Source organism: Campylobacter concisus (assembly GCF_002913945.1).
GTDB lineage: Bacteria > Campylobacterota > Campylobacteria > Campylobacterales > Campylobacteraceae > Campylobacter_A > Campylobacter_A concisus_P.
This window is the reverse complement of the sequence record NZ_POZK01000019.1, coordinates 1-57671: the sequence shown is the minus strand read 5'-3', so window position 1 is coordinate 57671 and position 57671 is coordinate 1. Positions and strand designations below refer to the sequence as shown.

General features: G+C 38.3%; 54 protein-coding genes and 3 pseudogenes (1 of these 57 running past the window's edge). 32 read left to right on the top strand and 25 right to left on the bottom strand.

Features of this window, described 5'->3' with window-relative positions; translation table 11 throughout:
* The 6 genes in view from ychF to rpiB are tightly spaced (at most 20 nt apart) and all read right to left on the bottom strand, a layout consistent with a single transcriptional unit that may run on beyond the window.
* Positions 1–201, bottom strand: the beginning of a protein-coding gene (ychF, locus tag CYP64_RS04465; protein WP_103648835.1) for a redox-regulated ATPase YchF. 903 nt of this gene lie to the left of the window's left edge; only the first 201 of its 1104 coding nucleotides appear in the window; the start codon lies at positions 199–201; its stop codon lies off the left edge, out of view.
* Positions 201–1652, bottom strand: a complete 1452-nt coding sequence (locus tag CYP64_RS04460; RefSeq protein ID WP_103648834.1) for a leucyl aminopeptidase — start codon at positions 1650–1652, stop codon at positions 201–203. Before CYP64_RS04460 ends, ychF begins: the two co-directional genes overlap by 1 nt.
* Entirely contained in the window at positions 1633–2238 is a 606-nt protein-coding gene (locus tag CYP64_RS04455; RefSeq protein ID WP_021083652.1) for a DedA family protein, read from the bottom strand. The genes CYP64_RS04460 and CYP64_RS04455 overlap by 20 nt, the downstream gene beginning before the upstream one ends.
* A gap of 1 nt (position 2239) precedes the next feature.
* A complete protein-coding gene (apt, locus tag CYP64_RS04450) occupies positions 2240–2788 on the bottom strand; it encodes an adenine phosphoribosyltransferase (RefSeq protein ID WP_103604695.1) in 549 nt (182 codons plus the stop codon).
* Between the two features lie 20 nt (positions 2789–2808).
* Positions 2809–3141 (bottom strand): hypothetical protein, encoded by a 333-nt coding sequence (locus tag CYP64_RS04445; protein ID WP_002939538.1) that lies wholly within the window; start codon positions 3139–3141, stop codon positions 2809–2811.
* Complete coding sequence (rpiB, locus tag CYP64_RS04440; RefSeq protein ID WP_103648900.1) at positions 3138–3581, bottom strand: ribose 5-phosphate isomerase B; 444 nt, start codon at positions 3579–3581, stop codon at positions 3138–3140. The genes CYP64_RS04445 and rpiB overlap by 4 nt, the downstream gene beginning before the upstream one ends.
* Positions 3582–3691: 110 nt before the next feature.
* Here rpiB and CYP64_RS04435 point away from each other — a divergent pair, with 110 nt between their 5' ends.
* Positions 3692–5077, top strand: coding sequence for a DUF4139 domain-containing protein (locus CYP64_RS04435; protein WP_103648833.1), 1386 nt, complete (start codon positions 3692–3694; stop codon positions 5075–5077).
* Positions 5078–5095: 18 nt separating this feature from the next.
* Here CYP64_RS04435 and CYP64_RS04430 read toward each other — a convergent pair whose 3' ends face one another.
* Genes CYP64_RS04430 through folD form a run of 3 tightly spaced genes read right to left on the bottom strand, consistent with a single transcriptional unit; the run spans position 5096 to position 7507 of the window.
* The gene (locus CYP64_RS04430; RefSeq protein ID WP_103648832.1) at positions 5096–5752 is read right to left on the bottom strand and encodes a site-2 protease family protein; all 657 of its coding nucleotides are present in this window, start codon (positions 5750–5752) and stop codon (positions 5096–5098) included.
* Positions 5739–6644: a signal peptidase I gene (gene lepB, locus CYP64_RS04425; RefSeq protein WP_103648831.1), complete on the bottom strand. Its 906-nt coding sequence runs from the start codon at positions 6642–6644 to the stop codon at positions 5739–5741. The genes CYP64_RS04430 and lepB overlap by 14 nt, the downstream gene beginning before the upstream one ends.
* Before the next feature lie 2 nt (positions 6645–6646).
* Positions 6647–7507 carry a bifunctional methylenetetrahydrofolate dehydrogenase/methenyltetrahydrofolate cyclohydrolase FolD gene (gene folD / locus CYP64_RS04420; protein ID WP_103648830.1) on the bottom strand — a complete coding sequence of 287 codons (861 nt, stop codon included), beginning with the start codon at positions 7505–7507 and terminating at the stop codon, positions 6647–6649.
* Between the two features lie 83 nt (positions 7508–7590).
* Between folD and CYP64_RS09975 the strand changes: the two are divergent.
* The 9 genes and pseudogenes from CYP64_RS09975 to CYP64_RS04375 form a co-directional block, all read left to right on the top strand.
* Positions 7591–7926, top strand: a pseudogene (locus CYP64_RS09975) (c-type cytochrome); the annotation flags it as partial.
* A 266-nt stretch (positions 7927–8192) separates the two neighbouring features.
* Positions 8193–9476: a glutamate-1-semialdehyde 2,1-aminomutase gene (gene hemL / locus CYP64_RS04410; RefSeq protein WP_103648828.1), complete on the top strand. Its 1284-nt coding sequence runs from the start codon at positions 8193–8195 to the stop codon at positions 9474–9476.
* Positions 9476–9754, top strand: coding sequence for an AtpZ/AtpI family protein (locus CYP64_RS04405; RefSeq protein WP_054196341.1), 279 nt, complete (start codon positions 9476–9478; stop codon positions 9752–9754). Before hemL ends, CYP64_RS04405 begins: the two co-directional genes overlap by 1 nt.
* Complete coding sequence (locus CYP64_RS04400) at positions 9705–10262, top strand: hypothetical protein (RefSeq protein WP_258032937.1); 558 nt, start codon at positions 9705–9707, stop codon at positions 10260–10262. The genes CYP64_RS04405 and CYP64_RS04400 overlap by 50 nt, the downstream gene beginning before the upstream one ends.
* The gene (locus CYP64_RS04395; RefSeq protein WP_084040818.1) at positions 10252–11496 is read left to right on the top strand and encodes an MFS transporter; all 1245 of its coding nucleotides are present in this window, start codon (positions 10252–10254) and stop codon (positions 11494–11496) included. Before CYP64_RS04400 ends, CYP64_RS04395 begins: the two co-directional genes overlap by 11 nt.
* Positions 11497–11517: 21 nt before the next feature.
* A complete protein-coding gene (gene fliK, locus CYP64_RS04390; RefSeq protein ID WP_181001685.1) occupies positions 11518–13149 on the top strand; it encodes a flagellar hook-length control protein FliK in 1632 nt (543 codons plus the stop codon).
* Positions 13149–13409 (top strand): FlhB-like flagellar biosynthesis protein, encoded by a 261-nt coding sequence (locus CYP64_RS04385; RefSeq protein ID WP_021090972.1) that lies wholly within the window; start codon positions 13149–13151, stop codon positions 13407–13409. The genes fliK and CYP64_RS04385 overlap by 1 nt, the downstream gene beginning before the upstream one ends.
* Before the next feature lie 112 nt (positions 13410–13521).
* Positions 13522–14091 (top strand): CheB methylesterase domain-containing protein, encoded by a 570-nt coding sequence (locus CYP64_RS04380; RefSeq protein ID WP_021090732.1) that lies wholly within the window; start codon positions 13522–13524, stop codon positions 14089–14091.
* Positions 14078–14902 carry a CheR family methyltransferase gene (locus tag CYP64_RS04375; RefSeq protein WP_103648825.1) on the top strand — a complete coding sequence of 275 codons (825 nt, stop codon included), beginning with the start codon at positions 14078–14080 and terminating at the stop codon, positions 14900–14902. Before CYP64_RS04380 ends, CYP64_RS04375 begins: the two co-directional genes overlap by 14 nt.
* A gap of 48 nt (positions 14903–14950) precedes the next feature.
* On the opposite strand, the gene CYP64_RS04370 is transcribed toward CYP64_RS04375, so the two are convergent.
* The 3 genes from CYP64_RS04370 to CYP64_RS04360 are packed head-to-tail and all read right to left on the bottom strand — an operon-like array spanning position 14951 to position 17828.
* Positions 14951–16147: an MFS transporter gene (locus tag CYP64_RS04370; RefSeq protein ID WP_103648824.1), complete on the bottom strand. Its 1197-nt coding sequence runs from the start codon at positions 16145–16147 to the stop codon at positions 14951–14953.
* A gap of 1 nt (position 16148) precedes the next feature.
* Positions 16149–17351 carry a copper resistance protein NlpE gene (locus CYP64_RS04365; protein ID WP_103648823.1) on the bottom strand — a complete coding sequence of 401 codons (1203 nt, stop codon included), beginning with the start codon at positions 17349–17351 and terminating at the stop codon, positions 16149–16151.
* 48 nt (positions 17352–17399) lie between these two features.
* Positions 17400–17828 carry a copper resistance protein NlpE gene (locus tag CYP64_RS04360; RefSeq protein ID WP_084040810.1) on the bottom strand — a complete coding sequence of 143 codons (429 nt, stop codon included), beginning with the start codon at positions 17826–17828 and terminating at the stop codon, positions 17400–17402.
* Between the two features lie 80 nt (positions 17829–17908).
* Between CYP64_RS04360 and CYP64_RS04355 the strand changes: the two genes are divergently transcribed.
* Together CYP64_RS04355 and CYP64_RS04350 are read left to right on the top strand one after the other, a co-directional pair.
* Positions 17909–18823, top strand: coding sequence for an SPFH domain-containing protein (locus tag CYP64_RS04355; RefSeq protein WP_103641565.1), 915 nt, complete (start codon positions 17909–17911; stop codon positions 18821–18823).
* Positions 18820–19212: an NfeD family protein gene (locus CYP64_RS04350; protein ID WP_087576784.1), complete on the top strand. Its 393-nt coding sequence runs from the start codon at positions 18820–18822 to the stop codon at positions 19210–19212. Before CYP64_RS04355 ends, CYP64_RS04350 begins: the two co-directional genes overlap by 4 nt.
* Before the next feature lie 21 nt (positions 19213–19233).
* On the opposite strand, the gene CYP64_RS04345 is transcribed toward CYP64_RS04350, so the two are convergent.
* Complete coding sequence (locus CYP64_RS04345; RefSeq protein ID WP_103648822.1) at positions 19234–19446, bottom strand: hypothetical protein; 213 nt, start codon at positions 19444–19446, stop codon at positions 19234–19236.
* A gap of 132 nt (positions 19447–19578) precedes the next feature.
* Between CYP64_RS04345 and CYP64_RS04340 the strand changes: the two genes are divergently transcribed.
* The 3 genes from CYP64_RS04340 to recG are packed head-to-tail and all read left to right on the top strand — an operon-like array spanning position 19579 to position 23662.
* Positions 19579–20625, top strand: a complete 1047-nt coding sequence (locus CYP64_RS04340; protein WP_103648821.1) for a dehypoxanthine futalosine cyclase — start codon at positions 19579–19581, stop codon at positions 20623–20625.
* Positions 20626–21855 (top strand): M16 family metallopeptidase, encoded by a 1230-nt coding sequence (locus CYP64_RS04335; protein ID WP_103648820.1) that lies wholly within the window; start codon positions 20626–20628, stop codon positions 21853–21855. It begins immediately after the preceding gene.
* The gene (recG, locus tag CYP64_RS04330; protein ID WP_103648819.1) at positions 21845–23662 is read left to right on the top strand and encodes an ATP-dependent DNA helicase RecG; all 1818 of its coding nucleotides are present in this window, start codon (positions 21845–21847) and stop codon (positions 23660–23662) included. The genes CYP64_RS04335 and recG overlap by 11 nt, the downstream gene beginning before the upstream one ends.
* Positions 23663–23784: 122 nt before the next feature.
* On the opposite strand, the gene CYP64_RS04325 is transcribed toward recG, so the two are convergent.
* The 4 genes from CYP64_RS04325 to CYP64_RS04310 all read right to left on the bottom strand — a co-directional run bounded on the left by CYP64_RS04325 (position 23785) and on the right by CYP64_RS04310 (position 26889).
* On the bottom strand, positions 23785–23991 hold the full coding sequence (locus tag CYP64_RS04325) for an excalibur calcium-binding domain-containing protein (protein ID WP_072594813.1): 207 nt from the start codon (positions 23989–23991) through the stop codon (positions 23785–23787).
* An 82-nt stretch (positions 23992–24073) separates the two neighbouring features.
* Positions 24074–24847 (bottom strand): ABC transporter ATP-binding protein, encoded by a 774-nt coding sequence (locus CYP64_RS04320; RefSeq protein WP_103648818.1) that lies wholly within the window; start codon positions 24845–24847, stop codon positions 24074–24076.
* The gene (locus tag CYP64_RS04315; RefSeq protein WP_103648817.1) at positions 24847–25854 is read right to left on the bottom strand and encodes a FecCD family ABC transporter permease; all 1008 of its coding nucleotides are present in this window, start codon (positions 25852–25854) and stop codon (positions 24847–24849) included. The genes CYP64_RS04320 and CYP64_RS04315 overlap by 1 nt, the downstream gene beginning before the upstream one ends.
* Positions 25855–25857: 3 nt before the next feature.
* Positions 25858–26889 carry an ABC transporter substrate-binding protein gene (locus CYP64_RS04310; protein ID WP_440130149.1) on the bottom strand — a complete coding sequence of 344 codons (1032 nt, stop codon included), beginning with the start codon at positions 26887–26889 and terminating at the stop codon, positions 25858–25860.
* 221 nt (positions 26890–27110) lie between these two features.
* Between CYP64_RS04310 and CYP64_RS04305 the strand changes: the two genes are divergently transcribed.
* Entirely contained in the window at positions 27111–29342 is a 2232-nt protein-coding gene (locus tag CYP64_RS04305) for a nitric-oxide reductase large subunit (RefSeq protein ID WP_103648815.1), read from the top strand.
* Between the two features lie 72 nt (positions 29343–29414).
* Complete coding sequence (locus tag CYP64_RS04300; RefSeq protein ID WP_103648814.1) at positions 29415–29957, top strand: DUF1523 family protein; 543 nt, start codon at positions 29415–29417, stop codon at positions 29955–29957.
* A 34-nt stretch (positions 29958–29991) separates the two neighbouring features.
* Here CYP64_RS04300 and CYP64_RS04295 read toward each other — a convergent pair whose 3' ends face one another.
* From CYP64_RS04295 to fliW, 7 genes are all read right to left on the bottom strand, one after another.
* Positions 29992–30177, bottom strand: a complete 186-nt coding sequence (locus tag CYP64_RS04295) for a hypothetical protein (RefSeq protein WP_103648813.1) — start codon at positions 30175–30177, stop codon at positions 29992–29994.
* 484 nt (positions 30178–30661) lie between these two features.
* Positions 30662–31189, bottom strand: a complete 528-nt coding sequence (gene hpf / locus CYP64_RS04290) for a ribosome hibernation-promoting factor, HPF/YfiA family (RefSeq protein WP_103648812.1) — start codon at positions 31187–31189, stop codon at positions 30662–30664.
* A gap of 80 nt (positions 31190–31269) precedes the next feature.
* The gene (locus tag CYP64_RS04285; RefSeq protein ID WP_181001684.1) at positions 31270–31695 is read right to left on the bottom strand and encodes a hypothetical protein; all 426 of its coding nucleotides are present in this window, start codon (positions 31693–31695) and stop codon (positions 31270–31272) included.
* The gene (locus CYP64_RS04280) at positions 31692–32708 is read right to left on the bottom strand and encodes a type II secretion system protein (RefSeq protein ID WP_223154467.1); all 1017 of its coding nucleotides are present in this window, start codon (positions 32706–32708) and stop codon (positions 31692–31694) included. Before CYP64_RS04280 ends, CYP64_RS04285 begins: the two co-directional genes overlap by 4 nt.
* Positions 32705–33400 (bottom strand): type II secretion system protein, encoded by a 696-nt coding sequence (locus tag CYP64_RS04275; RefSeq protein WP_103648811.1) that lies wholly within the window; start codon positions 33398–33400, stop codon positions 32705–32707. Before CYP64_RS04275 ends, CYP64_RS04280 begins: the two co-directional genes overlap by 4 nt.
* Complete coding sequence (locus CYP64_RS04270) at positions 33394–37611, bottom strand: hypothetical protein (RefSeq protein WP_141091147.1); 4218 nt, start codon at positions 37609–37611, stop codon at positions 33394–33396. Before CYP64_RS04270 ends, CYP64_RS04275 begins: the two co-directional genes overlap by 7 nt.
* 60 nt (positions 37612–37671) lie before the next feature.
* Positions 37672–38055, bottom strand: coding sequence for a flagellar assembly protein FliW (fliW, locus tag CYP64_RS04265; RefSeq protein ID WP_054196362.1), 384 nt, complete (start codon positions 38053–38055; stop codon positions 37672–37674).
* Between the two features lie 112 nt (positions 38056–38167).
* Here fliW and CYP64_RS04260 point away from each other — a divergent pair, with 112 nt between their 5' ends.
* Together CYP64_RS04260 and lon are read left to right on the top strand one after the other, a co-directional pair.
* Positions 38168–38815, top strand: coding sequence for an outer membrane protein assembly factor BamD (locus CYP64_RS04260; protein ID WP_103648809.1), 648 nt, complete (start codon positions 38168–38170; stop codon positions 38813–38815).
* Between the two features lie 8 nt (positions 38816–38823).
* Entirely contained in the window at positions 38824–41241 is a 2418-nt protein-coding gene (lon, locus tag CYP64_RS04255; RefSeq protein WP_103648808.1) for an endopeptidase La, read from the top strand.
* 624 nt (positions 41242–41865) lie between these two features.
* Here lon and CYP64_RS04250 read toward each other — a convergent pair.
* Positions 41866–42324 (bottom strand): methylated-DNA--[protein]-cysteine S-methyltransferase, encoded by a 459-nt coding sequence (locus CYP64_RS04250; protein WP_103648899.1) that lies wholly within the window; start codon positions 42322–42324, stop codon positions 41866–41868.
* Between the two features lie 126 nt (positions 42325–42450).
* Between CYP64_RS04250 and CYP64_RS04245 the strand changes: the two genes are divergently transcribed.
* The 13 genes and pseudogenes from CYP64_RS04245 to CYP64_RS10490 form a co-directional block, all read left to right on the top strand.
* Positions 42451–45036, top strand: coding sequence for a bifunctional aconitate hydratase 2/2-methylisocitrate dehydratase (locus CYP64_RS04245; protein WP_103648807.1), 2586 nt, complete (start codon positions 42451–42453; stop codon positions 45034–45036).
* Between the two features lie 36 nt (positions 45037–45072).
* Positions 45073–46284 (top strand): ankyrin repeat domain-containing protein, encoded by a 1212-nt coding sequence (locus CYP64_RS04240; protein WP_103648806.1) that lies wholly within the window; start codon positions 45073–45075, stop codon positions 46282–46284.
* An 8-nt stretch (positions 46285–46292) separates the two neighbouring features.
* A complete protein-coding gene (locus tag CYP64_RS04235) occupies positions 46293–47039 on the top strand; it encodes an SDR family NAD(P)-dependent oxidoreductase (RefSeq protein WP_103648805.1) in 747 nt (248 codons plus the stop codon).
* Between the two features lie 9 nt (positions 47040–47048).
* Positions 47049–48743 carry a Na+/H+ antiporter NhaC family protein gene (locus CYP64_RS04230; protein WP_103648804.1) on the top strand — a complete coding sequence of 565 codons (1695 nt, stop codon included), beginning with the start codon at positions 47049–47051 and terminating at the stop codon, positions 48741–48743.
* Positions 48744–48745: 2 nt separating this feature from the next.
* The gene (trmA, locus tag CYP64_RS04225; protein WP_103648803.1) at positions 48746–49849 is read left to right on the top strand and encodes a tRNA (uridine(54)-C5)-methyltransferase TrmA; all 1104 of its coding nucleotides are present in this window, start codon (positions 48746–48748) and stop codon (positions 49847–49849) included.
* Between the two features lie 25 nt (positions 49850–49874).
* Entirely contained in the window at positions 49875–51086 is a 1212-nt protein-coding gene (ilvA, locus tag CYP64_RS04220) for a threonine ammonia-lyase (RefSeq protein WP_103648898.1), read from the top strand.
* 101 nt (positions 51087–51187) lie between these two features.
* Positions 51188–51883, top strand: a complete 696-nt coding sequence (locus CYP64_RS04215) for a DUF4230 domain-containing protein (RefSeq protein WP_103648802.1) — start codon at positions 51188–51190, stop codon at positions 51881–51883.
* Positions 51884–51899: 16 nt separating this feature from the next.
* Positions 51900–52823, top strand: a complete 924-nt coding sequence (locus tag CYP64_RS04210) for a Dyp-type peroxidase (protein ID WP_103648801.1) — start codon at positions 51900–51902, stop codon at positions 52821–52823.
* Between the two features lie 49 nt (positions 52824–52872).
* Entirely contained in the window at positions 52873–53295 is a 423-nt protein-coding gene (locus tag CYP64_RS04205; RefSeq protein WP_103648800.1) for an EamA family transporter, read from the top strand.
* 208 nt (positions 53296–53503) lie between these two features.
* A pseudogene (locus CYP64_RS10500) lies at positions 53504–54235 on the top strand (cache domain-containing protein); the annotation flags it as partial.
* 303 nt (positions 54236–54538) lie between these two features.
* Positions 54539–55471 carry a methyl-accepting chemotaxis protein gene (locus CYP64_RS10495; protein WP_374057371.1) on the top strand — a complete coding sequence of 311 codons (933 nt, stop codon included), beginning with the start codon at positions 54539–54541 and terminating at the stop codon, positions 55469–55471.
* A 198-nt stretch (positions 55472–55669) separates the two neighbouring features.
* On the top strand, positions 55670–56515 hold the full coding sequence (locus CYP64_RS10285; RefSeq protein WP_258032934.1) for a cache domain-containing protein: 846 nt from the start codon (positions 55670–55672) through the stop codon (positions 56513–56515).
* 726 nt (positions 56516–57241) lie between these two features.
* Positions 57242–57622: pseudogene (locus CYP64_RS10490) on the top strand (methyl-accepting chemotaxis protein); the annotation flags it as partial.
* Between the last annotated feature and the right edge of the window lie 49 nt (positions 57623–57671).

The following is a 57671-nucleotide window of genomic DNA, read 5'->3' as shown; positions in this document are numbered from 1 at the left end:
TGAATATTGAATTTTATTAGGACTTACTATCTTTGCAAGCTCATTTAGGCGTTTATCAGGCACTGGCACGATGGCTTTGTTTGGCTCGATAGTGCAAAACGGATAGTTCGCACTCTCGGCATTTTGCGCCTTTGTAAGTGCGTTAAATGTCGTTGATTTACCCACATTTGGTAGGCCTACTATTCCAACTGAAAGTCCCATCAATTCTCCTTGCTAAGTGCTTGTAAAAAGTATAAATTCATCCTAACGCCAGCCCCGCTCGCACCTGCTTGGTTGTATCCCCAAGCCTTTTCGCGGTATGCTGGACCTGCGATATCAAGGTGTAGCCACTTATCTTTATACTCATCTTTGATAAATTTAGCTAGAAACATGCCAGCTGTGATCGCGCCGCCATATCTGCTTGAGGCGCAGTTGCTAACGTCTGCGATCTGGCTTTTGATAAGCTCGCTAAGATAAGGGTTAAAATCAAGCATAGTCGCTAGTTCGCCACTATCTTTTATCTTGTTTTTAAACTCACTTTTTAGGCTCTCGCTGTTGCCCATGATGCCAGTTGTGTACTCGCCAAGCCCCACGACGCAAGCGCCAGTTAGGGTCGCCATGTCGATTAGGATGTCTGGCTTAAAGTCTTGCGCGTAGCTTAGGCAGTCAGCCAGCACCAAACGTCCCTCTGCGTCGGTGTTTCTCACCTCTATACTAACGCCACTTCTTGAAATAAGCACATCATCTGGCTTATAGGCGTTGCCACCGATCATATTTTCAGTCGCACCCAAAATGGCGTGAATTTCAAATGGTAAATTTAGCTCCGCCGCACCCTTTATGATGCCAAGAGCTGCTGCTGCGCCGCTTTTGTCTGACTTCATTGTTAGCATATAATCAGCTGGCTTCAGGCTAAGGCCGCCGCTATCGTATGTTAGGCCTTTGCCGACAAAGATGATGCGTTTTTTAGACTTTTTAGGCTTGTAGGTTAGGTGAATGAGCCTTGGTTTATGCACGCTTGCGCGATTTACCGCCAAAAATGCGTTCATATTCTCTTTTGCTAGAAATTTCTCGTCATAGACCTCGCACTTTATGCTTACGATATTTTTGGCTAAATTTTGCGCATCCTCGGCCATCTTTTGTGGTGTATAAATTTCTGGGATTTCATTTACGATATCTTTTGCGAAATTTGTAGCATTTGCTATTATCTCTGCCTCTTTAAAGCCCTCACTCGCGGCTTTTAGATCGACCTTTTTGCCAGCAAATTCTTCAGTAGAAAAGATGATCTCTTTAAGGGTATATTTCTCTTTTTTCTCTTTGTATTTGTTAAATTCATAACTTCCAAGTAAAAAGCCCTCAGCTAGCGCTTCAAAGCTTAGTTTTTGGCACTGCGCTACGTAAGAAGCTAGCTTTATGCTCTTAATATTTAGTGATTTTAGCGCGTTATAAGCTTTAGCAGCTGCAACTCTAAGCTCGTCAAGATCAAGCTTAGAAAGTGGCACGTAAGCCCTTTTTGCCTCACTTAGGATGAGGACGCTATCGCCTTTGTAATTATTAAATTTAATAGCCTCTTTATCGCCTATAAATTTATGTTTTAAGTCCTTATCTACTACGAAAATTAGTTCAATATCAGCTTTTATATCTTTTAATTTTTTATTAACTATTTGAAACTGCATGTCTTCTGTCTCTCCTTTCGTTCAAAATTTTATTTTCGATGCGCTTAAATGTATATATCAAAAGCCCCATAAATATAGCAACCACTGGGATAGCGACGTACCAGTGCTCTTTTGCTTTTTGAAGTAGCACTAATATATGCTCGCCAAGTATCCAAGCAGGTATGGTGGTGATCGCCGCCCAGCACCAAGCGCTGATTAAATTTATAAAGGCGTATTTTTTAGCATCATAACCAGTAAGTCCTATGCAAAGCGGGATGATGACGCGAAAGCCGTACATATAGCGTTGCAAGAAGATGATCGGCCAGCCGTATTTTTTCAACATTATGTGTGCCACTGCAAATTTTCTCCGCTGCGTGTGAAGCCTTTTTGCGATGTATTTTTTATTGTAACGGCCAAGATAGAAGTAAATTTGATCTCCCACAAAGCCTCCAAGTCCAGCAACAAAGATAGCAAGTGCTATGTGCATGTGCGTGGTGTGAGCGAGAATTCCAGCCATTATTAAGGCCATCTCGCCCTCCATGATACACCAGACAAAAAGTATGATGTAGCCGTACTCTTTAAGCAGTTCTATAAAAAACTCTTCCATTCTAAACCTCTAAAACGCTGTAAATTTTAGTAAGCGACTTTAGCTTTTCGCTACCTTTTAGATCAACTAGATCTATGAGAAAGCACGCCTCTACGCAGGTTGCGTTAGTTTGATTGATAAGCTCAACTGAAGCCTTTGCAGTGCCTCCAGTGGCTATGAGATCGTCCATCAAAAGCACTCTAGCGCCCGCTTTTTCTCCAAAAGCATCGATGTGAATTTGAACTTCATCGACGCCATACTCTAGGCTATATTTTTGAGAAAGCGTGATAAAAGGCAGTTTTTTTGGCTTACGAATAGGCACAAAAGGCAGTCTTAGCCTTGCTGCAAGCGCCGCGCCAAAGATGAAACCGCGAGACTCAATACCAGCGATGTAGTCGATATTTGCACCCTCATATCTCGCCACTAAATGATCTATCAAAAAGTTAAATGCTTCTTTGTTGTTTAGTAGTGTCGTGATGTCGCGAAAGACTATGCCAGGCTTTGGAAAGTCGTTTATGCAGCGAATAGAGTTTAGTAAAAATTCTTTGCCTTTTTGATCTAAAATTTTCATAAATTTCCTTAAATTTGATGTTAAAGTAGCGCTTCGATTTTGCCTTCAAGCTCACGTATGCGTTGTCTTAGCTTGTCATTTTCTAAGCGGTACTGGGAATTTCTTGTGCGAAGCGAGGTCACGTCGTTTTTAGTTTTGTTTAGCTCGTCTGTTAAGATGTCGATGTTACCGAGGCTTCGCTGAAGTTGGATCTGAAATTTTCTTATGACGACCTCGGTGTCTTGGAGGTTATTTTTCATAAAATCTTTTGTCGCACGCTCTTTTTTTAGAAGCGTTTTGAAGTAAAAAACCATAACAGTTAGGTAGATCGCAGCACAAACAAGAGCGGTAAAAACGATCCACTCGCCTATCATTTGGCTTCCTCAAGCTCTATTTTTTTAACTCTTCTTTCGTGTCTGCCGCCTGCAAACTCTGTCTTTAAAAATGTTTCAAGTGCTGCTGTGGCAACGCCAGCACCGATCACTCTTGCGCCAAAAGCGATAACATTTGCATCGTTATGTTCTCTCGCAAGTCTAGCGGTAAATTCGTCGTGACAAAGGGCACACCTTACGTTTTCATGCCTGTTTGCAGCGATTGAGATGCCGATACCTGTGCCACAAATGAGCACGCCGTAGCAGTCAGGCTCAAGCTTGCTCGCTAGCAAATGCGCATAATCAGGGTAATCAACGCTATTTTTGTCATTCGTGCCAAGGTCAATGACTTCATGTCCAAGCTTTTTTATGACTTCTTTTAGCTCTGCCTTTAGCTCTACTCCAGCGTGATCGCAAGCGATAAAAATTTTATCTATTTTCATGAAAAATCCAATAAATTTTTTGCAGATTATAGTGAAAGTTGCATTAAAATAAAATTTTGCTTGCATATGATAAAAGGCTATAATTTGTGAAATTCTTAAAAGGGAAAAATATGAAAAAGACGCTCTTTTTAATGGCTTCAGTGCTAGCCTTTGCAAATGAAAATTTGATAGAGATCTATACAGATCAAACCATAATCACTCAAAAATTTAGCGACGCAAATAGCTCTTTTAGCGCCTTTGTGCCAGAGGGTGTGCAGAGTGAGAGCATCACTATAAATGGTGATTGTGACGTGAATGCTAATCTAAAAAAGATCAGCAAAGAAAATAGTCCAAGTTACATAAAATGGAAGCAGGAAGTTGCAAATTTAAGTAGCAAGCTTGAGGCGCTAAATGCAAGAGGTAGGTTTATAGAGCAAGCTTTGATAGGAGAAAACAAAAGTAACGATGTGACAAAAAGAGCTGATGAGTTTTATAAATTTAGCCTAGAAAATATCGAAAAAATCTCAGCTGCTAAAAGTGAGCTTGAAACGCTTAAAGAAAATGAGCCAAAGAGCGAGATGGCTGGATTTTTGCAGATTGATATGAAATTTGCTTGCAGTCCAAAAGAGGCGATGCTCTCATATATGGATGACGAGGCCCCAAAGACGCTAAATGAAATTTATGCAGACACAAAAAACAAAAATATCTTGATAAAACAAGAAATTTTGCTCACTAATCCTTTTGCAAGTGATGTTAAAAATTTAAAACTCGCCATCTATCCGACTAGATACCAAAAGGCGCTTGCTCCAAGCAAGTTCTACCCTTGGTATGAGGAGAGTGAGGTAGAGGCTGATGGTTACGGCGCTTCAAAAAATATGCTAAGAGCTGCGAAAGTCACTGCTGAGGTCGCTGATATGCGTGTGCAAAGAGATGAGAATGAATTTGCCAAAATTTGGAAGATAGATGGGATAAATTTAGCAAAAGGCGAGAGCAAATATATAACTTATGACACACAAAAAATGGACGCAAATTTTAGCGTTTTTGCTGATTTTTACGGTTCGCTAAAATCATATAATGTGGCTAGCTTTAAGCTAAATGATGATCTAACGCCAGCTAAAACGCAGTTTTACGTTAATGGCGTGAGTGTTGGTAGTCCAAGCGAATTTGAGATAAAAGCTAAAGATGAGCCCTCTCAGCTATTTTTAGGACAAAACGAGCTAATCGAGCTTAAAAAAGAGCGATTAAATAAATTTAAAAAGAGCTCGCTTCTTGGCAAAGAGCGAATAAGCGAAGAGGGCTATGAGATAAGTGTCAAAAATAACTCAAGTAAGAGCGTTGATATCACTTTGGTGGAGCGTGTGCCAGTCTCTGCTGATGAGGCGGTAAAGGTCGAGGTAAAAGGCTTTGATAAAAAAGATATCAGCAAAGATGGCAAGGTGAAGCTTAAATTTAGCCTTGCGCCAAAAGAGGAATTTAAAAAAGAGTACTCTTACAAGATCACAAAGCCAAAAATTTAGAGCAAATTTGCTCTAAATTTAGCCATTTATAAAGGCGCTTGCGATATCTAAAACGTATCTTGTCGGATAAAAGATAGTATCTTTTAAAGGCGAAACAAGGATGATGATAAGGATGACAAAGCCATATCGCGAGATGCCCTCAAGCTTTTCAGCCAGTGCATGAAAGCCAAAATTTCTAAGTGCGTACTGAACTGCGTGAAAGCCATCAAGTGGTGGGATCGGATAGAGGTTAAAGATGGCTAACATCAAATTTAAAAGCGCAAGCGTAAATAAAAACTGAAGTAAAATTTCAAAGGTTTCTATATTTAATAAAGCCTTTAACACAAAAAGCGACAAGATGCCTAAGATGACGTTGTAGCAAATGCCAGCTAGACTTACGTATATAGCTGCCTTGTAGCCGCCATTTCGCACGACTGTGTAGGTATTTACAGGCACTGGCTTTGCCCAGCCAAACATCATACCAGTGCTTAGGTAAAGCACCAGCGGCACGATGATAGTGCCAACTGGGTCAATATGTTTTATAGGGTTTATGCTAAGCCTGCCAAGGCTTTTTGCAGTGTTGTCACCAAATTTATAAGCGACATATCCGTGAGCGATCTCGTGGCCGACGATAGCGACTATTAAAGAGATGACGATAGTGGCGACTTTGATGGGGTCGAAATTAGTGAAGTCCATCTACTTCGCCTTCTTTTAGAGCTTTGTTAGTGAAAAATTCATCATTTTCTATCGTATCTACAAAGCGTCCGATACGCTCCCAGCGCACATTGTAGTTGCTGTCCCAGCTAAAATATATAAACCAAGGCTCTCCGACTATGTCCTTGTAAGCCACGCTTCCCCAAAAACGGCTATCATTTGAGTGATCGCGGTTGTCGCCTATCATGAAGTATTCATCTTTTGGTACTTTGACGTAAAATGCATTAAGGTTAAAATTTGGATTTTGCGGTAGTGAGCTAAATAGTACTGGCTTCATAAAAACACTATCTTTGTTTGTATTTAGCATGAAAATCATCTGCTCAAATAAATTTACATTTTCGTCATAGTGGATGCCGCTAAATCTATATGGCTCTTTTATGAAAAGTTTGCCATCAAGCTCGGCTATATCGCTACATGAGTAGTCAAATTTGCTCTCTTTACCATTTAAATTTTCACGGCAGTTTGCCTTTATGAAGCTATCTCCCTCTTTTGGGCGTAGATATAGGGCTTTTTCAGTAAAGACGATCTCATCTTCGCTTGTGGCAAAGCAGCGTTTTACAAAGTGGGTCTTTTCATCTTTTGGATAACGAAAGACGACTATATCGCCTCTTGCCGGACCATCGCCTGTGATGAGATGCCCATTGTCATTTAGCTCGGGTAAAATTTTTACCTCAAGCCATGGAATTCTTGGTGTTGGTATGCCATAAACAAATTTTTTTGCAAATAAAAAATCACCAACTAAAAGCGTGTTTTTCATCGAACCAGACGGGATAACAAAGGCTTGAGCTATGAAAAATATAACAAAAAGCACGATGATGACAGTGCCTGTCCAGCTCGAGCAAAAGTCATAAAATTTAGTAAAAAATTTTTTCATTATTACGCTCTTTTATGGCTAGCTATCTTAGCTTGGGCTGCAAGGATTGTGTTATTTAAAAGCATCGCAATCGTCATCGGACCTACGCCGCCAGGAACAGGCGTGATGTATGAGCATTTTGGTGCGACCTCGTCAAAGTCCACATCGCCTACAAGTCTGCCATCATCAAGTCTATTTATACCCACATCAACGACCACTGCGCCATCTTTTACCATATCAGCCTTTAAGAAAAAGGGCTTACCAATGGCTGCGACGATGAGGTCAGCGTTTTTGCAAATTTCTTTTAAATTTTTAGTCTTGCTGTGAGTGATCGTAACGGTTGCTGAAGCGTTTAAAAGCAAGTTTGCCATAGGCTTTCCAACGATATTGCTTCTACCTATAACAACCGCGTTTAGCCCAGCCACGTCAATGCCATACTCTTTTAAAATTTCCATAACTCCAAGCGGTGTGCAAGGCACAAATCCATCTAATCCACTAACAAGTTTTCCAACATTTACAGCGTGAAAGCCATCTACGTCTTTTGCTGGATCGATCATTGCCAAAACGGTGTTTGTATCTATATGCTTTGGAAGTGGTAGCTGCACTAAGATGCCGTGGATGCTATCGTCTAAATTTAGCACATTTATAAGTGCTAGAAGCTCTGCTTGGGTTGTATTTTCGCTTAGGCGGTGAGCTACGCTTTTTATGCCGTATTCGTTGCAGGCTTTCTCTTTGGCTCTAACGTATGTTTGAGATGCTTTATCTTCGCCCACTAGGATAACAGCCAATGTAGGCTCTACGCCAAATTTTTTTAGTTCTTCGGCTCTTACTTTTACGCTTTCTTTGACCTTTAAAGATACGGCTTTACCGTCTAAAATTTTCATATTGGATCCTTATTTAAAAGCTTTTTTAATCACAAGGGTGGTATCATACCTAAAATTAAATTAAATTTTTAAAAGAGAGGTTTATGCGGTCTGTTTTTTTGATTTTGCTTTTTTGTATAGCGATTTTTGGTGCTGACTTTATTACAAAGACCGAGTACGCCAAGATGCTCTACCTAAATCCACGTGGCATAGGATGCGACAAATGTCACGGTGCAAAGGGCGAGGGTAGTCTGATATCCAAATACAAGCATTTTGACAAAAAGACAAACAAAACGGTTGATGATGAGCTAAGAGCTCCAAGGATAAATGATATAGATTTTGAGAGCTTTAAAGCCGCTTTAACAAAGCCAAAAGGTGTCATGCCAAGTTATTTTTTGACAGATGAGGAGACAACCATCCTTTATGAGTACATCACAAATAAGATGAAAACTCCTGCAAAGGCGGCAAAAACGCAAAATTTAACCAAGCCAGTTGCTGCTGATACGACGCAAAAACAGCCAGAGCAATCTGCCAAAGCCGCCCCTGCTACAAAACCAGCAGAACCAGCTAAAACTACCACAGCTAAGCCAGCTGAGTCAGCAAAAACCGCTACTACGCAAGCACCAAAGTCGCCAGTAAAACCAGTAACAAATCAAAAAGATAATCAAAAGACAAATTTAAAAACACAAAATCAAAAGGATAAAAAATGACAAATAAAGAGGCATTTAGCGAAGCTAAAAAATATATCCCAGGCGGCGTAAATTCACCTGTTCGTGCATTTGGCAGCGTTGGAGGCGAGCCTGTAATGATCGATCACGCAAAGGGAGCTTATCTATACGATGTCGAGGGTAAAAAATATCTTGACTTTATCCAAAGCTGGGGACCGCTCATATTTGGCCACTGCGACAAAGATATAGAAGAGGCGATCATCTCTGCTGTAAAACAAGGCGTATCTTACGGCGCCCCTTCTCCAAAAGAGACCGCTCTTGCAAAGCTAATATGTGATGAGTTTAAACAAATAGATAAAATTCGCTTCGTTAGCTCTGGCACAGAGGCCACTATGAGCGCGATAAGAGTGGCTAGAGGATATTCTAAAAAAGACGGACTAATAAAATTTGAAGGCTGCTATCACGGACACAGCGACGCACTTCTTATCAAAGCAGGAAGTGGCGCAACGACATACGGCAACGCTTCAAGCAGCGGCGTGCCACAAGATGTTGTGAAAAACACCTATTTAGCAGTTTATAACGATATAGAAAGCGTAAAAGCCATTTTTGAAAATAACAAAGACAAAATAGGTGTCGTCATAATCGAGCCTATCGCTGGAAACATGGGACTTGTGCCAGCTGATAAGAAATTTTTAGAGGAGCTTAGAGTACTTTGCGATAAATTTGGTGCTGTGCTCATTCTTGATGAGGTTATGAGCGGCTTTAGAGCTTCTCGCCTTGGCTCATATCCATTTCACGAGGTGGACGCTGATCTCATCACATTTGGTAAGGTTATAGGCGGAGGCATGAACGTCGCTGCATTTGGTGGCAAGGCCGAGATAATGGACTGCTTAAGCCCAGATGGCGCTGTATATCAAGCAGGCACGCTAAGTGGCAACCCAGTGGCGATGAGCGCTGGTATAGCGGCGATTTCTAAGATAAATAACGACGTAAATTTATACGCCAGACTCGAAAAGCTTGCCCTAAAACTAATGGCTGGCTTTAAAGAGGCTGCAAAGAGTGCTGGTATCACCATCCAAACTGATGTTCGTGGCTCGATGTTTGGCTACTTTTTTACAGATCACGTTGTGAAAAACTACGACGATGCGTTAAAGAGCGACACAAAGCTCTTTGCTAAATTTCACCAAGCGATGCTTAGACGCGGAATTTATCTTGCACCTAGCCAGTTTGAGACCGGATTTATCTGCGATGCAATGATTGAAGCTGACATTGATCTAGCTATAAACGCAGCTAAGGAAGCATTTTTGGAGATAAAAGCCTAATGGCAAAGCTAAAAGTAAAAGATATAGTAGTAGGTGCTGAGCAGCTAAGCCTTGGCATATCGATGGTTGTGGCTGTGGTTATCGGCACTGGACTAGGATATCTTGTAAAAAAGGCTACAAATTTTACACCAGCTCTTTGGATAGGCTTTGCTATTGGCATCGCAGCTGCTATTTTAAATGTCTATAAAGCTTACAAAGCGCAGATAAAAAGCCTAGATGAGCTAAAAGATGAAAGCAGATACAAAGGCTACACAAAAGACGATGATGAGGACGATTAGTAGGCTTTTGATTTGCTATTTTGCGCTTTGGCTAGCTCTTAGCGTGGTTGGCAAATTTATATCAAATCAATTTTTTATAAGCTCGCAAATTTCATTTTTTGCCTCGCTTATCATCTTAACGGCTAGCTTTTTTGCCTATAAAAACCGCATAAATTCTCGGCTAGAAAATGCAAGAGATGAAATTTTAGCCAAGATAGAAGAAGAGGACGAAGAGGATGAAGAAATTTTGCCCCAGAATGAGGCAAAAGAATTTAGCCTAAAAGAAGAAAAAGTAAGGCTAAAAAAGCAGAGATTTTCATTTAAAGATAAAAGTTTCGCAGCAGCCTTTATGCCTTACCGCTTGGTAGCTTATGCGATACTTTTTTTTGGATTTATTTTTTTAAAAAATGAAAATTTGCTAAATGTATCTGGTTTTTTAGTGGGGCTTGCTCCGATGCCAATTGGCGCATTTATTTTTGGGCTTATGGAGAATAAGTTTAATACCACAAAGGATACTGATGGCAAGTAGCTTTAGGATCATCCGCTCGATGGGACCGCTATTTTTGGGCATGAGTTTGCTTTTTATCGGAAATGGCCTAGTCATCGCATCTTGTAGCGCACTTCTTAAGCAAAATGGAGTGGGCGAGCTAGAGATCGGATTAATCAATACAGGCTTTTTTGTAGGCGCGTTAATTAGCACCATTACAGCTCACAGAGTCATCTCAACTACTGGCCACATCAGAGCATTTGCCATCTTTTCAGCCATTTTTGCAGTCTCAGCTATGCTTCATGCGGTAAATCAAAATTTAGTATTCTGGGCGATCTTGCGTGCATTTTTGGGATATTGCTACTACGCGCTTCTGATGGTTATAGAAAGCTGGCTAAATGCAAAAATTCCAAACAAAATAAGATCTCGCGTGATAGCCTTTTATGAAGGCGTTTTTTACACGAGTTTTGGACTTGGCATTTTGATCTTAGCGCTTGATCTTAATACCTTTGAAATTTTCATTATAAGTGCAGCTTTTATCATGCTCTCAAGCATTCCATTAAATTTGATCCGTATAAATCAGCCTCAAATCCCAGAGCGTCAGCCCATAAATATCCCAAAAATTTTTGGTATCGTTCCGCTTGCTCTTGTTGGCGCGCTCATTGCAGGCTTAGCGATAAATGGCTTTTTTTCGATGGCAAGCCTTTTTGTCTTGCTTCAAGGATACGGCACAAAAGAGGCATCTTTTTTTATGACGGTTGCGATGATTGGAGGCTTTTTGGCTCAAGTTTTTATCGGTAGTTTCTCTGATAGATATGGTAGAAGGCCAGCTATTTTGCTTTGTAGTAGCGTGGCTTTAATAAGTGCGGTTTTGTTTTTGCTAAATGGCAAAAATTTGACGATTGAATATCTGCTTTCATTCTTTTTTGGAGCTGGAATTTTTTGCACATATGGACTTTCTCTGGCTAGGGCAAATGATGAGATCACAGACAAGACAAAGAGTGTGCAAGTCGCACGTGCTTTGCTATTTAGCTACTCTTTGGCTTCACTTTTTTCGCCGCTTCTTATGAGCTATGCGATGAAAATTTTTGGAGCATTTGGCTTTATCTATGTTTATTTGGTGCTTTTTGCTGGACTTATTTTATTTGCACTAACGCAAAAGACAATACCACAGCACATGAGAAAAGAGTATAACGACAGGCTCGTTGCAAGGACGGCTGGCATAGCTACTATTGAGCAAAATGGAAATTTTGCCGATAGAAAAAATAAAAAGTAAAAAATGAACGTAGGAAATTCTTTGAATATATCAAACACTTCGGTTCAAACTGGGCAAAATACTACTCAAAATGTGCCAGTTCGTAAAAATGAAGGCTCGCTTTTTAAAAATCAGCCAAGCGTACAAACGCCTAGTGAGCAGAGCATTTCAGAGACACTTGATAATGTTGGAAAACTCGTTGCAAGAGTACTTGATGATCTAAAAAGTGCTTCAAGTCTTAGCAAGGCTGAACAAATTTTATCTCAGGCAAAAGATACGAAAATCGCTCCAAATTTAGCCAGCGAGCTATCAGACCTTGCAAAAAGCTTAGAGGCTGAAGCAACCCAAAATGAAAGCCCTGAGATAAAGAGCCTTGCACTAAAGCTAAAAGAATTTCTAAAACCAATAGCCGATCTAAAAGCCGGCTCACTAAATGATCAGATCAAAAACTCAGGCGTAATGCTTGAAGCAAATTTAAAAGACGCACTTAGCCCAGAGAAGCTTCCAAGCTCGGTTCAGAAGCTACTAAGTGATATAAAAAATCTCTCAAGCGGGAATTTGCTAAATCAAGTTTTAACTCTAAACGATGAAAAATTAGACAATCAAAACTCTTTTTCAAAGCTTGCTTCTATACTTGAGAAAGCGAGCAATGACGCAAAAAACATTCTTGATAACTCAAACATAAAAAAGCTTTTAAAAGATGTTGATAAGCTTGATAGTGTGGTTAAATTTTTGGATAAAAATTTTTCAAAAGATCAAAATGGCGAGCTAGTAAAAAATCAAATAGGCAAAATACAAAATTTCATCTCAAATTTAAGCGAGAAAGTCACAAGCCTGGCAAATGAAAAGCTAAATCAAAATTTTGGTTTTAGTCAAAATCACAAAGAGCTAAAAACTATCCTTGATAGCATAAAAAACGATCTAAAAACGCTAAATAACATAGGTGATGAAGCAGGGCTTGTAAAGGCGTTTAATGAGATGAGCGATGTTTCAAAGGATGGTAGCTTGCAAGATAAGCTCCAAAGTGCGGCGAGGCGTCTTGCTCATAGCCTAAGTCTTGCTGATGCTAAGGCAAGTTTGGCTAAAAATGAGCTAAGTGAGAGCAAGGCGCTTTTAAAACAACTAAATCTCGCTACAAACGATATAAATAATATTACAACTAAAAATAGCAACGAAATTTCAAAAGTGCTAAGCCAAGATATAAAAAGTACGCTTTTAAATATCAGTGAAAAGAGTCAAAACCCGCAAAGCGTAAATGCCGCAAATAAGATGATTTCGCAGATCGAGATGCATCAAATGATATCAAGCCTTCAAGGCGGGATTCAAACTTATATGCCTTATATTTGGGACGGCGTTGAGGGTGGAAATATCGCATTTAAGCAAGGCAAAAAGGATAAATTTTACGCTCAGATCGATCTAAATTTTAAGAAATTTGGACAGATAAATGTGATGGTTGGACTTATTGATAAAAGATACATTGATCTTTCGGTAGCTACGCAAACAAATGAGTTTAAGGAGCTAATCCTTTCAAACTCTAGTGAATTAAAACAAGCAATATCAAAGCTTGGACTCATAGTTTCAAACTTTAATATCAAAACTTTGTCAAAAGTAAAGCTAAATGATAGATTTAAAAAATTTGGTGGCCTTGATGTGGGCTTTGATAAGAAAATTTAATGCAAGTAAATAAGAAAAAAGCAGTAGCTCTTGGCTACAACAGATCTAAAGATAATGCTCCAAGAGTGCTGGCTAGTGGCGCTGGTGAGATAGCAAATAGAATAATTGATCTTGCAAAAGAACATGATATACCGATCAAAGAGGATCCTGATCTTATTGAAATTTTAAGCAAGGTTGAAGTTGATCAAGAAATTCCACCAAATTTATATAAAGCTGTTGCTGAAATTTTTAGCTTTTTATATAAGATCACAAAGAAATGATCTATAAATTTGCTTAAAAATTAGCAAGGCATATAAAGAGTGGTAGGGATATTGACGATATACAAAAAAGTGGCGTAAGCTAAATATTAAATTAAAATTTTAAAGGCTATTTGTGGCACAAAAATTAATATTAATAGGGGCATCTACTGGCGGGCCTGGACATTTAAAAAAGTTACTAAAAAACGTAAAACTAAATGGAGCCATCATCGTGATAGCCCAGCACATGAATAAAATGTTTATAAACTCTTTTGCTATGCAAATCGGAAAAGAGTGTGGCTTGGATGTTGAAATTTTAAATGAGAGGAAAATTTTAAAAGAAAATACCGTATATGTCTGCGAACAAAATGTGGTGGTGTCGCCAAATTTACCAATCAGTGCAAAGCCAAATACAGAAGAAAAGACCATATATACGCCAAATGTTGATGTGTTGTTTAAATCTGGAGTTGGAATTTGCAAGAGCGCAAATGTCTTAGCTATCTTGCTAACTGGCATCGGAGATGATGGTGCATCTGGGCTTGATAAGCTTTATAAGGCTGGAGCAAAATGTATAGCTGAAAATGAAGAGAGCGCGATAGTTTATGGTATGCCAAAACGTGCAAAAGAGCTAAATCAAAGCTTAAAATCATTAAATCTAACTATGATAAAAAAAGAGCTGGAGGATTTTTTAAATGCTATTAACTAATGAAGCGAAAGATACAAAAACAATGCAAACAAATACTTCACAAGATATGGATAGTTTTAATGAATTTATGAACGTTATCAAAACTCTTTGCGGAGTTGATCTGGAGCCAAAAAGAGATATTACGTTGCAGCGAATTACCATTTTTATTAGAGATCGCCAAATAAAAAGCTTTAAAGATCTTGTTTCGATGATAAGATATAACTCAAGCTTACGACAAGACATTTTAAATTTAGTAACTGTAAATGAGACTTATTTTTATAGAGAGTTGCCTCAACTTAAAGATGTGATATATTACGCAAAGGAGCTTGGAGGAGCTAGAATTTTGTGTGCTCCTTGCTCTACTGGAGATGAGTCATATTCGCTTGCAATGCTTGCTTATGAGATGGGATTTAAACAGCATGAAATTTCAATCGTAGGTATAGATATAAACTCAGAAGCCATAGCAAGCTGTCAAAATGGTATTTTTAGTGAGAGGAGCTTGCACAGATTAAGCGATTTTCAAAAAGAGAGATTTTTTACAAAAGTCGATGATAAATTTAAGATAAAAAAAGAAATTTTACCAAGATGTGAGTTTAAAATTTTAAATGTTTTTGATGATGCTATTTTTAATCTAGGAAAATTTGATATCGTGCTTTCAAGAAATATGATGATCTATTTTGATGATGATTTTAGATTAAAATGTGTTGAGAGACTTCATAAATTGCTTAAGCCAGATGGTAGGCTTTATGCTGGGCACGCCGATCTTGTGCCTTACACTCCAGCTTATGAAAAACGCTTTTCAAATGGAACTACCTACTATCTAAAAAAATAAAAATTTGCCAAGTCGCCTTTTAACTTGGGCGACTTAATTTAAAATCAATCACCTTATTTTGTAGCTTTTTAATACTATGTGATAGTAAAAAGCTCCTACAAAAAAGAGGCTTCCCATAAAACTTGCAATCATCTCAACGCTAAGTCCAATATCATAAAGCAGACCAATGATAAATGAAATAAGAGCGCTAAAGCCAAGAAAAATCATATCGTTATATGCAATCACTCGGCCATAAAATTCTTTTTTGCAGTTTTGCTGAAGCATCGTATAGGTGTAGCTCCAAAGGCTTGATGTACAAAATCCAGCAAAGATAATGCCAATAAGCGATAGATAAAAATTCCAGAGCGATAAAGCCCAAATAATGATACCAAGGCCTTGACCGATATATACGAAAATAAGCGTATTTTTATTTATAAATTTACTAAGTATGGCTGGAGCAAACATAAGTGAAATGGATCTTGAAGTATTTAATAGTCCTATAACTAGTGATGTTGAGAGTAAATTTGCATATTTGTAATCAGCCAAAAGTGCTATAAGCGCGTCATAAGCAGTAATGCCAACAAAGGCGTGCAAAAATATAAGGTGCACGATGAGCCTATTTTCTTTTAAATACACAAGGCCATTTTTTAGCATTTTTAGTGGTTTTTCTATAAATTCCGGCTTTAGGCCTTGTAAATTTAAAAAATATAAAAATCCAAAGCTAAGAATGTATAGTATGCCATCAAGTAAAAAGGCGCTTTTAATACCAAAAAAGTGTATATAAACTCCAGCCAGCCCCATGCCAGCAGTGTATGAGACTGCCCAGATTATGGAGTGGATCTCGTTTGCGAGTTTGAGATTTTCTTTGCTTAAAATTTTTGGCAGCACGCTCATCTCTACTTGAAAATACATTCCGCCAGTGCCATTTCTAACAAAAATGATAAGTAAAAGTAGCCATAAAAAATCAAGTGAGTCTATAAAAAGAAGCATAAAAACGCTTATCGTCTCAACTGCCATCATGATGACAAGCATTGGCTTTGGGCTAAATTTATCAACTAAAATTCCACTAAAAGGAGCTATGACAACACCTGGGATAAATGCCATCGCCGCACTTAGCGTGATCGCCCAAACAGGAGCATCAAGCTTGATAAGAAGGGTAAAGATACCTGTGTGCGAAAACCATACGCCAAAATAGCATATAAGCTGAATGATGCTTAAGAGGCGAAAATTTTTCTCTTCTTTTAAAAGTTTAAGATATTCTTTCAACTTATTGATTCCACATTAGCGTTATTTGCTCTATCTTTGTTTCATCTGGTATATCGTTTAGGCTTGTTATCTCTTTGGCAAGTGTATTTTTTAGTGTGATTAGCATATCGTGGCTATCTATTTTTAGATAGATATTGTTTTTGTCACTACTAAATTTAGAAATAGCAAGAGAGTTTTTTATATCTTTGAAATTTGATTTAAGACTGATATTTTCTGGAGTTTTAAACTCGTTTGAGTAAATTTCAATGCTTGTGATAATGCCATTTAGCAAGGTGTATTCAAAAATTCTTTCATTTTTGTTTGTTATTATGTAGCTGCTTTCTTTTTTTGTGTTATCCCGTTTTATGTTTTTTGAGCCGTAAATTTTTATCACATCTCTATTTGCTGATTCGTTTGTCAGCTCTGCAAAAAAGCCTTTGCCAAAGAGATTTTTTTGATCTTTATCTTTTTTATATCGTCCGCTTATGTGAGCATTTTTGCAAATTTTATCGTTTGCTACTAGAAAAATTGCATTATTTATCCTATGTATACTTAGAGCAATGCCTTTTTCATCTAAAAGGTAAAAAATTCCTTTGTTATAAAGTAGCTCGGAGCTAAACTCGCAAAGTGGCGAGCCATTTTTTAATGATGAATAAAAACTTATTTTTGCACCATTTTTGCTTGGTACGATTACAATGTCTAAAAAGTTATCTTTGTTTTTAAATTTATAAAATTTAGCAAAAAAACTATCTTTGTAAGCTTTATTTACCGGTTCAAAATTATAAATTTGAGCTAGCACGCCAACTCGCTTATTTTTCTTATCATCAAGCTGAAGAAGTGAGTTTTTATTTGGCGCAAAGTAGCTAAGATTGCCATTTTCGTCTTTTAAAATGATAGCACTATCATCAACATCAAATATGCCATTTTTTTCAACCAAGCTTACTTCTTTATCCATAGTAAGCATTGTTTTTGTGTAAGTTTTGTCTTTATTTAGCGTGATGATAGTTTTTATGCCTTCGCAGTTTGGGCAAGGCAAAATAGTGTGAAAACTACTATAAATTGAGTTTGGAAGTATTAGCTTTTCTGGCTTTTTGGGTGTATTTGCCTGAACTAGCGGTTTGTCTTCTTTTGCTGTATTTTGTGTGCTTTGTTTTGGCTCTAAATTTTCATTTTTTGCGCAGCCAAGGATGAAAAATGAGATAAGTATGGCAAAAAGATATTTCATTTGCAACTCCTTAAAAATTGCAAAATTATATCATTTTGCCTTTAAAATTTATTTTACGCGTTTAAAGATGTATTTATCTTTTAACTCGCCAGTGACCTCTTTTTGATCCATGTCTAGCATTTTTAGGTTCTCGCCTTCTATTTTATAAAAGCTCTTTTCTTTATACTCATCAATCGTTGTTATCACACCATTTTTGATTGAGTATTTGCCTTTGCTAACGGCTTTGTAGTTGTCTTTTGATTTGTAGTTCATCACACTTTCAAATGTGCCGTCCTTTTTTAGTATAAGGGTTGAGTCTATACCCATGCAGCTAGCGCAAGGTAAAAATGCTTTATAAGTGCCCTCGATGCTGCTAATTGGAGCTTCGCAGCTACTTTTTACTTCACATTTGCCTTGTGGGACGTTTGCGTTTTGGCTAGATGAGGCACAACCTGCCAAAAGTAGAGCCGCACTTAGTGCAAATATAAAATTTTTCATGCTAATCCTTTTTGAAAATAAAATTTAAAATGTATTATAATACTTAAGAAAATAACAAATTATAAATTAAAGGAGTAAAAATGCAAATCGAAGCATTTGGTGTTTTAGTCGTAGTTCTGGTTATCTTTGCGTTCTTGTTTTTAAAGGCTGGTATCAAGATCGTCTCACAAGCTGATAATCTACTCATTGAGCGACTTGGTAAATTTCACAAAGTGCTTGACGGCGGATTTCACATAATTATCCCATTTGTCGATCAAATAAGAGCGATAATCACCGTAAAAGAGCAGCTTGTAGATATTACAAAACAGCAAGTCATCACAAAAGATAACGTTAATATAAGCGTCGATGGTATCGTTTTTTTAAAGGTCTTTGACGCAAAAATGGCGGTTTATAACGTAGATAACTACAAGCGTGCCATTGCAAATTTAGCCATGACAACGCTTCGTGGCGAGATAGGTGCAATGAATCTTGACGATACGCTAAGCTCTCGCGACCGCCTAAATGCCGCACTTCAAGTGGCTCTTGGCGACGCCGCTGGCAACTGGGGTGTAAAGATAATGCGTGTAGAAATTTCTGAAATTTCTGTCCCACTTGGCATCGAAGAGGCGATGAATATGCAGATGAAAGCTGAGCGTGAAAAACGTGCGATCGAGCTAAAAGCCTTGGCTGAAAAAGAGGCTTTAATCCGCAATGCCGAAGCACTAAAACAAGAAAAAGTACTTCAAGCAGAGGCTATAGAGCGTATGGCTGATGCGAAAAAATACGAACAAATCGCCATAGCAACGGCTCAAAAAGAGGCTATGGATATGATAAATGATAGTATGAGCAAAAACGCAAATGCGGCTGAATTTTTGCTCGCGCGCGATAGAGTCGGGGCATTTAGCGAGCTAGCTAAAAATAACTCAAAAGATAAAATTTTAGTCCCTTATGAGGCGACTGAGCTTATTGGCTCACTTAGCGTTTTGAAAAATTTCCTAGCTAAGGATAAGGCGTGATCAGCCCTTTTATAATGATAGCAATCGGTGTGGTTTTGTGCATCACCGAGTTTATCTTTTTCTCGTTTTATTTGCTATTTTTTGGCATAGCTTTTATCGTAGTTGGAGCTATAAATTTTGGTTTTAGTTTTGCTTGGAGCTATCAAATTTTAATTACAGCAGCGATTGCGATCGTGCTCCTTGTGCTTTTAAAAGCGCCGTTAAAGAGTAAATTTATGTCCAGAAAAGAGAGTTTTAACGAGGAATTTTTAGACGAAGCCGGAGTTGGCGAGATCAGAGAAAATATGGTCTATTTCAAAGGCACACTTTGGAAGTATGACGGAAATTTAGCTAACGGAGAGAAAGTGACGGTTCTTGGCACCAGAGGTGACAAGGTGATATTAAAATAAAAGTGCCATTTGGCACTTTTACTATTTTGCGTGAGCTGGGCAGCCTTGCATATCGCTGTGCATTGAGCCTTGCATCATGCAGCCTTGATGGTGGCAACCTTGTTTTTGCATATCGCTTTTTATCTCTTTGTGATGAGAACAACCGCAACCTTCATGGCTTGCTGGTTTTGGCTCATTTTTAGCACAACCAACTAAAAATAGCCCGCAAATAACGGCAAATACTATCTTTTTCATAACTTGCTCCTTTAAAGAATTTCTCACATTTTAGCCTTTAAAAATTAATTTTTCATAACGCCTGATTTATCATATTTAAAAGCATTTTTAGCTAAACTTTCGCCCAAAAATAAGCAAAATAAAAGGTTAAATTTGAAAAGACTTAGTGTAAATGAGGCCATCGATCTTATAGAAAATGCACCGCTTTACGAGCTTGGCAAGATGGCGCTAGCTAGAAAAAAAGAGCTTCATCCAGATAATATAACGACCTTCATCGTCGATCGCAACATCAACTATACAAACGTCTGCTGGGTAGATTGTAAATTTTGCGCATTTTACCGCCACGCAAAAGAAGAAGACGCTTATGTACTAAGTTTTGAAGAGATCGGCAAGAAGATCGAGGAGCTAATCGCCATTGGTGGCACGCAAATTTTATTTCAAGGCGGCGTACATCCAAAGCTAAAGATTGAGTGGTACGAGGAGCTTGTCGGCTACATCAGCAAGCACTATCCAAGCATCACGATACATGGCTTCTCAGCCGTTGAGATCGACTACATCGCAAGAGTTTCAAAAATTTCTACAAAAGAGGTCTTAAGACGCCTAAACGAAAAGGGCTTATACTCGATGCCAGGGGCTGGAGCGGAGATTTTAAGTGACAGGGTGCGTGACATCATCGCCCCAAAAAAGTGCGACACCGCAGACTGGCTTCGCATACATAAAGAGGCGCACGAGCTTGGCATAAAAACGACTGCTACGATGATGTTTGGCACGGTTGAGAGCACTCGCGAGATCGTGGAGCACTGGGAGCATATCAGAAATTTACAAGATGAAACGGCTGGATTTAGAGCATTTATACTTTGGAGCTTTCAAGGGCTAAATACAAAGCTTATGCAAGAATTCCCTGAGATCAAAAAGCAAAGCTCAAACGTCTATCTAAGGCTTCTTGCAGTCTCAAGGCTCTTTTTGGATAACTTTAAAAACATTCAAAGCAGCTGGGTCACGCAGGGCAGCTACGTAGGTCAGCTAGCGCTTCTTTTTGGCGCAAACGACCTTGGTAGCACAATGATGGAAGAAAACGTCGTAAAGGCAGCAGGTGCAAGCTTTAGGATGAATCAAAATCAGATGATCGAGCTTATAAAAGATGTCGGAGAAATTCCAGCCAAGCGTAACACAAACTACGATATTTTGGAGAAATTTTAGATGAAAATTTTAGATATCAATGTAAAAAATGTAAAAATTCCAGTCGTTTTTGAAAGCTCAAAAGCGATGCCAGTAGTGAGCCTAAAGCTAGTTTTCAAAGCAGCTGGTAGCTCACAAAATGGCAAGCTAGCAGGCCTTGCAAGGCTAAGTGCAAATTTACTAAACGAGGGCGATATGAAGCTAGGCTCGGCTAAATTTGCTAAAAAGCTTGAGGTGCGGGCGATTAGCCTAAACGCAAGCTGCGGCTTTGAGACATTTTGCATCGATCTAAACTGCTTAAAAGAGCACTTTGCCTTTGCGTGCGGCAAGTTAAAAGAGCTACTGCTCGCCCCAAATTTAACAGATGAGATCCTAAATAGGTGCAAAACCGTCACACTTGGCGAGATCGCAGCAAATGAAAACGACTTTGACTACGTGGCAAGGCAAGGACTCTTTGAGCTTTTGTACCCAAAAAGCGTGCTTGCCCAGCCAAGTATCGGCACTAAAAAGAGCATAAAAGCGATCACGCTTGAAGATGTGAGCAAATTTTTAAACGAGCATTTAGACCTTTCAAATTTACTTTGCGTGCTAGGTGGCGACATCGACGAGAAGCAGACAAAAGAGCTCGCTAGTGTTTTAGAAATTTTAAAACCTGGTAAAGCTCGAAAGTTAGAGCACTTTAGCCCAAGCGATAAGTGCGAAAGCAGCGAGATCATCAGGCAAAGCGAGCAGGCATACATCTACTTTGGCGCGCCATTTAACGTGAAACCTGAAGAAAAATACAAGGCCGCAGTGGCGACATTTATCCTAGGTGAGGGTGGCTTTGGCTCGAGGCTTATGGAGGAGATCCGTGTGAAAAGAGGGCTTGCTTATAGCGCCTACGCTAGAAATTTGCTAAATCTCTCTTACAGCCAGCTCTACGGCTACATGCAGACAAAAAATGAGAAAAAAGATGAGGCCATTGCCGTTATAAAAGAGGAAATTTTAAAATTTAGTAAAAAAGGCGTTAGTAAGGCTGAGCTTGAGCAGGCTAAGAAATTTTTACTTGGTTCGTTGCCGCTTAGACTTGAGACGCTATTTAAGCGCCTTGACATCGCGCAAGGCGAGTTTTACGAGCATGGCGAGCTTGGGGCATTTTTAAAGGATCTGGATAAAATTTCAGCCCTTTCACTAAGCGAGCTAAATAGCTTCATAAAAGCCCACGCAGAGATCAATCAGCTAAGTTTTTGCGTCCTAAAAAATGAAATTTGAAGCAAGCGACAGAGCAAAACTTCTAAAAATAGGCGTGCTTAGCCTGCTTGACCTTGCCCTTGTGCTACCAAAGGGCTTTGAGGATACGACGATCGCTAAGAGCCCAAGAGAAGGGCAGGTCTGCATAAATGTAAAGATCACCTCGCTCGCCTCGCGCCCTGGCATGCTGACAGCACTTGCCTTTTGTGAGCAGTGGCAAAGTAGCGTAAAGATCGTCATTTTTAATGCAAAGTCCTGGCACTACGGCGCTTTTAAGACGGGCAAAGAGATGGCGATATATGGGCTTTGCTCCTATGCCTTTGGCTCGTGGCAGATAGTAAATCCAAAAATTACCACAAAAATAGGCCAGATAGTGCCTAAATTTAAGACCGAGCTAAAAGATGATGAAGTCAAAAAACTCGTTTTAAAATATATAAATTTACAAAATTTATTAGCCGAGGGCTTAAGTGAGCGAGAGGCTAAATTTCTAGCTGAGCTGCAAAGACTAGACGAGCAAAGCGTACAAATTTTATACCGCCTAAAAAACGATAATGAGGGCGTGCACATTTTAAAATTTGTAGAAATTTTTAACTACATAAAAAAGCTAAGTGCTAAAAAAACCTACTTTAAAAGCCCAAAAATCAAGCTTTTTGATATAAGCTCTTGGCTTAAGAGCTTGCCATTTACGCCGACAAATGACCAGATAAATGCGGTAAATGATATAAGAGACGACCTTGCTGCTATGCAGGCAAAAAGGCGCGTCATAATGGGCGATGTGGGAAGTGGTAAGACGCTAGTGATCTTGGCAGCTGCTCTTAGTGTATATCCGCAAAGTGCCATTTTGATGGCGCCAACAAGTATCTTAAGCGAGCAAATTTACAATGAAGCAAAGAGTCTATTGCCGCCATTTATGAATGTGATATTGGTTCAAAGTGGAGAGAAAAAGATAGACTTTGGTGGGGCAAATTTGATCGTTGGCACGCATGCGCTGCTCTTTCACGAGCTACCAAACTCACCGCTAGTCATGGTTGATGAGCAGCACCGCTTTGGCTCAAACCAGCGAAAAAAGATAGAGGAACTGGCCTCAAACGATGATGAGCGAGCAAATTTTGTGCAGTTTTCGGCTACGCCCATACCAAGGACGCTAAGTTTGATCCAATCATCGATCGTAAATTTTAGCTTTTTAAAGCAGATGCCGTTTAAGAAAAATATAACGAGCCAAATTTTAGGCGCTAGTGAGTTTGGCTTTTTGCTAACTCACATCAAAAAGCAGCTTGCGGGAGGCTTTCAAGTAGCCATCATCTATCCGCTAGTCGAGAGCAGCGAGAGCTCAAACTACCAAAGTCTAAGCGAGGCACAGGGCTTTTGGCTAAAGAATTTCAAAAATGTCTTCGTCACGCACGGCAAAGACAAAGAGAAAGAGGAAATTTTAAGGCGGTTTAGAGAGGAGGGTGAAATTTTGCTCTCAACCACCGTTGTTGAGGTGGGTATCTCGCTACCAAGGCTAAATACGATAGTGATCGTGGGCGCTGAGCGGCTAGGGCTTGCTACGCTTCATCAGCTGCGCGGTAGAGTTGGGCGAAACGGCGGCGATGGATACTGCTTTTTATTTACCAAGCTAAAAGAGGCACCAGCAAGACTAAAGGAATTTTGTGCGACAAATGACGGCTTTAAGGTGGCGGAGCTTGATCTGAAAAACCGCCAAAGCGGCGATATACTAAATGGCTTTTTTCAGCATGGAGCGACCTTTAACTTCTACGACTACGAGGATGATATCACACAGGCTGCAAAGGCTAGAGTGGCAGCGCTTACTAAAAATAACGCCTAGTTGCTTTTAGCTTAACTTAAATTTTTGATTTTCTTTTACTGGTTCTTTTGACTTGTTTAAATTTTTATAATTTATAGAATTTGAAGTAAGTGTCAAGGCTAAGTTTTTTAAAATTTATAAAATTATTTTTCTACTCTTCGCTCTTTGCATACATTCTCGCATGGTATACCGTCACGATCACGATCAAACCCACTGCGTCCGCATTTTCTTAGATAGTGATATGCTTCTTCGCAACTTTTCATCTCTTTGCAGTAGCGTTTAGAACAATCAAATTTATCCGCTGCGTTTGCCATCAATGCAAAAAATAAAATCAAAACTACTTTTTTCATTTTTACTCCAAAGGCAGTATTAAATAAGAAAAATAATACAAAAAAGCGCTCTCAAAAGAATTTCTCTTTTGAGAGTATAAATTTAAAGAGGATATGTTAAGCAACACTCTCTTTTTACCTCGTCGATGTAGCTTACGTTTAAGCTTAGTCCGTAAAGCTTGCTTAAATTTTCGCTTCTGATGATCTCATTAACCGTGCCAAACTCAACATTTCCATCACCTTTTACAAGTGCGACATATCCGCCAAGAAGCACGGCAAAGTCAGGGTTGTGAGTGGTTAGCACGACTGAGTAGCCAAGCTCTTTTAGCCACTTAACGGTGCGTAAAAATTTATACTGGTTGCCAAAATCAAGCGCACTCGTTGGCTCGTCAAAAATGATCATCTTTGGCTGCGCAGCCATCGCACGAGCGATCATACACATCTGCTTTTGACCGCCACTCATTTGAGTTATAAATTTCTCTTCAAGGTGCTCGATCTCAAGCTTTTTAGTGTAAATCTTAGCTATCTCTTCATCTTCTTTGCTAGGTCTTGCAAAGATGCCAAGGTGCGCCGCACGTCCCATCGTGATGAACTCAAGTCCAGTGTATTCATACTCGGTTACCTCACTTTGAGCCACATATGCCATGATCTTAGCGCGCTCTTTATTGCTTAGGCTATCTACGTTTTTGCCATCAAGGAAAATTTCTCCTGAAATTGGCTTTAGTGAGCCGCTTATTAGCCCAAGAGTGGTTGATTTGCCAGCTCCATTTCGACCAAGTATGGTTAAAATTTCGCCTGCGCCTATCTTTAAATTTACATTTTCTAGTTTGCCAGCCCCATTTGGGTAGCTAAAGTTTAAATTTCTAACTTCAAGCATCATGCAACCTTTTTATTTCGCCATAAAACCCAGACAAAAAATACCGTGCCGATAAAGCCAGTAAGCACGCCAAGAGGCACTTCACTCACGCTTATGCTGCGAGCTAAGGTATCTACAAATAGCAAAAATATCGCGCCCATAAATATGCTTGCAGGCATGCTTTTTATGTTATTTGCTCCAACTAGCATGCGTGCTAAGTGAGGCATGAGAAGTCCCACCCATGCGACTATGCCGCTTATGCAGACGCTGCATGCCGTAAGAAGCGTGGCACAGATGATGATGATAGAACGCTCGAATGAGACATTTAAGCCAAGTCTAGCCGCACTCTCGTCGCCAAGAGAGAGCAAATTTATACGCCAGCTCATAGCGATTAGCAAAACAGCGCAGATGATCATCACTGGGGCGATGTATTTTAAATTTTCACTATCAAGCTTTGCTAGGCTTCCAAGCTGCCAGTAGACGATGTCAGGAAGCTTAGTCTCAGGGTCTGCGACATACTTTAAAAAGCCGATCACTGAACCCATTAGACCGCTTACGATGATACCAGAAAGAACTAGCATAAGTGTGCTTGAGCGTCCCATCATCTTAGGTATGGCTAGCGTGATAGCAACGGCTGCTAGTCCAAAGCCAAATGCAAAAATTTGTATCCAAAATAGCGATAGATCAAAGATAATCGCAGTCGCAGCCCCCACACAAGCACCAGCTGAGACGCCAAGCAGATCAGGGCTTACTAGCTGGTTTTTAAAGACGCCTTGATAAGCTGCACCACTTACGCTAAGAGCGGCTCCGACAAGTATAGCTGCGATAATGCGAGGGATGCGTAAATTTTCTATCACGTTTGTGATGTTGCTAGCTGCCCCCTCTCCTAGACCAATGCTATGAGCTAGCACGCTAAATACATCGCCAAATGAAATGTAAAATCTACCAACGCAAAGTGCGACAAAGGCGCAAAGAAGCGTTAGCAGAGCTAAAAAAATGGTAACTAATGAAAAATTTGCGTTTTTCATATATTATTTTTTGCTACCGTCTGGGTTTAGACCTTTTAGGATATAGCCATACTCTGTATCGCTAAGATCGTGGTTTAAGAACTCTTTGTAAAACTCTTTTGTCTTAGCTTTTACATCTACATCTTTAAATAGATCTGGTTGGATAGTCTTTGCTGCCCATAAAATTTGAAGAGCGCTCTCTGCGCCGTATCTATCCCAGCCAAAAACGCCTTTTGGGTTGCCATAAACTTTGCCGTTTTTAACAGCATTTGAGCCTGAATATGCAGGGTTTTCTTTAATAGCTTTGATCTGCTCGTCTGTATCAGCACCGCCAACGATGATGATATCAGGGTTTGCGTTGATGAGCTCTTCAGCTGTTAGCTCGATCATAGAGCCTTCTTTTGAGACTGCGTTTTTGCCGCCAGCTAAATTTATCCAAGTGTTTATGATAGTTTTTGTGCCATCAACCTTTAATAAATTTGCTCCGCCAAGCAAGTGAAGTACTTTTGGACGTTTAGCATCAGGGATGTCTTTTGTCTTATCAGTTACAAATTTGGTGTTATCTTGGATATTTTTTGTAAGTTTATCAGCCATAGCTCTAGCCTTGTCAGTACCGATCACTTCAGCTGTTGCATAGATGCTCTTTTCCATATCTGGATAGTCTCTAAAGATTAAATTTATAGCGCTAAAGCCGTTTTTGCTAAGCTCATCTTGATAGTTTTTGCTTGAGACTACGACAACATCAGGGGCAAGCTTAACAAGCTCTTCGATCTGAAGATCTTTGCCGTCAAGTGCGGCTGGTAAATTTTTAAGTCTTGGGTAGACGAGGGCGAACCACTTGTTTTTCTTGATCTGATCGGTTGTGGCTACAACTTTATCCATACCGCCAAGCGCTAGGATGATCTCGTTGTTTGCGTGCCAAAGAGCAGCGATCTTTTCAACTTTTTCAGGTACGCCAACTTTGACGCCATGCATGTCAGTTATGCTTCTAGCAGACTCAGCTGCGTTTAGGCTAAGAGCCATAAAAAGTGAAGCGACAAGGCTAAATTTAGCCATTTTTTGCAAAAATTTTTTTTGCATATTTTTTCCTTTATTTTAAAAATATAAAGTTGTATATTAATAATTTTTAGGTTAATTCTATGTAAAAATCCGCCAATTTCATAAATTTTTTAAAATTTTTATTAAGACAATATATATCTTTTATTGACATATATCATTAGCCACTTTTTTAAAATGAGATAAACTTCGCCTTAAAATTTTTAAAAAAAGGAGAATCAATGCGTGAATACAAAAAGTATTGGCTAGCACTTGTTGCAGTACTAGTAATTTGCTTTAGTATTTTAGGCTACTACGGCGTTGAGGTTTATAGAAGCTCGCCACCAGTTGTAAATTTTACAGATGAGAATGGCAATGTCGTGATCGACAAAGAGAGCATCTATAAAGGTCAAGAGGCCTGGCAAAGCATAGGAGGTATGCAAGTTGGCTCTGTTTGGGGACACGGCGCATATCAAGCACCTGATTGGAGTGCGGACTGGCTTCACAAAGAGTTAGTTATATTTTTAGAGTTAAAAGCAGATGAAATTTATCACTCAAAATATGCTGACTTAAATGATGAGCAAAAGGCAAATCTAAAAGTTCTACTTAAAAAAGAGTACCGAGAAAATGGCGTAAAAGACGATAAAATCGTACTTAGCAGCGATAGATTAAAGGCTATGAAACAAGTAAGCCAAGAGTATTCATCACTTTTTGGAAATGACCCTAAGTTTAAATCTTTAAGAGAAGCTTATGCGATGAAAGAAAATACTCTTCCAAATGCTTCTGATAGAGATGATCTTAATAACTTTTTCTTCTGGTCGGCCTGGGCAACCGCAGCAAACAGACCTAATAGCGATGCTACATACACAAATAACTGGCCACATGAGCCACTAATCGATAATGTACCAACAAGCGAAAATATCTTTTGGTCAATCGCAAGTGTTGTAATACTTATTGCTGGTATTGGATTTCTTGTTTGGTTTAGCTCTTTTTATGGTAAAAAAGATGATGAAAAGTTGGAAGCTATTAGCGAAGATCCACTTAGTAAATTAAGCCTAACTCCATCTCAAAAAGCTCTTAAAAAATATCTTTTTGTGACTTTGGCTCTTTTTGCATTCCAAATTTTAATAGGCGGCTTTACAGCTCACTATACAGTCGAAGGACAAGAATTTTACGGTATAAATTTATCAGCTTATATTCCTTATTCACTTGCTAGAACATGGCACATTCAGGCTAGTATTTTCTGGATTGCGACAGGATTTTTAGCAGGCGGTCTTTTCTTAGCACCTATTATAAATGGTGGCAAAGATCCAAAATTCCAAAAGCTTGGCGTAGATTTATTATTTTACGCACTACTAATCCTTGTAGTTGGCAGTTTTGCTGGCGAGTATTTAGCGATCGCAAATATTATGCCTATAAATTTAAGCTTCTGGTTTGGACACCAAGGATATGAATATATCGAGCTTGGACGTGTTTGGCAAATTATTTTATTTGTTGGCCTTGTCATTTGGATGCTACTTTTACTTCGCGGATTTATCGGCGGATTTAAGAACAAAGGTGATAAAAATTTACTTGCTATCTTTGCAGCTTCAGCCGTTGCAGTTGGATTATTTTACGGAGCAGGATTATTTTACGGCCAAAGAAGTCCACTTCCAGTGATGGAATACTGGCGCTGGTGGGTTGTACACCTTTGGGTTGAAGGCTTTTTTGAGGTCTTTGCTACCGCTTCACTTGCTTTTGTATTTGTTAGTCTTGGTCTTGTTTCAAAGAGATTTGCTACGTTCTCAACACTTGCGAGTGCATCACTTTTCTTAGTAGGCGGAATTCCAGGAACTTTCCACCACTTATATTTTGCGGGCACTACAACACCTATAATGGCAGTTGGCGCTAGCTTCTCAGCACTTGAGGTAGTTCCTCTTGTATTGCTTGGCGCTGAAGCTTATGAGCATTACAGACTTCAGTTTGCTCAAACTTGGGCTAAGACATTAAAATGGCCACTTTACTGCTTTATCGCAGTTGCTTTCTGGAATATGCTAGGTGCTGGTGTATTTGGATTTTTAATCAATCCTCCGATTTCACTATTTTATATCCAAGGTCTAAATACGACTCCAGTTCACGGACATGCTGCGCTATTTGGTGTTTATGGATTTTTGGCACTTGGATTTGTTTGGCTAGTAGCTACTTATCTATTCAAAGGTCAAGAATTTGACGAAAAACTTATGAAAATAGGCTTTTGGGGCTTAAATATAGGTCTTATGCTAATGATCGTGCTTTCGTTACTTCCAATAGGAATTTATCAAGCATTTGCAAGCCTAGAGCATGGCATGTGGTATGCAAGAAGCGCTGAGCTTTTACAACAATCACACTTACAAAATTTAAGATGGGTTAGAATGATTGGCGATACGATTTTAATAATCGGTGGTATTAGCTTCTTTGCGCAACTTCTAAAATTTATACTTAATAAAAAAGCTTAAAACTAAAGGGGTATTTTTACCCCTTTATTTAAGCTATCTTTTCATAAAATAGCGTAAATTTAAAGGAAAGAAATGATTACATTTTTTAGAAGAATTTGCGTTAGTTTTATTGTCCTCTTGCATCTTTTGTTGGTACTTGTGGTTAATTATTCGTTTCCGCATTATGATAGCGTTTTTATAACCGGTGGTGATGTAAAACGTATGGATAAGGACGGCATAATTGACGCCAAAAACCCAGCTGATGGCCCTACTAGAGATGTCTATTTTATCTACACTAAAAGTCCTCAAAATCCAGATAAAGTTATGGCCTATAGAAATGAAGATACTGCATGGGGATTCCCATTTTATTTTAAATTTAACTCAGCCGATGTGCAAGCTAAAGCCCAGGGCTTCACAAATAGCGATAGAAACGTCACCATAAAATATTATGGATATAGAATTTCTATGTTAAACGAGTTTAGAAATGTCATCTCTCTAAAAGAAAGTGGCACTGATACTAGTTGGCCGATAGCTAGCTATGTGCTTTACTTTATCTTGTTTATCTCGCTAATCATTTGGGTAAGAAAGATAAATAAGGCTTTTACACCAAAGGTTAGTGAAAATTTAGAGAAATAATTTAGTAGATTGTATTTTTTGATTATTGGATATTTTAAAAATCAAGCAGAGAGCCTTGTCTCTCTTTTATCTTTGGAAATTCTTTATACCTGACGCCATCAAGCGTTTTTAGCTCGTTTGTTCTGTTGCGCCATTTGTCGTATTTCCATACACTTTTCCAGTCCATAAAATAAAATTCTACATCTTGATGTTTGCAATTATTTTTAAGAAAATCACCCATTTTTTATGGCATGTAATTCTTTGCCTTGCCTGTGACCTAGTTTAGTTCGCCAAGATATTCTTAAAATGGCTTACAGAGAAGCCTTCTTGTATCTAGATCTATCTTACACAAGGATATCTATTCCGTAAAATTTTAGGCACTTTTTGATTTTAAAGTACTCTTTCATTATGTTTGGACGTTGAGTTAAAAACCAAAATTGATAATTTGATAAGATTTTTTGCAACCTTAATAGTCTCATAAACAAAGCTAAATAAAAATTGCTCATAAAATTTACAAAAATATAGTTGGATTTTTAACGCTTAAAGGATCGCTCAAACGCTTGGTAAAATTTTAAATTTAAAGTCACCTTGATAGAGCTTAACACCTTTCTGAAAATTTAAAGCCATTTGCTGGCACAGTAGTTTTTGCAACAGGTTTTTTAGATTTTAGAAAGAAAATTTATAGTGAATTAGCTTAAATTTTAGGGGCAAAGCTGCCCCTAGGTTTAGTAAAGACCGAAAGTTCCGTCTGTTCTTTTGTAGATCACGCGCATTTTTGCGTCAACATCGTTAAATACGTAAAATTGTTTATCGCTTGATTTTAGTTTCTCAAGTGCTTCTTCGACTTCAAGTGGTTTATAAATTTCAAGCTCCATAGGCACTATCTCCTCGACACCCTCTATCTTTTCTTCACCTATTCTTGAGCGAAATTCTTTGTCGTCAGCCTTACCTTTTACGGTAAATTTCTTATCATGCTCTCTTCTTAAAACTTTTGATGCTTTTTCGATAGCAAGATCGATCGCAGAGTAAAGGTCTTTATCTTTTTGGCGAACGACTATTGTATCTTTATGGGCCATATTTAGAGAAAATTCTGCATTAAAGCCTTTTTTTCCTTGTTTTTCATCGGCTGCTACAACACATCTTGCTGAGATGATGTCGAGATTGTATTTGCTAAGCGTATCAAAAGCGTCTTGGATATAGTTTTTGATTGGCTCTGTTAGCTCAAATTGTTTTCCTACAATGCTTATGTTCATCGTAATCTCCTTTATAGAAAGTAAGATGATTATAACACGCTAAAACTAAAAACAAATTAAACTAAAATATTTATAAAATTTTAAAGTTTCTGAAGAGTTCGTTTGTGAAAATTTATAGGATTTGGCGTTTTTTTATCTTTTGATGTTACAAAAACATCAAAGATCATGTTGCCAGTACTTGCGACTCCGTTTGTTCCTGGCATGATTGTCGGTGGAGTGCATATACCGATATCGCCAAAGTAAGTTATTTTTACTTTAAAGTCGAACATATCGTTAAATTCTCCATTTACTTTATCTAAGCATTTATTTGAGAAATCGGTTCTAAAAATTTCAAACATCGCATACTCTGCTGCTGCTTGAGCAACGAGTTGTGCTTGCTCTCTTAGATAAATTTCACTGCTTTGTCTAGCTGATGTGCTAGCTATCGAAAGAGCAAGAGTGCTGATAGAAGCTGCCACAACTAGAAAAAATATCGCCGCTATTAATGTAAATCCTTTTCTCATCAATAAACCGCCTTTGACTTGCAAATGGTTATTTCTGATTTTTCTGCTTTAAGGCAGAGCTTTAGCGCGATGACACCATTTTTTTCTGTAAAGACAAATCTTGTTACGTGTTTAGCTAGTGTTGCACTTTCGGCTTTGATGGCCTTTGTAGATGTTGAGCTAAATTTTTTAAAGCTTTCATTTAGCCATGGCCTATAATTGTAGTAAATTTTAAGGTCAAAAGAGCCATTTTGTATATCTTCGGCACTTTGCTCAGCTGGCGCTATGGCAATGGCTGTGTAAGCTAGCTTATACTGTTCTGAAATTTTTTTATTTTTAAAATCACTTGAAATTTTAAGTGTGTCGATTGATTGTATGCCTACTTTTGCGATATCTAAGTGCCTTTGGTCTAAATTCTCTTGATAGCCAAAGCTACTACCAACTCTATAAAGTATGCTAGAAAATATCGCCACTAAACCACCATTTTCATTATCGGCGTTTATGCACCTAGAGCCGCTATTTACATCTTCTTCATTGCTATCATTTTCGCAGGTCAAGTCCATTACGCCGTTTCTAAAAGCATCATTAAATTTACTTCCAGGGCTTTTTAATCCATTTGCAATAGAGCTATTTGCAAGATCTACATATCCACTATATATGCCTTCTTCGATGATCGGATCTCCGTTAGTATCATCTCCTTTATATTCGTTTATGCCATCAAATAGCTCATAAGCAGCTGGGATAAATTCTAAAATTTCAAAGTCACTACTTAAATTTACGCCACTATCATTTAGAGCTAGGTAATCTCCATTTTTTTTCCTAGCGATAACGCTTTGTTTGATTCTGTGGCTAAGTAGCATTGAAATTTGCTCTAGAGCGATTTCGCTTTGTGTCTCTAGCTCGTTTATTACTTTGCTTTGAAAATAGTTTTGATATAAATTCATAAGCGTGTTAAAGCTCATAAGTGAGATAACGCCAAGTACGGTGATGACTATTATTAGCTCAATTAATGTAAAAGCTTTTTTTGTTTTTTTCATTTCCATTCTTTTACACTTAGAGTACTGCTTTCACCTACATTAAAGGCATATCCATAAAGTACGCTTTTGCTCTCTTTTGTAGTTTTCATAGTCGTATCTAGCTTTATCTGTAAAACGTCGTTATCGTTTAAAGGAGTGCTAACTACAAATTTATCAGCTCCATTTGTTATGGTTGGAGTCGTTTCTGTATCTATGATAAAGTCACGTTTAGTAGTGCTAGCAGTTGGCGAGATGGATTTTTGAGTATTGAAATTTTTGATAGATTTTACTTTAAAATTTACGCTTTTGATTGATTCTGGAAGCTTTGAATCACTAGGCCTTGTGGCACATGCAGATGAATTTTGCACTGGATACGCAAGTATCCTATGTCCTTCACCTTTTACACCGCTTTTTTCATAAAAATCCGGATTTGCCCCTTGGTCGCAGATAATAAGAGGAAAAATTATAGCCTCTTGAGTGGTTATAGATGATGGCATGGTGTTTTTACCGGCTATTAAGACTTGATCACTAAATGGTGCTTTTAATATTAATGACATATAAGTTTTAGCATTCATTAGTCCTTCTTGCATTAAGGATTGCTCGCTTAAATTTGAAGTAGTTCTTACCGCTAGTGGCAGGCTCGCACTTACTATGGCTACTACAAGCACTGACAAGATAAGCTCTACCAATGAAAAGCCACCCCTTTTCACCACTCTATTCTCCTGTTTGTCTTGTCACTTATATCTAGGTTACTATCACTATTAGATTTTACTCCTATAAAAACTCCAACTGCACCGCTTGTCTTATCCTCTATATTATTGCTCTTTAGGACTTTACCAGCCCATTCGCCATTTGGTACTAGAAAATTTAGATTGAAATTATTTGTTTCAGGTTTCTCATCAAATTCACTATAAAGAAGCCAGCTAGGTGCTCTCATTTTAGCCACATCAGTAACTGCCGAAGGGTTTCTTATAAAAATTATTTGCTCGCCATTGCTTATGCTGCTTACATCATTTCTTAAAACAGTGCCGCTGTAAGTGTTTGTAAAGCTAAAGTCATGATAGTTAAGTACTCCTGCATTGTGTTTTGGATTGGTAGCCCAAAATGGTGCAGCTGGAAAGTCTTGCCATAGTTTGCCATTATCTTTCATATAGATATTTTTATTGCATCCATCGCAGTAGGCACCATAATAAATTTTGGCATAAAAGCCACTATAAAGCCCTTCATAAAATGGTGCATAAACCCTACCAAAATAAAATTTTGCCGTTGTTTCTGTTGCTGGTTTTTCATATTTTTTTACTGTATCGGTACTATCTGACATGCCGCTAAAGCTAAAATCATTACTTGAAATAGTAAAAGGATTTTTAGCATGATTTACTTTTCTTTCAAAATTAAAATATACTTCACCTTTGCCTACGCCATTTACAAAAGTATTTTTCTCTACATAAAATGTTGATTTTGTAGCACTTGGATCTATTGCTTTTCTAGTGTTTGAGCCAGGAATTTCAAAAAATAAAATTTCTTCATTTGCTTTTGCTAATGTGCCGGCATTGCCATCATTATCTGTAAAATTTAAAGGAACTCTGTCTAGCTTTATATCAAAGTTCATATTTTTTGCATAGCAATCTTCATTATAAAGCTTTGCAGGGTCATCGTTAAACAGCCTAGCAGTTACTTCAAAGTCAAGCTTTGCTTTTTGTATGCCTTCATTATCAAGGTATGTTATATCGTTATCTTTTGTTATCTTTAACTTGCTTATTTGTATATCTTTTGGCCTAAATAAATAATCTCTATTGCCTTCTAGCTTTATACTACATCCGATCCTTCCTTCTTGAGCAGTGTCTTGTGATGGATCGTTGCTAATTGAGTTTTTTACACAATCATCAGCTCTTGATGGTGTATGTTGATCAGTTATTGTATAGTCTTTGTCTAATACATAAAAATATGTATCACCTATATCTGAGTAAGAAAAGCCAACAGGTCCACTTGATGTGTGACGGAAAATTTTACCCAATGCTTTATTTGGATCGTTAAAATCTACGCTTAGTTTGTTCTCGCTCTCTATAATGCTAGGATCGCAAGTCGCACTATATGCTGGTACAAGTTTTATCTCTCCATTTGAGCCACTTATGTTATTTATATAACCATTTGCTAAGCCACTATCAAGAGGTTTCATAGCCGCAAGAGCAATGTTGTTATAAGCTTTGCCGCCTATTAAAACATTGTTATTATTGATCGTATTCTTGTCAGTATCCCATAGCCTAAAGTGACTTGGTCTTATAGCAAAATCATCTAATTTTTCGCATTCAACCTTTGTAGTATTTGTTGCTGGATCAAGATGAGAAATTCTAAATTTTACGCTTTTATAGGCTCTATCAATACTAATGCCTGATAACAAAATATCAGTTACGCCATTAAATGTTATATCTTGTTCATATAAATTTGTTGGAGCACTGCAAGACTCAACCAACTCTACTTTTACATCTACTGGAGCATCTGGTACTTTTTTGTTGCCATCTGTATCATAGTTTGTGATATAGACATTAAATGGCGTAGAAACGATTTTGGTTAGAAGTCTATTTTTAAATTTAGTTTTAAAAGTTGCCGAGCCATCGTCTTGTCTATTGCTTGCGACGAAATTATTTGGACTGGCACTAACGCCTAAAGTAATGTTGTAATTTTGATTGCTACATCTTCTTATATATGTGTCATAGGGCTGTAAATTTATATCAGCATTTGCAACTGTGGCTTTGTAACTATTTGGCTCAAATTTAGACTTAAGGGTTGTTTCATATATGGCATAAGCGTAGTTGCCTTGATGAATTAGCATTTCTCCACCCTTATTTGCAGCTGCACCTTGTCCCAAATAAAAAGTTAAGTCATTTCCGCTTAATTGCTGTAAGCCTGTGTTGTCGTTATAGTGTATTTGTCCTGACATAGTAAGTAGATCACTAGGCCCTTGTGATGCTTTATCTGCGTAAATGTAAGTTGAGTTTGGATTATAAATTTGGCTTGGATCTATTGTGGCTTTTAGTGCAAAGTCTTGGGCAGCTTCATTAGTATTATTTGTAACTTCAACGAAAGTTTTTAAAATAGTATTTGCTGGCACTACCGTCGGAGTATTTTCTTGCACCTTTGTAAAAGTACTATCGCTAGGTTTTTTCGCATAAATATATTCCATATAACAAACATCTGGCTTATATATACGAGTAGAAAAGCCAACTAGAGCTAAATTTATACGGTCAGCACTTACGACATTGGCACCGCCTGAATTTTTAATCGTTGTAACTGTAAATTTTATATCCGCTTCTTTTTGAGCATATGACATTTTGTCCGATATATCAAATATATCCAAGTCTGCTTGGGAGTAAAATTTTTTACCTGGATTTATAAGTTGCCCAAATTTTGTCATAGTTGAGTTAAATTGATCACCTTTTGCATTGTATTTGCTGGTTATACTCAGATAACTACCTTCGTTTTCTATTTCAATATTCTCACCTTTTGTTTCTGGCTTTCCGCCAAAAGAAAACATTGTAAGCGTAGCATTTATGTCGCCTGCTTTTGGCGTATAGATGTTTTCAAATTTTACATCTATGGTTGAGCTTTTTACAGTACCAAATGGATCGCTTGACTTCATCCAGTCTGCTGCAAGTCTTTCTAGCCCATCAAATATACTAACAAGCTTTGGCTCTATATTGTTTGCTGCGGCAGTTTTATCATCAAAGTCATAAATGATGACTAAACTCCAAGCAGCAAATTGTGGTGCGATGGATTGTATCCAGTAACCATTTTGCCCTTGAACTGGTGAGAATAGTAGCGTGCCGTATGTTTTTTTTAGTTTTCTATTAGTAGAGTTGTTTACCTTATATGTGCCATCATTTGGGTCTATAAATTCATCACTAAAGGGAATCGTAGTGGATCTGATATTGCCAGCATAAAATGTCCTACCTGACTCACTAGTACCAAGAGAGTCTCTAACTATATCTGTTACATCAGCACTTGCTACATATTGGTAGTTTATTCCAGCCTTTACATAGTAGCTATTAGACTCGTTTTGATTGTATGATTCAAGAGTCATTGATTTTGGTTTATACTCACTAAATGAACCAAACCAAAAGACATCTTTTGGATCAGCATCTATTGTGATTGCATTTTTTCCAGGAGCTTTAAAATCAATCCTGCTATATCCTTTTATATAATTTAAGGCGCTTACATATAAATTTGACCCAAGATTTTTTATTGCCCAGTTTTGATAAAGAGAGCCACCCCAATAAAGCCTGGCATAGACTACGTTTTTACCTTTTAAATTATTTTTTATAAAGGTATTTTTCTCACTAAAATCAAACGTGGAAGAGGATGAATTTTTACAATAAGGATACTTGCTAGGATTATAAATATATGTTGTTTGACAAAGTGTGTAATTACTAGACGTAAAACTACCAGTATTTAAAAATATTCTATCGGCTGTAGATGATGTTCTTGTTACGTTAGATGGATCTGGAACAAAATTATATCCAGCGTATTGTGGAATCATAATAGTAGCACCAATGGTAGCTATATCACCATTTACTCTGGTATTTAGATTGCCATTTATTGATCTTTGTCTTAAACCTTTAGAGTGATCATCCCACATGCCAATTAATGGTTCATGCCCCCATGGAGAAGATTGTCTTGCATAAATGTGATAATGATCTTGTGCTAAGCCTGAAGAAAAGCTATTAGTATCTATCGTCCAAGTTCTATCAGATTTTCTTATGCAATGTGGGATATTTTTAGAAGAGTTGTCTTGGTACTCTTCAGCGTCTATAAAGCAAGAATAGTTTGCTCCACTACAACCAATAGATGCTGCTTCTGCTGTCGTACAAGCTCTGGGTGCACAAAAACCAAACGTGACAATAAAACAGAGTAAGTATATTACCTTCACGACAAATCCTCTAAATAACAATAAAAAATCTCTCCTTAGATTTTTAAAAGCTTTTAGCTACTATTTTTGTATAAAATTTTCTATCATTTCAGCTTGCCCATACTGAGGATATTTGGCAATGTCTAAAACGACTTGAGATAAGGTCATGTTGTCCATATTGCAAACGATAGGAGCTATAAAATTTACAGTTGATTTTTCAAGCGGGAGTGCAACAACGATAATGTTATAAATTCTAAGTTGAGAGCTTTCTTTAATCTCCATAAGATCTTCATAATAGCTTGGAATATCGAATTCGTAGCTTCTTAATGCAAAAGGATTTATCATTGTAAAAGATGTCTCATCATCTTTGCTTGCTAGCTTAACAAAAAATTTATCAAGTTCAATTAACTCCATCGTCTTGATATGCTCAAAGCCTAAAATAGGGCTTTTAACACTAAAAATCATACTAACTCCTATTTTGTAAAGTTGCCGTATTTTATCATAGTTTTAAAAAATTTATACAAAAATAATAGCAAAAAATGTAGAATACGAGGATTTAAACTTTTTAAGGAAAAGCATGAAAAGATTTTCTAAAATTCTAGCAGTTGTAGCTCTTTTGGGGCTTTTTAGTGGTTGTGCTGAAAAATATACCGAGCTTTACAATCTAACTCCAGATGAGTGGTATGCTCAGGTTATCGCTGATATAAAAGATGGTGATCTTGAAGCGGCCGATAAACACTATGTTTCAATGGCAAGCGAACACGTAGCAAGCCCACTTTTGGAGCAAATTTTACTTATCCTTGCCCAAGCTCACGCAAATGATGAAGAGTATCTAATGGCAAATCACTATCTTGACGAGTACATCAAAAGGTATGGTGACAACGGTCCAAAAACAGAGTTTGCTCAGTATCTAAAGATAAAAGCAAATTTTGACTCATTTACTCAGCCAAACCGCAACCAAAAGCTGATGGAAGATAGCGTAACTGAGATCGAGAAATTTCTTTATATGTATCCGAATACTGAATATAAGCCACTTATTGAGACTATGCTTATTAAATTCAAACTCGCGCTTTACTTCCTAGATATGCAAATAGCTGATCTTTACAATAGGACTGGTCGTGATGTTTCGGCCAAAATTTACGAGCAAAAACTTGAAGAGTCACCGTTTAGAAATTCTGACCTTATCAAGCCTGATGTAGCATGGTATAGAAAACTGTTTGAATAGGAGAAATTTTGCAAATAAACGAAAATAAAGGCTTCCCAACCGAAATTCCCATTATCGTTGAGGACGAGCTATTTTTATATCCATTTATGATAACTCCGCTTTTTTTAAGCGACGATGAAAATTTAAAAGCACTTGAACTCGCCATACAAGAAGAGACTCCGATCCTTGTGGTGCCCACAAAGCCTCAGCAAGACGGCGCTAGAGACTTTGATGGTATCTATGATGCTGGTGTGATCGGCACGATAATGCGCCGTGTACCACTACCCGATGGACGCGTGAAGGTGCTATTTCAGGGCATCGACAAAGGTAAAATTTTAAAACAATCAGGCATAAATCCGCTCCGTGGCATTGTCGATATGCTCCACGTCAAGCGCCCATCTCAGGTCAAAACTGACGCTCTCATCGTTGTTTTAAGAGAAAAAGTAAGAGAGCTCTCGCAGTTTAGTCACTTTTTCCCACCAGATCTTTTAAAAACTATTGAAGAGAGTGCTGAAGCGATCAGGGTTTGCGATCTCGTCTCAAGTGCACTGCGCCTAAAAAAACAGATCGCCTATAGCTTTTTTGTAGAGGAAAATTTAGAGCAACGCCTACTAAAGCTCATTGACTATGTTATCGAAGAGATCGAGGCAAATAAGCTTCAAAAAGAGATAAAAAATAAAGTCCATTCAAAGATCGATAAGACAAATAAAGAGTACTTTTTAAAAGAGCAGCTAAAGCAAATTCAAGCTGAGCTTGGAGCGGATACGAGTCGTGAAGAGGAGCTTGAAGAATACCGCAAAAAGCTTGATGCGAAGAAGAAATTTATGGCCGAGGACGCCTACAAAGAGATCAAAAAGCAAATAGATAAGCTTTCGCGCATGCACCCAGACTCAGCTGACGCAAATACCTTACAAAGCTACCTTGACTGGGTGTTAGAAATTCCATTTGAAAATATAGCTAAGAAAAAATCATCCATCACCGAAGTGAGCAAGCATCTAAATGCCGATCATTACAGCCTTGAAAAGCCAAAAGAACGTATAGAGGAGTATTTTGCTTTGCGTGAGCTTTTGGAGCTTAGAGGCGTTGGCGAAAAGGTAAATAATGGCGCTATTTTATGCTTTGCAGGCCCTCCAGGCGTGGGTAAAACAAGTCTTGCAAACTCGATCGCAAAGGCGCTAAAGCGTGAACTAGTTAGGATTGCGCTTGGCGGACTTGAGGACGTAAACGAACTAAGAGGCCACCGCCGCACCTATATAGGCGCTATGCCAGGCCGCATCGTGCAAGGGCTCATCGAAGCCAAGCAGATGAATCCAGTAGTGGTTCTTGACGAGATCGATAAGGTTGGCAGAAGCTACCGAGGCGATCCGACCGCGGTTTTACTTGAAATTTTAGATCCTGAGCAAAATAATAAATTTAGGGACTACTATCTAAATTTCAACATCGATCTTAGCAAGATCATCTTTATAGCCACCGCAAATGATGTGAGTATGATACCAGCTGCACTTCGCGATAGGATGGAGTTTATCGAGCTTAGCTCATACACTCCACAAGAGAAATTTGAGATCGCTAAAAAATATCTCTTGCCTCAGGAGCTCAAAAAGCACGGGCTAAAACCAAGTGATGTGAACATCAGCAAAGAGGCACTTGAGCTAATCATCAGCGACTACACAAGAGAGAGTGGTGTGCGAAATTTACGCCGTAGGATCGCTGATATACTAAGAAAAGTCGCCAAAAATATCCTCACCAAAAAGAACGAAGGCAAGATCAGCGTCACGGCTAAAAATTTGAAAGAATTTTTAGAGAAAAAGGTCTATGAGATCGAGCCAGCGGACAAGAAAGACCAGATCGGCTTGGTAAATGGCCTCGCGTGGACGAGTGTCGGTGGCGACGTGCTAAGGATCGAGGCTATCAGGATCCAAGGTAAAGGCAACATGCAAATCACTGGTCAGCTAGGCGACGTGATGAAAGAGAGCGCTCATATCGCATTTAGCGTGGTAAAAGTACTGATCGATAACAAAAAGCTAAAAGTGCCAATGGCTATCGTGCCAAAATTAGATGATGACAAGCACAAGCTCGAAGCCAGCGACGTTTATAGACGCTACGACCTTCACTTGCACGTGCCAGAAGGTGCAGTGCCAAAAGATGGTCCAAGCGCTGGCATCACGATGGCAACTGCGATCGCATCGATACTAACTGACACAAAAGTCAAACACGACATCGCAATGACTGGCGAGATCACGCTAACAGGCAGAGTGCTACCTATCGGAGGACTAAAAGAGAAACTAATCGCCGCTCACAAAGCTGGCATCAAAACAGCGCTCATACCTCGCAAAAACTATGACCGCGACCTTATCGATATACCAGCTGAAGTAAAAGGCGACATGAAGATCATCGCAGTAGATACGATCGATGATGTACTAAAAAATGCTCTTGTAGCTAAAAAATAATCCTTACTCTAGCCCTAATCTCACTTTAGGGCTAGAGAAATTTATAAATTTTGACGATCCTAAAATCCAAACAAAAAACCATAATAACGTATAAAGATAATTAATAATTTAAACAATATAAACACATGCAGCACACAAGGGAAAAACGAATTTAAAAATTGTGAGCGAGCGTATCACACTCTAAATTTCTAAAATTAGTAAATTACTAAGGCGAGCAAGTAAAGTTTTAAAATTTTGTAAATTTGCTTTGTTAAATCAAGTGAGTGTCAAGTAAATTTTAAAATTTCATGAACGAGTAATTTTGGCTCTAAAATCTGAGCTAAGTGGTAAGCGAAATTAAATTTTAGTAGTTAGCTCTTGCGAGTGAATGAAATTTTAAAACTTTGTAAAGACAGCTTGATTAAATTTGTAAATTCCTTTTTATTCAAAAGAGAGACAATGTGGCTTGAATTATGAGGGCGTTCTCTTATCTTCCTTTTTTTAAATCTGCTAAATCACTCACGTTCAAGATGTATACAATGGCGCTAAAGCACTGCATGCGTTTTAAATATTCTGATAAATTTTAAAAATGTTCGCTTGTAAATTTTAAAATTTGATAGACTTTTATTTTGCTGTAAATTTTAGCTATTTATGCTTTGCTTCATGCTCCAAAAGCCAGATTTTAGTTGGCAAGCCATCTCCGCCTGAGTAGCCACCAAGCCCGCTGCTAGCTAGCACTCTGTGACAAGGGACGATGATAGGCACTGGATTTTTAGCATTGGCTGATCCTGCTGCTCGGTAGGCATTTTTGTGGCCTACAGCAAGTGCTAGAGCTGCGTATGTGGTCGTTTCTCCATATGGTACTTTTCGTAAGGCCTCGTAAATTTTTGCTCTAAAATTAGTTGTTTTTATATCAAGTCTAATGCTAAATTTTTTAAGCTTGCCATTAAAATAAGCCTCTAGCTCATCCAAGCAAAGCTTTAAATTTTCATCTTTTACCGCAACTTTTTCAAATTTATCTACAAAATTTATCTCACAAATTCCATTTTCGCTAGCGATGATCTCCAAAATTCCGATAGGCGATTTTAGGTAAGCTTTTGACACATTTGCTCCTTTAAATTTGAAATTTTGGGCAAATTTTACTTTAGTTTGTTTTGCTTTTTGATAAAATGCAAGCAAAACTAGCGATTTTAAACTAAAAATAACGAGCAAAAACCACAAAGGAATTTCATGAGCTTTTTTACCGACTACGAAAAACACGTGAGCGAGCGAGAAAAAGAGGGCGTGCCACCGCTTGCGCTAAATGCCAAGCAAACAAGTGAAGTTTGCGAGCTAATAAAGATTGCCAGCAAGTCTAGTTGCGACGAAAAGGCACAAAGCGAGCTAAAATTTCTTATAAATTTGCTTGAAACTCGTATCAATCCCGGCGTTGATGATGCAGCGAAGATAAAGGCAGAATTTCTTGGTGAAGTAATAGACGGGCTTGCTGTTAATGGCCTTGACGCTATGCGTGCTATTAAAATTTTAGGCAAGATGCTTGGCGGATATAACGTGGAAATTTTGGTGCGAGCTCTAAAAAATAGCAATGAAAATATTGCACAAGCTGCGGTAAATGAGCTAAAAAATATCATCCTGGTGCATGAATATTTTGACGAGATCGCAAAGCTAGCAAGTAGCAATAAATTTGCAAAAGAGGTGCTTGCTTCTTGGGCAAATGCAGAGTGGTTTACGCATAAAAAGCCAATTGAAGCCTGTATAAACGCAGTCGTTTTTAAAGTACCTGGTGAGACAAATACTGACGACCTAAGTCCAGCGAGTGAGGCCTATACAAGGGCCGACATACCACTTCACGCAAAAGCAATGCTTGTTAAAAAGATGCCTGAGGGTCTAGAAATTTTAAAAGAGCTTAAAACTCGTGGTAAAAAAGTGGCTTATGTTGGCGATGTGGTTGGCACTGGCAGCAGCAGAAAGAGCGGTATAAACTCGATCCAGTGGCACCTTGGCGATGAGATAGAGGGCGTGCCAAACAAAAAAACGGGCGGCATCGTGATCGGCACGACCATAGCTCCGATATTTTTTAACACTGCTGAAGATAGCGGTGCACTGCCGATAGTCGCAAACGTAAATGAGCTTGAGATGGGCGATGAGATAGAAATTTATCCATTTAAAGGCGAAATTTATAAGCTTATTGGCAGCGATAAAAAACTCGTGGCAAATTTCAAACTAAACCCAAATACTCTAAGCGATGAGATAAGAGCAGGTGGCAGGATACCACTTATGATAGGACGCCAAGTGACCAAAAAGGCCAGAGAGGCTCTAGGGCTTGGCGAGGAGCAAATTTTTATAAAGCCAGATCAGCCAAAAGAGCTGGGCGGTGGCTACACGCTGGCTCAAAAGATGGTTGGCAAGGCTTGCGGCGTAGCTGGTGTTAGAGCTGGGGCTTATGTGGAGCCAGAAATTTTGACCGTTGGCTCGCAAGATACGACAGGGCCGATGACTAGAGATGAGGTAAAAGAGCTTGCTAGCCTTAGCTTTGGCGCAGATTTTGTTTTGCAAAGCTTTTGCCACACGGCCGCTTATCCAAAACCAAGTGATCTTGTGATGCATGAGAGCTTACCAAAATTTATAAATTTACGTGGCGGTGTGAGTCTAAAGCCAGGCGATGGCGTCATCCACTCTTGGCTAAACCGCATGGTACTGCCTGATACGGTGGGCACTGGCGGCGATAGTCACACGAGATTTCCTATCGGTATCAGCTTCCCTGCTGGTAGCGGCCTAGTCGCGTTTGCAGCGGTACTTGGAATGATGCCACTAAATATGCCAGAGTCAGTTTTGATCAAATTTAAAGGCGAGCTAAAAGAGGGCGTGACGCTCCGTGATCTTGTAAATGCGATACCGTATTTTGCGATCAAAAAAGGGCTTTTAAGTGTTGAGAAGAAAAACAAAAAGAACGTTTTTGCAGGTAAAATTTTAGAGATAGAAGGGCTTGAGAGCTTAAAAGTAGAGCAGGCGTTTGAGCTAAGTGATGCTTCAGCTGAACGCTCGGCTGCGGCTTGTGTGGTAAATTTGAGCGAGGCTAGCGTTGTGGAGTATATTCGCTCAAACGTTGCGCTAATAGACGCAATGATAAAAGCAGGCTATGAAAGCCATGAGACGTTACTTAGACGAAAAGAAAAAATGCAAAAATGGCTTAAAAATCCAACTCTTTTAAGAGCAGATAAAGATGCAAAATACGCTGAAATTTTGGAGATTGATTTATCGCAGATAGATGAGCCTATTTTAGCTTGCCCAAATGACCCAGACGATGTGGCAACGCTAAGTGAAATTTTAGCTGATAACAAAAGAGTGCATAATATCGATGAAGTTTTTGTGGGAAGCTGTATGACAAATATAGGCCATTACAGGGCGCTCGCTAGAATTTTGGAGCATGAGAGCAAGCTTACAACTAGGCTTTGGATCGCACCGCCGACAAAGATGGATAAAAGCACACTTGAAAATGAAGGCGTTTATGAAATTTTTAAAAGATTAAATGCAAAAACAGAGGTACCAGGCTGCTCGCTTTGTATGGGTAATCAAGCAAGAGTAAACGACAACGCAGTGGTATTTTCTACTTCAACTAGAAATTTTGATAACAGAATGGGTATGGGTGCCAAGGTTTATCTAGGAAGTGCCGAGCTAGCCGCTGTTTGTGCACTACTTGGGCGTTTGCCAAACATCGATGAGTATAAAAAAATAGTAAGAGAAAGTCTTGGTTTAAACAAAGATAAAATTTATAAATATCTAAATTTTAATGAAATAAGTGAGTTTAGTATATAAATTTGTTACAATATCGCGGAATTTTAAGGAGCTTTGATGAAAAAAGTAGTTTTTTTTCTCTTTTTTAGCGTTTGTTTTTTGATAAATTTACACGCTTTAGAGTGCAGTGATCTTGCCAAAAAAGAGAGCTTTAAAACTACTCCAAACGGACTTGCATATATAAATGAGAGTCTATTTTATTGCGATGGCTCACTTATAAATTTACAAGAGATAAAAGAGCTTTTTGATGCTAGTATGGCTGTGAGAAGCGAGTCTCAAAGCTGTGTCGGCGATGGCGTTTATAGAGAAAATTTAAATAAGCTTAGATGGCTTTTGCTAAAAGCGTCATTCGCACCTGAATTTTACGCAAAAGAGCTTGCAAAGCCTGATATTGCTGAAGAGCAAAAAGATGTCAGAATGGAGTATTTTAGATACTGGGCAAATGAAAGTTTGTTTAATTTTTTAAAATATAAAAAATTTTTAGAAGCCTATAAAAATGCTCAAACTCCGCTTGTAAAATTTTATGAAAGCCTTGGACTTGATACGCCAAGTGCAGCGTATTACGCAACTAGTGTGGTAAATGAGTTTTTGACATTTAGTGTTGGCAAAAATATAAATAAGGCTAAAATTTTAACCCCTGAACAAAAGATGATCGCCCAAAAGATAAGCTTTGATGAGCTGGCAAATTTTCTTTACTCAAAAAATTTTAGTATCGCTGAACTTACAAATTTGCTTAATATTGCACTTTTAAACGAAAAGAGTAGCGATATGATAAAAGAGATCATAAGGCGCGGAGCGGATGTGAATTTGGGCGATGAGACGCCTCTATTTTTTGCTTTAAAAAATATAGAAAATGTAAAAATTTTACTTGCAAATAAAGCCGATGTAAATCACAAAAATTTCTTTGGAAAAAGTGTACTTTTCTATGCTGTGCAGTTTAGCGATAAGCCACTTTGTGAGCTTTTGCTAAAAAATGGTGCCAATGCGAACGAGAGCTACATAGATGAAAATGCCAAGATGAATATGATAAATTTGGGTATGACGCAAGTAGAAGATACGTGCGGTCTAGAGCATACAAGCAGAAGCGTTTTTATGCATGCAGCAGCTCATGCAACGCCAGAAATTTTAAAACTTTTGATAGATAACGGCGCTGATATAAACGCGACTGATGATGCTGGATTTAACGCGCTTGACTATGCCATGAAAGAACAAAACGAAAATACGATCAAATTTTTAGAAAATTTGGGTTTAAAACCAAATTTCAATTAGGAAAAATCATGAAAAAGACAGCTTTTGTAACCGGTGCAACATCTGGATTTGGCGAGGCGATCGCCAGAAGACTCTCAAAAGAGGGCTACAAGATAGTCGCTCTTGCAAGGCGAGAAGATAGGCTAAAGAAGCTTGCAGGTGAGCTTGGCGATATACATATCATCGTAGCTGACATACGCGACAAAGAGGCTGTTTTTAAAGCGGTTGAGAGCTTACCTGATAAATTTAAGGATATCGAAGTGCTCGTAAACAACGCTGGCATGGCGCTTGGACTTGAAAAGACGATAGATGCGAAGGTGGAGGACTTTGAGGCGATGATAGACACCAATGTCAAGGGTCTTATCTACTCGACAAAGGCCGTTTTGCCGCTACTTTATAAACAAGAAAAGGGCTATATCTTTAACCTAGGCTCGACAGCTGGCTCATGGCCGTATCCTGGAAGCAACGTTTATGGTGCCACAAAGGCCTTTGTTAAACAGTTTAGTTTAAATTTAAGAAACGATCTAGTTGGCACAAATATCAGAGTGACAAACATCGAGCCAGGGCTTTGCAAGACTGAATTTAGCGAGGTTAGATTTAGGGGAGATAAGGCAAAGGCGGATAGTCTTTATGAAAATACAAATTTCATCACATCTGAGGATATCGCGACGATTTTGGTAAATTGTCTAAATATGCCTGGAAGTGTCAACATAAACAGGGTCGAAGTCATGGCAAATACGCAGACTTGGGCTGGACTTGCGATAGAAAAATTTTAAGGAGTTCTTGTGAGACAAATTTTATTATTACTTTTTTTTAGCGTTGCGCTTTTTGGTGTCGATCCAGAAGTGGCAAAGAGAAACGCTGAAATTTATGGCGTATTTACGCTTATACCACCTGTTGTGGCAATAGCACTTGCTTTTATCACAAAAGACGTTATATTGTCGCTATTTATCGGTGTTTTTAGCGGAACGTTTCTAATAAACATCATCAATGAAAACATCTTTATGGGTATCGTAAAAGGCTTTACAGGTATCGTTTCAAGAGTCGTTGAATCAATGGCTGATAAGACTGATTCAGGTATTTTGCTTCAAGTGCTTTGTATTGGTGGTGTGGTCGCACTCATCACAAAGATGGGCGGTACAAAGGCGGTTGCTCTTTGGCTTAGCAAAAAGGCAAAAACAGGTATCTCTGCTCAAATTTCAACTTGGCTCATGGGAATTTTTGTATTTTTCGATGACTATGCAAATGCCTTAATAGTAGGCCCTATTATGAGACCAATAAGCGATAAATTTAAAATCAGCCGCGAAAAACTAGCTTTTATCATCGATGCTACTGCGGCACCGATCGCTGGTATTGCTATCATCTCGACATGGGTTGGCCTTGAGGTTTCACTCATTGAAAAGGGATATGAGCTAGTTGGAGAGACTGGAATTAACGCTTATTCTATATTTATCGAGACAATTCCATATAGATTTTACAACCTTTTTATACTATTTTTTATAGTTTGTACTGCCTTGATGCAACGTGAATACGGCCCAATGCTATTAGCTGAAAGACGTGCTAGAAAGGGCGAACTTCATTCAGGCAAAACTCAAATTCAAGACTTAGAAGATAAAACACTTGAGCCAAAAGAAGGCGTAAAACTAAGCGCCTCAAACGCTGTCGTGCCACTTCTTGTGCTAGTTATTGGTGCTTTTACTAGTTTTTACTTTAGTGGTCTTGCTGCACTTGAGGGCGATGCTCTTAAAAATGCACTCGCTAATCCACTTTCATTTTCTACATTTAAAGATACTTTTGGCGCAGCAGACTCAGCTACATCACTATTTCAAGCAGCATTACTTGCTAGTATCGTAGCTATCACAATGGGCGTTTGGCGTAAAATTTTTGACGTAAAAGAGGCTATCAGCACATGGGTAAAGGGCTGGAAGACTATGATAATTACGGTTGTGATTTTGCTCCTTGCGTGGAGTCTTAGTGCTGTTATCAAAGAGCTTGGCACATCAAGATATTTGGTTGATCTATTAAGCTCTTCAACACCTAAATTTATATTGCCAGTTGCTGTTTTTATCCTTGGTTCGTTTATTAGCTTCTCAACTGGAACAAGCTACGGCACGATGGGAATTTTAATGCCTCTAGCTATCCCACTAGCTTATGCGGTCGGCAAAAACTACGGCCTAGAGGGCGATGCGATGCACGCTTATATGATCGTAAATATTTCAGGCGTGCTTACAGGCGCGATCTTTGGCGATCACTGCTCACCGATATCGGATACTACGATACTTTCATCAATGGGCGCAGGATGTAATCATATCGATCACGTCTCAACTCAAATGGTCTATGCGCTTAGCGTTTGTGCGGTTTGTGTGCTAGTTGGTTACTTGCCAGTTGCTCTTGGTCTTAGTGTTTGGATCGCGCTTCCTTGCGGATTTTTAGCGATTTGGGCGCTAGTTAGATTTGTTGGAAAGAAAGTAGAAGCATAAATTTGGATTGCAATTATCTAAAAGAGTGCGGCTCTTGCACTCTTTTTGCCCCTTACGATGAGCAAATTTTATTTAAAACTGACCTTGTAAAACAAAATTTTTCAGAGTTTTATGATGGCAAATTTGATGTGTTTAGCTCCAATCCAAAACACTACCGCACAAGGGCTGAGTTTGGTATCTGGCACGAAGGTAGCAAGCTTAGCTATACCATGCATGCAAGTGAGAAGGGCAAGAGAATTTTTATAGATGAGTGCCCTAAGGTTTGTGAGCAAATTTCAGAGCTTATGCCAAGCTTAATTTACAGCTTACAAGAGAGTGAAATACTAGGCGCAAAGCTTTTTGGCGTAGAATTTATCTCTTGCAAAAGTGGCACTTTAGTCACGCTTCTTTATCACAAAAAGCTTGATAGTGAGTTTGAAGCAGAGATTAAAAATTTAGCCAATAAGCTTAATGTCACGATACTTGCTAGATCTCGCGGGCAAAAGCTACTAAGTGGTGAGCTAAATTTGACAGACGAGCTAAATATTGGAGGTCAAATTTATAAATTTAGCCTAAGTGAGAATGCCTTTATCCAGCCAAATAAAGCCGTAAATGAAAAGATGATAGCCTGGGCAAAAGGATGTGTTGAAGCTAGCGGCGACTTGCTCGAGCTATACTGTGGACATGGAAATTTTACTATCCCGCTTTCGTTTAAATTTAAAAATGTCCTTGCCACTGAAATTTCAAAAAGCTCGATCGCAAATGCTCTTAAAAACTGTGAGCTAAACAAAGCTAAAAATATCAAATTTCTACGCATGGACGCTGATGAGCTTATGAGCGCATTTGCTGGCATTAGGGAATTTAACAGGCTAAAAGAGATAAATTTAAGCGACTTTAACTTCTCGCACGTCCTTGTAGATCCGCCTCGTGCAGGACTTAGTGAAAGTGTCGTAAAATTCATCAAAAAATTTAAAAATATCATCTACATCTCGTGCAACCCAGAGACTCTAAAAGAAAATTTAAAAGAGCTTTGTAAAAGCCATAAAGTGATAAAATTTGCCATTTTTGATCAGTTTGCAAACACTCATCACACCGAGTGCGGCGTGCTACTAAGGGCAAAAGAATAATTTTAAAAAGGAAAATTTGAAAAAAATGGTTTCACTAAATAAAATCATCCAAGCAAAGATCACGATCGGTCATTTCGTGACTAAGACCCCATTTGCACTAAGTGCAAAACTTAGTAAAATTTTAGGCGCAAGTGTTTACCTGAAAGAAGAAAATTTACAAAGAACTGGCGCATATAAGATAAGAGGCGCATATAATAAAATAGCTAGCCTAAGCGATGAGGAGAGAAAACGTGGCGTTGTCGCTGCAAGTGCTGGCAATCACGCTCAAGGTGTAGCAATAAGCGCAAAGGAATTTGGCGTGCATGCTTGCATCATCATGCCAGAATCAACCCCACTTCTAAAGGTTGCTGGCACAAAGGACCTTGGTGCAGAGGTCATCTTAAATGGCGATAATTTTGACGAGGCGTACGCTTTTGCGGTCAATTACGCCAAAGAAAAGGGCATGACCTTTGTTCATCCATTTAACGACGAGTACGTCATGGCAGGGCAGGGCACTGTGGGGCTTGAGATGCTTGATGAGATAAGTGATCTTGATATGGTCATCGTTCCAGTTGGCGGCGGCGGATTAGCTAGTGGTGTGGCTAGTTGCATAAAGCAGGTCAATCCAAAGACAAAAGTAATCTGTGTCGGTGCAAAAGGCGCTCCAGCGATGTTTAATAGCTACGGTGCTAAAAAAAGCATAAACTCAAAATCAGTCCGCACCATAGCAGATGGCATCGCTGTGCGTGATGCTAGCGAGATCACACTAGCAAATATTATTGAGTGCGTTGATGAGTTTGTGCAGGTCGATGACGAAGAGATCGCAACTGCGATTTTGTTTTTGCTAGAGACTCAAAAGATCGTTGTAGAGGGGGCTGGTGCAGCTGGCGTGGCAGCACTTATGCATGATAAGATCAAATTTAAAAAAGGTGCAAAGATAGGAGTGGTGCTAAGTGGCGGAAATATCGATGTACAGGTACTTTCTATCATCATCGAAAAGGGCCTTATCAAGTCTCACCGCAAGATGACTTTGCAAATAACGCTTGTGGATAAGCCAGGAGCACTTATGAGTCTAACAGATAGCCTAAAATCAGCAAACGCAAACATCGTGAAGATCGATTACGACCGCTTTTCAACAAGGCTTGACTATGGCGATGCTAATATCACGATCACGCTTGAGACAAAGGGGCTTGAGCATCAAGAAAAGATCAAAGAAGTGCTTGAAAAAAGTGGTTTTTCATTTTCTCAATTGTTTTAAAAATTTTTGCTATTTTGTGGATTTCAAGATAGCAAAAACAAGCTAAAATTCCTTTTACTTTACAAATTTAAGCTAAAATAGCAAGCTTTAAAGGAGAAAAAATGAGCGAATATGCAAATTTGATATTAGCTATCTTACTAGCTGTTTTGGCATTTGCGTTTTATAGGTCAAATAAGGCGTTAAAAAAGACTAAAGATGAGAGTCAAAATTTATCTGTAAGTACTGAAATTTCACAGCTAAAAAGCATTGGTGAGCTATCTGTTTTTCAAGTATATAGCAAAGAGATCGTCACAAAAACTGACCATGCGTTTGGAAATTTTGGTAAAGAGTATCTAAGGTGGCTGGTAAGCGAAAAGAAGCTTTCGATGATATTTGAGTTTGAGATAAATTTCATCTACGATCTAACTAGTCCAAAGCTCGAGATCATGCAGATCGCAAACTCTAGCTACAAGATAAAAATGCCCCCATGTAAGTATAAATTCTCAATCGCCGATATGAAATTTTACGATGAGAAAAATGGTAAATTTATACCATTTTTACTGCCTGATTCGCTAAATGGCTTTTTTGGAAGCACTTTTACAGAAGAAGATAAAAATAGGCTAATAGAAGAAGCTAGAAACGAAGTCAAAAAGATGAGCGTTCGTCTTATCTCTCAGCTTCAAGGTAAGATCCATAAATCGGCTCGCGACACGCTTGAAGCGATAGCAAAGAGCTTTGGGGCTAACAAGGTCGAATTTGTTTTTGATGATAACGATGAACAGATAAATTCACAGCTAAATTTAGAAAATATCGCATAAATTTAAAGGAGAAAAAATGAGTTTTAATTCACAAGAGGTCACACAAACACCTGGTAACAACACAGTCTTTCAAACATGGGTCTTAAAAGGCGACAAAAAGGCATGTAAAGAGGGCTTTGCTAAGCTTTGTGCTTTGGTTGTAAATTTAAATAAAACCGCAAAGGTTAGATTTGGTGCAAATGAAAATGTAAACTGCGTCCTTGGTGTGGGTCATGATGCTTGGAAAAAGCTTGAAATTTCAAAAGAATTGCCAAAAGAGCTTGTAAATTTTAAAGCGATCAAGGGCGATAAACACGAAGCCGTTAGCACAAAGGGTGATATCCACATCCATATCCGTGCGTTAAATGCGGCTGACTGCTTTGATATGGCACAAAGTGTAAAGGATGTGTTATATAAATTTGCTGATCTTGTAGACGAGGTGCAAGGCTTTAAATACCACGACGGAAGGGCGATCATCGGCTTTGTTGATGGCACTGAAAATCCTGATGGCGAGGATAGAGACCATTTTGCAAAAGTGGGCGACGAGGACGCTAAATTTAAGGGCGGAAGCTACGTTTTCGTGCAAAAATACTTCCACAAAATGCAAGAGTGGAACGCCACAAGCGTGAGCGAGCAGGAGAGAGTTATAGGGCGCTCAAAGCAGCTTGATATCGAAATGAGCGAGGATGAAAAGCCTAGCAACTCTCACTCAGCCGCAGCAAATGTTGGCGACGATAAAAAGGTCGTACGCGGCAATATGCCTTTTACTGAGGGCAGCAAGAGCGGTACCTACTTTATCGCTTATGCAAGCACATTTTCGACCGTTGAGGCGATGCTTAAAAAGATGTTCATAGGTGAGCCAAAAGGCAACTCAGATAGGCTACTTGACTTTAGTACACCTGTTACTGGCGCGCTATTTTTTGCGCCCACTATCGACATGCTAAGCGAGTACGAGGGTTAAATTTACAGTGGGGCGAAGCAAAAGCCTCTTTAAATTTATAAGGAAAAAGATGCCAGAGTGGTTTATCTACGCAGCCCTTTCGGCTATATTTGCTGCACTTACTGCGCTCTTTGCCAAACTTGGCGTAAAAGATATTGACAGCGATTTTGCAACATTTATAAGAACGATCGTTGTCATTTTGATGCTTGTTTTGCTTCTAAGCGTGGCTAAAAAATGGCAGCCATTAAGCTCGCTAAGTCCTAAAAACTGGCTCTTTCTCATACTAAGCGGCATAGCAACCGGGCTATCTTGGCTCATGTATTTTAAAGCGATGCAAGTTGGCAAGGTTTATCAAGTGGCTTTGGTTGATAAATTTAGCGTTGTGCTTGCTATCATTTTGGCTGTTGTTTTTCTTGGGGAGAGACTAAATTACAAAGAAATTTTAGCCATTTGCCTTATTATTTCAGGCGTTATTTTATTGATTTTCAAGTAAAAATTTATACTCTATATCTGGCTAAAAACCAAAAAACAAAACTATCTTATTTAGTGGTATTTTGTGATCTAAAATTTATTCAAAAATTTTTAATTATCAAGATATCTTTATTAATTTTTAAAAAGCATTAAATAGAGGGTAAATTTAATACTAATTTTAATTCTTTTTCGATAAATTAAAGCGATTTTAACTTTTTAAAGGAGGAAAGATGAAGTCCATAACTTCAAAGATAGCGATGATTATCATCTCATTGCTAGTTATTTCGTTTGCTGCTATTTCAGCAGTTAGCTACTATACAGCGGAGAGTAAGGTAGTAGAGTTGGTCAGCCAGACCCAGGATCAGATTCTAAGTGATATCAAAGCAACCACGGATTCTTTTTTTGAAGATTATTTAGAAGTTGCCAAAAAGTCTGCTTCAGATATAGCACAAATACCAAATAATGATGACTCGTACATGGAAAAAACAAAAATGCAAAAAGAAAGCGTTAGTCATCTAGTTACTGATATTTTTTATGGTCGCGAGAGTGATGGACATTTTTTCCAGTCTGACGGCACTAGAACAACTCCAGCCGATAACTACGATCCTAGAACTAGAGGCTGGTATAAAGCAGCAAAGAGTGCAAATGGTGCTATATATACCGAACCTTACAAAGCTGCCTTGTCTAATGCTTTAGTAATTAGCTTTGCCGCTCCAGTAAATAAAAATGGAAATTTTGATGGTGTTTTGGGGCTTGATTTAAATATAGATGCTTTAAGTAAAAAAATTCTCGAAATGGGTAAAACGAAATACGGTTACGTCTTTTTAATGAACAAAGACGGCGTAATGCTAATGCACAATGACCCAAACAATGTTGGTAAAACCGTTCCTGCTAGCAAATATATTGCTGAGGCTTTTGCAGCTAAAAAATTTGATGAAAATGGACTTATCCCTTATACAAACTATAAAGGCGAAAACGTAACCGCTAAAGTTCTTTCTATAAACGATCAAGGCTGGCTAGCCGTAGCCGCTATCGGAGCAGATACTTTTTCGTCTAATACCTTACCTTTATTAAAAGCTCAAATAATCTTAGCCGTAGCTTTTATAGTCATACTTTCGGCTATCGTATTTACTCTTCTTAAAAAATCCCTTAGCCCTATTAGAACTATTCAAACCAAGCTTGAAGACGCGTTTAAATTTATCACTTACGAAGCCCCTAATGCTCCGGAAAAAATAGTAGTAACTACGCAGGACGAATTCGGTAGAATGAGCGAATCTATTAACGAAAATATAGAAAAAGTCCTTAACGGCGTTAAAAAAGACAGCGCCCTAATAGACGAGATGAACGGTATAGCAAATCTCATGATAAAAGGACACATGGGAGCTAAGATCAATTCCGTGCCTAATAATCCGGCTTTAGTTCAGTTAAAAGATCTACTAAATAAATTCTTTACTTCTATTTCTGAAAATTTAAAAGGAATAGCCGTAGTTTTAGCTTCTTACAACAAAAACGACTACACTCCTAGACTAGAGCTAAAACCCGAGCTTGAAAGCGATCTAAGAGATATGATAGTAGGCCTTCAAAGCGCGGGTGACGCAGTAAGCAATATGCTAAGGGAAAATTTAAAAGAAGCTCAGGTTCTAGAAGAAAAAGCTAAAATCCTAGCAGAATCTATGAGAACCCTAACCGACGGAGCCCATAAGCAAGCCGACTCTATCCAAGAAAGCGCGGCTGCTATAGAAGAGATGAGCAGTTCTATGAACGCCATTAGCCAAAAAGCTAGCGACGTAACAAGACAAAGCGAAGAGATTAAAAACATCATCGTTATTATTAGAGATATAGCCGATCAAACAAATTTACTTGCTCTAAACGCCGCTATCGAAGCGGCACGCGCCGGCGAGCACGGTAGAGGCTTTGCCGTAGTTGCCGACGAGGTTAGAAAACTAGCAGAGCGAACTCAAAAATCACTTGGCGAGATCGAAGCTAATGCAAATGTTCTAGCTCAAAGCATCAATGAGATGAGTGAGAGCATCAGAGAGCAAAGCGAAGGTATAAATATGATAAATCAAAGTGTAAGTCAGATCGACAGTATTACAAAACAAAATATTGATATTGTCGGTACAACAAACGAAATTACTGATCAAATAGACGACATGGCTAAGACTATAGTAGCTGACGTTAGAAAGAATAAATTTTAATCTTAGAGCCGAATTTAGGGGTTTGCCTCCCCTAAATTCTAATTTTATCTCGCTGATTTTAACTATCTAAAATGAAAAAATAATTCAAAATTATTATTTAATGTATACATCACTATTTTGTAATTAATATTATTTAATACTGTTTAATATAAAAAAATATACAATCGCACCTTAAAAATTTTTGTAAAAGGACAGTAAATGCGATCAATTGCAAACAAAATATCTTTAATGCTAATACTGGCATTATTTATATCATTCTCGCTAATATCTTTAGCTAGCTATAACACAGCTCATGATAAAGCTATTGAGCTAGTAATACAAACTCAAAAGCAAATCTTAAAAGATGTGAAAATCATACTAAATAGCTTTTTTACCAATAATCAGTATGCTATAGAGAAAATGGCTGAGACTCTTAGTAAGATAAGCGAGAAAAGTGATGGCTCGATGAATGCTGATGGTATAAATTTAGCTTTATCTCAAGCAAAAGCTATATCTGGAAAAGAGATCACTCTTGTTTACGCTGGATATGAGGATGGGGCTATGTTTAGATCAAATGGGCAAAATAAAGCTGGATATGATCCAAGAGTTAGAGGATGGTATAAACAAGCTAAAGCCGAGAATAAACCAATATATACTGATCCATACATGGCAGCTTCATTAAATGCGATGGTTATAACTTTTGCTGCACCTATTAAAAATATTGGAGTTACGGGCATAGATGCATCTATTGAGGAGTTGAGCAATAATATATCGCAAATCAGTAAGACTGAATACAGCTATGCTTTTGTTACAGATCAAAATGGCAACGTTATAATGCACCCAAATAAAGAATTAGTCGGCAAACCTCATGAGATCGCAAAGAGTCTAATAAAACAATATAATGAAAAGAAATTTGATGAAAATGGATTAATAGCATATAAAAATACAAAAGGCGAAGATGTCTATGCTTATATGTTAGAGATAAATGACAAAGGTTGGTTGGCAATAACAGCAATGGATCAAAATATCTTTAGCTCGCATACTTTGCCTATTTTAAAAGTTTAAATTATTTTAGCCTTTATATTTATAGTTGTCTTGTCTGCGTTTGTATATTTCTTGCTAAAAAGATCGCTTAATCCGATTAAAACTATTACAGATGCCTTGGTTAGTTTCTTTAGATTTTTAAATTTTGAGATAAAAGAGCCAGTTGTTTCAAAGGTAGCAACAAAAGATGAATTTGGCGTAATGAGTAAACTAATAAATGATAATATTGCTAAAATTTTTGACAATGCCGATCAAGACTCTAGAGTGGTATCTCAATCTGTTGAGACTGCAAAGGCGATAGAAAATGGAAATTTGAAAGCAAGAATAGTAGATGTTCCAGCTAATCCAAAACTAATTGAATTAAAAGATGTCTTAAATAAAATGCTAGATGTTTTGGAGAAAAGAGTCGGTAGCGATTTAAATATGATCCAAAAAACTTTTAATGATTTTAGAAATTCTGATTTTACTTCAAGAATTTTGGATGCCAAAGGCAATGTCGAACTAGTAACAAACGAGCTTGGCGAAGAGATAGCTAATATGCTTGCGTTTAACTTAAAACAAGCACAATTCTTAGAAGAAAAAGCCAAAAATTTAGATGCATCAATGAAACAAGTAACTCAAGGTGCTAGCACACAGGCAAATTCTCTCCAAGAAAGTGCTGCTGCAATCGAACAAATGAGTAGCTCAATGAGCGCAATTAGTCAAAAGACTGTAGATGTTATAAAACAATCTGAAGAGATTAAAAATATCATCGTTATTATTAGAGATATTGCAGATCAAACCAACCTACTTGCTCTAAACGCTGCTATCGAGGCAGCACGTGCTGGTGAGCATGGACGAGGCTTTGCTGTAGTTGCGGATGAGGTTAGAAAACTAGCTGAGCGAACTCAAAAGTCACTTGGTGAGATCGAAACTAATGCAAATATACTTACTCAAAGCATTAACGAGATGAGTGAGAGCATCAGAGAGCAAAGTGAAGGCATAAATATGATAAATCAAAGCGTAAGCCAGATTGATAGCATTACAAAGCAAAATGTTGATATCGTGAGCTCAACGAATGAAATCACCGCCCAAATCGATGAAATGGCTAAGACAATAGTAGCTGATGTTAAAAAGAATAAATTTTAACCTTATAGCTTAACACCTAAAATTTTATTAATATTTCATCCTCAAAATT

Coding starts and splice junctions, on each gene's coding strand:
- CYP64_RS04235 (WP_103648805.1), top strand. CDS start 46,293: ATGAAAAAGACAGCTTTTGTAACCGGTGCAACATCTGGATTTGGCGAG.
- CYP64_RS04375 (WP_103648825.1), top strand. CDS start 14,078: ATGCTATTAACTAATGAAGCGAAAGATACAAAAACAATGCAAACAAAT.
- CYP64_RS04325 (WP_072594813.1), bottom strand. CDS start 23,991: ATGAAAAAAGTAGTTTTGATTTTATTTTTTGCATTGATGGCAAACGCA.
- CYP64_RS04315 (WP_103648817.1), bottom strand. CDS start 25,854: ATGAAAAACGCAAATTTTTCATTAGTTACCATTTTTTTAGCTCTGCTA.
- CYP64_RS04400 (WP_258032937.1), top strand. CDS start 9,705: ATGAAAGCAGATACAAAGGCTACACAAAAGACGATGATGAGGACGATT.
- fliW (WP_054196362.1), bottom strand. CDS start 38,055: ATGATTTTTAGTGTTAAAAGCCCTATTTTAGGCTTTGAGCATATCAAG.
- CYP64_RS04460 (WP_103648834.1), bottom strand. CDS start 1,652: ATGCAGTTTCAAATAGTTAATAAAAAATTAAAAGATATAAAAGCTGAT.
- CYP64_RS04445 (WP_002939538.1), bottom strand. CDS start 3,141: ATGATAGGCGAGTGGATCGTTTTTACCGCTCTTGTTTGTGCTGCGATC.
- lepB (WP_103648831.1), bottom strand. CDS start 6,644: ATGAAAAAATTTTTTACTAAATTTTATGACTTTTGCTCGAGCTGGACA.
- CYP64_RS04345 (WP_103648822.1), bottom strand. CDS start 19,446: ATGAAAAAGATAGTATTTGCCGTTATTTGCGGGCTATTTTTAGTTGGT.
- CYP64_RS04335 (WP_103648820.1), top strand. CDS start 20,626: ATGAAAATTTTAGATATCAATGTAAAAAATGTAAAAATTCCAGTCGTT.
- CYP64_RS04360 (WP_084040810.1), bottom strand. CDS start 17,828: ATGAAAAATTTTATATTTGCACTAAGTGCGGCTCTACTTTTGGCAGGT.
- CYP64_RS04365 (WP_103648823.1), bottom strand. CDS start 17,351: ATGAAATATCTTTTTGCCATACTTATCTCATTTTTCATCCTTGGCTGC.
- CYP64_RS04260 (WP_103648809.1), top strand. CDS start 38,168: ATGAAAAGATTTTCTAAAATTCTAGCAGTTGTAGCTCTTTTGGGGCTT.
- CYP64_RS04280 (WP_223154467.1), bottom strand. CDS start 32,708: ATGAAAAAAACAAAAAAAGCTTTTACATTAATTGAGCTAATAATAGTC.
- CYP64_RS04305 (WP_103648815.1), top strand. CDS start 27,111: ATGCGTGAATACAAAAAGTATTGGCTAGCACTTGTTGCAGTACTAGTA.
- CYP64_RS04430 (WP_103648832.1), bottom strand. CDS start 5,752: ATGGACTTCACTAATTTCGACCCCATCAAAGTCGCCACTATCGTCATC.
- CYP64_RS04355 (WP_103641565.1), top strand. CDS start 17,909: ATGCAAATCGAAGCATTTGGTGTTTTAGTCGTAGTTCTGGTTATCTTT.
- CYP64_RS04385 (WP_021090972.1), top strand. CDS start 13,149: ATGCAAGTAAATAAGAAAAAAGCAGTAGCTCTTGGCTACAACAGATCT.
- hpf (WP_103648812.1), bottom strand. CDS start 31,189: ATGAACATAAGCATTGTAGGAAAACAATTTGAGCTAACAGAGCCAATC.
- CYP64_RS04300 (WP_103648814.1), top strand. CDS start 29,415: ATGATTACATTTTTTAGAAGAATTTGCGTTAGTTTTATTGTCCTCTTG.
- CYP64_RS10495 (WP_374057371.1), top strand. CDS start 54,539: ATGAGCGAATCTATTAACGAAAATATAGAAAAAGTCCTTAACGGCGTT.
- hemL (WP_103648828.1), top strand. CDS start 8,193: ATGACAAATAAAGAGGCATTTAGCGAAGCTAAAAAATATATCCCAGGC.
- CYP64_RS04240 (WP_103648806.1), top strand. CDS start 45,073: ATGAAAAAAGTAGTTTTTTTTCTCTTTTTTAGCGTTTGTTTTTTGATA.
- CYP64_RS10285 (WP_258032934.1), top strand. CDS start 55,670: ATGCGATCAATTGCAAACAAAATATCTTTAATGCTAATACTGGCATTA.
- CYP64_RS04295 (WP_103648813.1), bottom strand. CDS start 30,177: ATGGGTGATTTTCTTAAAAATAATTGCAAACATCAAGATGTAGAATTT.
- CYP64_RS04310 (WP_440130149.1), bottom strand. CDS start 26,889: ATGGCTAAATTTAGCCTTGTCGCTTCACTTTTTATGGCTCTTAGCCTA.
- CYP64_RS04245 (WP_103648807.1), top strand. CDS start 42,451: ATGAGCTTTTTTACCGACTACGAAAAACACGTGAGCGAGCGAGAAAAA.
- CYP64_RS04395 (WP_084040818.1), top strand. CDS start 10,252: ATGGCAAGTAGCTTTAGGATCATCCGCTCGATGGGACCGCTATTTTTG.
- CYP64_RS04205 (WP_103648800.1), top strand. CDS start 52,873: ATGCCAGAGTGGTTTATCTACGCAGCCCTTTCGGCTATATTTGCTGCA.
- CYP64_RS04405 (WP_054196341.1), top strand. CDS start 9,476: ATGGCAAAGCTAAAAGTAAAAGATATAGTAGTAGGTGCTGAGCAGCTA.
- rpiB (WP_103648900.1), bottom strand. CDS start 3,581: ATGAAAATAGATAAAATTTTTATCGCTTGCGATCACGCTGGAGTAGAG.
- CYP64_RS04215 (WP_103648802.1), top strand. CDS start 51,188: ATGAGCGAATATGCAAATTTGATATTAGCTATCTTACTAGCTGTTTTG.
- ilvA (WP_103648898.1), top strand. CDS start 49,875: ATGGTTTCACTAAATAAAATCATCCAAGCAAAGATCACGATCGGTCAT.
- CYP64_RS04435 (WP_103648833.1), top strand. CDS start 3,692: ATGAAAAAGACGCTCTTTTTAATGGCTTCAGTGCTAGCCTTTGCAAAT.
- folD (WP_103648830.1), bottom strand. CDS start 7,507: ATGAAAATTTTAGACGGTAAAGCCGTATCTTTAAAGGTCAAAGAAAGC.
- recG (WP_103648819.1), top strand. CDS start 21,845: ATGAAATTTGAAGCAAGCGACAGAGCAAAACTTCTAAAAATAGGCGTG.
- CYP64_RS04455 (WP_021083652.1), bottom strand. CDS start 2,238: ATGGAAGAGTTTTTTATAGAACTGCTTAAAGAGTACGGCTACATCATA.
- CYP64_RS04210 (WP_103648801.1), top strand. CDS start 51,900: ATGAGTTTTAATTCACAAGAGGTCACACAAACACCTGGTAACAACACA.
- apt (WP_103604695.1), bottom strand. CDS start 2,788: ATGAAAATTTTAGATCAAAAAGGCAAAGAATTTTTACTAAACTCTATT.
- CYP64_RS04320 (WP_103648818.1), bottom strand. CDS start 24,847: ATGCTTGAAGTTAGAAATTTAAACTTTAGCTACCCAAATGGGGCTGGC.